This window comes from Xanthobacter sp. AM11 (assembly GCF_047444035.1).
In the GTDB taxonomy this organism is placed as follows: Bacteria; Pseudomonadota; Alphaproteobacteria; order Rhizobiales; family Xanthobacteraceae; genus Xanthobacter.
Map to the genome: position 1 here is coordinate 1,158,944 of NZ_JBLAOA010000001.1, position 55,166 is coordinate 1,214,109.

At 69.2% G+C, this 55,166-nt stretch carries 54 protein-coding genes and 2 pseudogenes (2 of these 56 running past the window's edge); 38 read left to right on the top strand and 18 right to left on the bottom strand.

All coding sequences use genetic code 11. The features are described from left to right. Positions 1-104 carry the 3' portion of a DUF2125 domain-containing protein gene (locus ACI7BZ_RS05485; RefSeq protein ID WP_414116180.1) on the top strand. It extends 982 nt beyond the left edge of the window, so 104 of the gene's 1,086 nt are visible here — the last part of the coding sequence; the start codon falls outside the window, past its left edge; its stop codon occupies positions 102-104. A 127-nt stretch (positions 105-231) separates the two neighbouring features. Here ACI7BZ_RS05485 and ACI7BZ_RS05490 read toward each other — a convergent pair whose 3' ends face one another. Both ACI7BZ_RS05490 and ACI7BZ_RS05495 read right to left on the bottom strand, forming a co-directional pair. Then, positions 232-1,365: an alpha-D-ribose 1-methylphosphonate 5-triphosphate diphosphatase gene (locus ACI7BZ_RS05490; RefSeq protein WP_414116181.1), complete on the bottom strand. Its 1,134-nt coding sequence runs from the start codon at positions 1,363-1,365 to the stop codon at positions 232-234. Between the two features lie 66 nt (positions 1,366-1,431). After that, positions 1,432-3,015 carry a hypothetical protein gene (locus ACI7BZ_RS05495; RefSeq protein ID WP_414116182.1) on the bottom strand — a complete coding sequence of 528 codons (1,584 nt, stop codon included), beginning with the start codon at positions 3,013-3,015 and terminating at the stop codon, positions 1,432-1,434. A 257-nt stretch (positions 3,016-3,272) separates the two neighbouring features. Here ACI7BZ_RS05495 and argB point away from each other — a divergent pair, with 257 nt between their 5' ends. Continuing rightward, positions 3,273-4,178, top strand: a complete 906-nt coding sequence (gene argB, locus ACI7BZ_RS05500) for an acetylglutamate kinase (RefSeq protein WP_414116183.1) — start codon at positions 3,273-3,275, stop codon at positions 4,176-4,178. Here the strand turns inward: argB and ACI7BZ_RS05505 are convergent. Beyond that, positions 4,168-4,710 (bottom strand): GNAT family N-acetyltransferase, encoded by a 543-nt coding sequence (locus tag ACI7BZ_RS05505; RefSeq protein ID WP_414116184.1) that lies wholly within the window; start codon positions 4,708-4,710, stop codon positions 4,168-4,170. The genes argB and ACI7BZ_RS05505 overlap by 11 nt on opposite strands. Positions 4,711-4,886: 176 nt before the next feature. Beyond that, positions 4,887-5,675: a Bax inhibitor-1/YccA family protein gene (locus ACI7BZ_RS05510; protein ID WP_414116185.1), complete on the bottom strand. Its 789-nt coding sequence runs from the start codon at positions 5,673-5,675 to the stop codon at positions 4,887-4,889. A 283-nt stretch (positions 5,676-5,958) separates the two neighbouring features. Here ACI7BZ_RS05510 and ACI7BZ_RS05515 point away from each other — a divergent pair, with 283 nt between their 5' ends. Next, a complete protein-coding gene (locus ACI7BZ_RS05515; RefSeq protein WP_414116186.1) occupies positions 5,959-6,741 on the top strand; it encodes a hypothetical protein in 783 nt (260 codons plus the stop codon). Between the two features lie 165 nt (positions 6,742-6,906). Here the strand turns inward: ACI7BZ_RS05515 and ACI7BZ_RS05520 are convergent, their stop codons facing one another. The 4 genes from ACI7BZ_RS05520 to ACI7BZ_RS05535 form a co-directional block, all read right to left on the bottom strand. Beyond that, positions 6,907-7,848 (bottom strand): glucokinase, encoded by a 942-nt coding sequence (locus ACI7BZ_RS05520; RefSeq protein WP_414116187.1) that lies wholly within the window; start codon positions 7,846-7,848, stop codon positions 6,907-6,909. A 105-nt stretch (positions 7,849-7,953) separates the two neighbouring features. Beyond that, entirely contained in the window at positions 7,954-9,444 is a 1,491-nt protein-coding gene (locus ACI7BZ_RS05525) for a tripartite tricarboxylate transporter permease (RefSeq protein WP_414116188.1), read from the bottom strand. After that, a complete protein-coding gene (locus tag ACI7BZ_RS05530; RefSeq protein WP_414116189.1) occupies positions 9,441-9,908 on the bottom strand; it encodes a tripartite tricarboxylate transporter TctB family protein in 468 nt (155 codons plus the stop codon). Before ACI7BZ_RS05530 ends, ACI7BZ_RS05525 begins: the two co-directional genes overlap by 4 nt. Before the next feature lie 106 nt (positions 9,909-10,014). Further along, complete coding sequence (locus tag ACI7BZ_RS05535) at positions 10,015-10,995, bottom strand: tripartite tricarboxylate transporter substrate binding protein (RefSeq protein WP_414116190.1); 981 nt, start codon at positions 10,993-10,995, stop codon at positions 10,015-10,017. A gap of 326 nt (positions 10,996-11,321) precedes the next feature. On the opposite strand from ACI7BZ_RS05535, the gene ACI7BZ_RS05540 reads away from it, so the two are divergent. From ACI7BZ_RS05540 to ACI7BZ_RS05550, 3 genes are all read left to right on the top strand, one after another. After that, positions 11,322-12,038 (top strand): Tim44/TimA family putative adaptor protein, encoded by a 717-nt coding sequence (locus ACI7BZ_RS05540; protein ID WP_414116191.1) that lies wholly within the window; start codon positions 11,322-11,324, stop codon positions 12,036-12,038. 212 nt (positions 12,039-12,250) lie between these two features. Beyond that, positions 12,251-13,396 carry a murein transglycosylase A gene (mltA, locus tag ACI7BZ_RS05545; protein WP_414119095.1) on the top strand — a complete coding sequence of 382 codons (1,146 nt, stop codon included), beginning with the start codon at positions 12,251-12,253 and terminating at the stop codon, positions 13,394-13,396. Between the two features lie 40 nt (positions 13,397-13,436). After that, complete coding sequence (locus ACI7BZ_RS05550) at positions 13,437-14,030, top strand: Smr/MutS family protein (RefSeq protein WP_414116192.1); 594 nt, start codon at positions 13,437-13,439, stop codon at positions 14,028-14,030. 174 nt (positions 14,031-14,204) lie between these two features. Here ACI7BZ_RS05550 and pdeM read toward each other — a convergent pair whose 3' ends face one another. The 4 genes from pdeM to ACI7BZ_RS05570 all read right to left on the bottom strand — a co-directional run bounded on the left by pdeM (position 14,205) and on the right by ACI7BZ_RS05570 (position 18,255). After that, entirely contained in the window at positions 14,205-14,918 is a 714-nt protein-coding gene (gene pdeM / locus ACI7BZ_RS05555) for a ligase-associated DNA damage response endonuclease PdeM (RefSeq protein ID WP_414116193.1), read from the bottom strand. A gap of 67 nt (positions 14,919-14,985) precedes the next feature. Continuing rightward, a complete protein-coding gene (locus ACI7BZ_RS05560) occupies positions 14,986-15,321 on the bottom strand; it encodes a hypothetical protein (protein ID WP_414116194.1) in 336 nt (111 codons plus the stop codon). Between the two features lie 452 nt (positions 15,322-15,773). Beyond that, positions 15,774-15,965, bottom strand: a complete 192-nt coding sequence (locus ACI7BZ_RS05565) for a hypothetical protein (RefSeq protein ID WP_414116195.1) — start codon at positions 15,963-15,965, stop codon at positions 15,774-15,776. Positions 15,966-16,074: 109 nt separating this feature from the next. Then, entirely contained in the window at positions 16,075-18,255 is a 2,181-nt protein-coding gene (locus ACI7BZ_RS05570; RefSeq protein ID WP_414116196.1) for a primosomal protein N', read from the bottom strand. A 179-nt stretch (positions 18,256-18,434) separates the two neighbouring features. Between ACI7BZ_RS05570 and ACI7BZ_RS05575 the strand changes: the two genes are divergently transcribed. The 12 genes from ACI7BZ_RS05575 (at position 18,435) to ACI7BZ_RS05630 (ending at position 27,388) form a co-directional block, all read left to right on the top strand. Then, complete coding sequence (locus tag ACI7BZ_RS05575; protein ID WP_414116197.1) at positions 18,435-18,899, top strand: RICIN domain-containing protein; 465 nt, start codon at positions 18,435-18,437, stop codon at positions 18,897-18,899. Between the two features lie 126 nt (positions 18,900-19,025). After that, a complete protein-coding gene (obgE, locus tag ACI7BZ_RS05580; protein WP_414116198.1) occupies positions 19,026-20,063 on the top strand; it encodes a GTPase ObgE in 1,038 nt (345 codons plus the stop codon). 73 nt (positions 20,064-20,136) lie between these two features. After that, the gene (locus ACI7BZ_RS05585) at positions 20,137-20,412 is read left to right on the top strand and encodes a type II toxin-antitoxin system VapB family antitoxin (RefSeq protein ID WP_414116199.1); all 276 of its coding nucleotides are present in this window, start codon (positions 20,137-20,139) and stop codon (positions 20,410-20,412) included. Beyond that, positions 20,409-20,801, top strand: coding sequence for a type II toxin-antitoxin system VapC family toxin (locus ACI7BZ_RS05590; protein ID WP_414116200.1), 393 nt, complete (start codon positions 20,409-20,411; stop codon positions 20,799-20,801). Before ACI7BZ_RS05585 ends, ACI7BZ_RS05590 begins: the two co-directional genes overlap by 4 nt. A gap of 23 nt (positions 20,802-20,824) precedes the next feature. Further along, complete coding sequence (gene proB / locus ACI7BZ_RS05595; RefSeq protein WP_414116202.1) at positions 20,825-21,985, top strand: glutamate 5-kinase; 1,161 nt, start codon at positions 20,825-20,827, stop codon at positions 21,983-21,985. Between the two features lie 178 nt (positions 21,986-22,163). Next, entirely contained in the window at positions 22,164-23,039 is an 876-nt protein-coding gene (locus ACI7BZ_RS05600; RefSeq protein WP_414116203.1) for a hypothetical protein, read from the top strand. Between the two features lie 100 nt (positions 23,040-23,139). Beyond that, a complete protein-coding gene (locus ACI7BZ_RS05605; protein ID WP_414116204.1) occupies positions 23,140-24,462 on the top strand; it encodes a glutamate-5-semialdehyde dehydrogenase in 1,323 nt (440 codons plus the stop codon). A gap of 71 nt (positions 24,463-24,533) precedes the next feature. Continuing rightward, the gene (locus ACI7BZ_RS05610; RefSeq protein ID WP_414119096.1) at positions 24,534-25,160 is read left to right on the top strand and encodes a nicotinate-nucleotide adenylyltransferase; all 627 of its coding nucleotides are present in this window, start codon (positions 24,534-24,536) and stop codon (positions 25,158-25,160) included. A 113-nt stretch (positions 25,161-25,273) separates the two neighbouring features. Continuing rightward, positions 25,274-25,654 carry a ribosome silencing factor gene (rsfS, locus tag ACI7BZ_RS05615; protein ID WP_414119097.1) on the top strand — a complete coding sequence of 127 codons (381 nt, stop codon included), beginning with the start codon at positions 25,274-25,276 and terminating at the stop codon, positions 25,652-25,654. A 32-nt stretch (positions 25,655-25,686) separates the two neighbouring features. Then, entirely contained in the window at positions 25,687-26,169 is a 483-nt protein-coding gene (gene rlmH / locus ACI7BZ_RS05620; protein WP_414116205.1) for a 23S rRNA (pseudouridine(1915)-N(3))-methyltransferase RlmH, read from the top strand. Between the two features lie 187 nt (positions 26,170-26,356). Beyond that, positions 26,357-26,482 (top strand): type B 50S ribosomal protein L36, encoded by a 126-nt coding sequence (ykgO, locus tag ACI7BZ_RS05625; protein ID WP_012114086.1) that lies wholly within the window; start codon positions 26,357-26,359, stop codon positions 26,480-26,482. Positions 26,483-26,653: 171 nt separating this feature from the next. Then, positions 26,654-27,388 carry a tetratricopeptide repeat protein gene (locus ACI7BZ_RS05630; RefSeq protein WP_414116206.1) on the top strand — a complete coding sequence of 245 codons (735 nt, stop codon included), beginning with the start codon at positions 26,654-26,656 and terminating at the stop codon, positions 27,386-27,388. A 46-nt stretch (positions 27,389-27,434) separates the two neighbouring features. Here ACI7BZ_RS05630 and ACI7BZ_RS05635 read toward each other — a convergent pair whose 3' ends face one another. Together ACI7BZ_RS05635 and ACI7BZ_RS05640 are read right to left on the bottom strand one after the other, a co-directional pair. Beyond that, positions 27,435-27,959 (bottom strand): DUF1036 domain-containing protein, encoded by a 525-nt coding sequence (locus ACI7BZ_RS05635; RefSeq protein WP_414116207.1) that lies wholly within the window; start codon positions 27,957-27,959, stop codon positions 27,435-27,437. Positions 27,960-28,015: 56 nt separating this feature from the next. After that, on the bottom strand, positions 28,016-29,005 hold the full coding sequence (locus ACI7BZ_RS05640) for a DMT family transporter (RefSeq protein WP_414116208.1): 990 nt from the start codon (positions 29,003-29,005) through the stop codon (positions 28,016-28,018). Positions 29,006-29,302: 297 nt separating this feature from the next. On the opposite strand from ACI7BZ_RS05640, the gene ACI7BZ_RS05645 reads away from it, so the two are divergent. After that, positions 29,303-29,566, top strand: a complete 264-nt coding sequence (locus ACI7BZ_RS05645) for a DUF2312 domain-containing protein (RefSeq protein ID WP_414116209.1) — start codon at positions 29,303-29,305, stop codon at positions 29,564-29,566. Between the two features lie 12 nt (positions 29,567-29,578). Here ACI7BZ_RS05645 and ACI7BZ_RS05650 read toward each other — a convergent pair whose 3' ends face one another. From ACI7BZ_RS05650 to ACI7BZ_RS05660, 3 genes are all read right to left on the bottom strand, one after another. Beyond that, entirely contained in the window at positions 29,579-31,039 is a 1,461-nt protein-coding gene (locus tag ACI7BZ_RS05650; protein WP_414116210.1) for a peptidoglycan L,D-endopeptidase MepK, read from the bottom strand. 602 nt (positions 31,040-31,641) lie between these two features. Next, positions 31,642-33,624, bottom strand: coding sequence for a L,D-transpeptidase family protein (locus tag ACI7BZ_RS05655; protein ID WP_414116211.1), 1,983 nt, complete (start codon positions 33,622-33,624; stop codon positions 31,642-31,644). Positions 33,625-33,963: 339 nt separating this feature from the next. Continuing rightward, on the bottom strand, positions 33,964-34,719 hold the full coding sequence (locus tag ACI7BZ_RS05660) for a response regulator transcription factor (RefSeq protein WP_414116212.1): 756 nt from the start codon (positions 34,717-34,719) through the stop codon (positions 33,964-33,966). A gap of 282 nt (positions 34,720-35,001) precedes the next feature. Here ACI7BZ_RS05660 and ACI7BZ_RS05665 point away from each other — a divergent pair, with 282 nt between their 5' ends. From ACI7BZ_RS05665 to ACI7BZ_RS05755, 19 genes and pseudogenes are all read left to right on the top strand, one after another. After that, a complete protein-coding gene (locus ACI7BZ_RS05665) occupies positions 35,002-36,891 on the top strand; it encodes a M3 family oligoendopeptidase (protein ID WP_414116213.1) in 1,890 nt (629 codons plus the stop codon). A gap of 57 nt (positions 36,892-36,948) precedes the next feature. Then, positions 36,949-38,349 carry a murein hydrolase activator EnvC family protein gene (locus tag ACI7BZ_RS05670; RefSeq protein ID WP_414116214.1) on the top strand — a complete coding sequence of 467 codons (1,401 nt, stop codon included), beginning with the start codon at positions 36,949-36,951 and terminating at the stop codon, positions 38,347-38,349. Continuing rightward, on the top strand, positions 38,346-39,695 hold the full coding sequence (locus ACI7BZ_RS05675) for a S41 family peptidase (protein ID WP_414116215.1): 1,350 nt from the start codon (positions 38,346-38,348) through the stop codon (positions 39,693-39,695). Before ACI7BZ_RS05670 ends, ACI7BZ_RS05675 begins: the two co-directional genes overlap by 4 nt. Before the next feature lie 186 nt (positions 39,696-39,881). After that, positions 39,882-40,037: pseudogene (locus ACI7BZ_RS05680) on the top strand (amino acid ABC transporter ATP-binding protein); the annotation flags it as partial. A gap of 268 nt (positions 40,038-40,305) precedes the next feature. Further along, positions 40,306-40,836 (top strand): F0F1 ATP synthase subunit delta, encoded by a 531-nt coding sequence (locus ACI7BZ_RS05685; RefSeq protein ID WP_414119098.1) that lies wholly within the window; start codon positions 40,306-40,308, stop codon positions 40,834-40,836. Further along, positions 40,836-42,365, top strand: coding sequence for a F0F1 ATP synthase subunit alpha (atpA, locus tag ACI7BZ_RS05690; RefSeq protein ID WP_414116216.1), 1,530 nt, complete (start codon positions 40,836-40,838; stop codon positions 42,363-42,365). The genes ACI7BZ_RS05685 and atpA overlap by 1 nt, the downstream gene beginning before the upstream one ends. A 39-nt stretch (positions 42,366-42,404) precedes the next feature. Continuing rightward, positions 42,405-43,280, top strand: a complete 876-nt coding sequence (locus tag ACI7BZ_RS05695) for a F0F1 ATP synthase subunit gamma (protein ID WP_414116217.1) — start codon at positions 42,405-42,407, stop codon at positions 43,278-43,280. 33 nt (positions 43,281-43,313) lie between these two features. Continuing rightward, on the top strand, positions 43,314-44,750 hold the full coding sequence (gene atpD, locus ACI7BZ_RS05700) for a F0F1 ATP synthase subunit beta (RefSeq protein ID WP_414116218.1): 1,437 nt from the start codon (positions 43,314-43,316) through the stop codon (positions 44,748-44,750). Between the two features lie 33 nt (positions 44,751-44,783). Continuing rightward, a complete protein-coding gene (locus ACI7BZ_RS05705; RefSeq protein WP_414116219.1) occupies positions 44,784-45,017 on the top strand; it encodes a hypothetical protein in 234 nt (77 codons plus the stop codon). A 48-nt stretch (positions 45,018-45,065) separates the two neighbouring features. Further along, positions 45,066-45,482, top strand: a complete 417-nt coding sequence (locus ACI7BZ_RS05710; protein ID WP_414116220.1) for a F0F1 ATP synthase subunit epsilon — start codon at positions 45,066-45,068, stop codon at positions 45,480-45,482. Positions 45,483-46,148: 666 nt separating this feature from the next. Then, a complete protein-coding gene (locus ACI7BZ_RS05715) occupies positions 46,149-46,925 on the top strand; it encodes a Crp/Fnr family transcriptional regulator (protein ID WP_414116221.1) in 777 nt (258 codons plus the stop codon). Between the two features lie 202 nt (positions 46,926-47,127). Continuing rightward, a pseudogene (locus ACI7BZ_RS05720) lies at positions 47,128-48,568 on the top strand (ABC transporter substrate-binding protein). Between the two features lie 4 nt (positions 48,569-48,572). Further along, the gene (locus ACI7BZ_RS05725) at positions 48,573-49,514 is read left to right on the top strand and encodes an ABC transporter permease (RefSeq protein WP_414116222.1); all 942 of its coding nucleotides are present in this window, start codon (positions 48,573-48,575) and stop codon (positions 49,512-49,514) included. Between the two features lie 22 nt (positions 49,515-49,536). After that, positions 49,537-50,412, top strand: coding sequence for an ABC transporter ATP-binding protein (locus ACI7BZ_RS05730; RefSeq protein WP_414116223.1), 876 nt, complete (start codon positions 49,537-49,539; stop codon positions 50,410-50,412). Positions 50,413-50,617: 205 nt separating this feature from the next. Then, the gene (gene fdxA / locus ACI7BZ_RS05735) at positions 50,618-50,968 is read left to right on the top strand and encodes a ferredoxin FdxA (RefSeq protein WP_414116224.1); all 351 of its coding nucleotides are present in this window, start codon (positions 50,618-50,620) and stop codon (positions 50,966-50,968) included. A gap of 10 nt (positions 50,969-50,978) precedes the next feature. Next, positions 50,979-51,752, top strand: coding sequence for a ferredoxin--NADP reductase (locus ACI7BZ_RS05740; protein ID WP_414116225.1), 774 nt, complete (start codon positions 50,979-50,981; stop codon positions 51,750-51,752). A 110-nt stretch (positions 51,753-51,862) separates the two neighbouring features. Next, positions 51,863-52,405: an SH3 domain-containing protein gene (locus ACI7BZ_RS05745; protein WP_414116226.1), complete on the top strand. Its 543-nt coding sequence runs from the start codon at positions 51,863-51,865 to the stop codon at positions 52,403-52,405. Positions 52,406-52,660: 255 nt separating this feature from the next. After that, entirely contained in the window at positions 52,661-53,716 is a 1,056-nt protein-coding gene (locus ACI7BZ_RS05750; RefSeq protein WP_414116227.1) for a YeiH family protein, read from the top strand. Positions 53,717-53,729: 13 nt separating this feature from the next. After that, positions 53,730-54,671, top strand: a complete 942-nt coding sequence (locus tag ACI7BZ_RS05755; protein ID WP_414116228.1) for a LysR family transcriptional regulator — start codon at positions 53,730-53,732, stop codon at positions 54,669-54,671. Here the strand turns inward: ACI7BZ_RS05755 and ACI7BZ_RS05760 are convergent. Further along, positions 54,640-55,166 carry the final stretch of an ABC-F family ATP-binding cassette domain-containing protein gene (locus tag ACI7BZ_RS05760; protein WP_414116229.1) on the bottom strand. 1,351 nt of this gene lie beyond the right edge of the window, so 527 of the gene's 1,878 nt are visible here — the last part of the coding sequence; its start codon lies off the right edge, out of view; the stop codon is at positions 54,640-54,642. The genes ACI7BZ_RS05755 and ACI7BZ_RS05760 overlap by 32 nt on opposite strands.

Below are 55,166 nucleotides of genomic sequence, written 5' to 3' on the forward strand. Positions count from 1 at the left end.
GTGAGGTGGAGGGCCGCAAGGGCGTGACCTTCGCCCTGAGCTTCGATGCCGGCACCCTCAAGCTCGCCGGCTTTCCCGTGGGCCTCGTGCCGCCGGTGTTCTGAATGCACGGGCGGGGACCATTTCCCCGCCGGCGGTGCGCCGCTCCATTCGCGCAGGAACGCGCTGGCCACCGGGCAAATGGAATCAATTTGCTCGGATCGCGCTCCAGCAGCGCCCTCCCTCTTGCGTTCAGAACACCCGTTCGCCTTCAACCGCCACATGGCGCACCACCGGGGTGCCCTCCACCATGCGGAAGCGCAGCAGGTCCGCCCGCAGGCCCGGCGCCAGCCGGCCGCGATCCTCCAGCCCCGCCATGGCCGCCGGCCGGCGGGTGACAAGGGCCATGGCGTCCGGCAGCGTCAGCGCGCCGCTGGTGTGAAGCCGTGCGGCCGCCTGCAGCAGGCTGGCCGGCACATAATCGGAGGCGAGGGCATCCACCAGCCCCGCCGCGGCCAGCGCGCCCATGGCCACGCCGCCGGAATGGGAGCCGCCGCGCACCACGTTGGGGGCGCCGCCGATGGTGGCAAGCCCGGCCTGGCGCGCCGCCTGCGCCGCCTCGCGGGTGGTGGGAAACTCGCTCACCGTGCAGCCGGCGCCGCGGGCAAGCTCCACATGCTCGGGGGTGGTGTCGTCGTGGCTGGCGCGCACCAGCCCCGCCTGCGCCAGCATCTGCGCCAGCGGCGCGAAGTTGCGCTCCACATTGGCGCGTCCGCGCGCGGTGCGCTCCGCGATCTCCCGCTCGGCTTCCGCCGCCTCCTTGCCGATGCCGAGGAGGAAGGCGCGCAGCACCTCCACATTGCGCCACTGGCGGGCGCCCGGCGTGTGGTCCATGAGCGAGGCGAAGGCGAGGGTGGAGCGCGACAAAGCCGGCTCCACCAGGGTGAGGAGGTCCGGGTCGGTCATCTCGCAGCGCAGGTGGATGCGGTGGTCGGCGCGGAACAGGCCGGCGCCGGCCTCCACCGCATCCAGCATCACCTGGAACAGCTCGCGCCGCTCGGCCTTGGCCTGGTCGAAGCCGCCGGCGCAGATGGCGTCGAACACGGTGGTGATGCCGCTGGCCACCGTCTGGCCGTCATGGGCGAGGGCCGCGGCCCTTGCGTCCGGCCAGAACACCTTGGGGCGCGGCACGAAATGGCCTTCCAGCGCATCGGTATGCAGATCGACGATGCCGGGGGCGAGAAAGTCGCCCTCGCAGTCGATGGCGGACGGCGCATGGACCCGTCCCGGCTCCGCCGCGGCGATGCGCCCCTGCCGCACCACCAGCGTGCCGTCCGTTACGGTATCGTCAAGGACGAGGCGGGCATTGGTGAAGACGGTTTCCATCGAAGCTCCGGGGCAGAGGAAGGCGGGTTGCCTTGCACCGAACCGTGACGCGGTGGTGACACCCCGTCAGGATGGCGGCACCGGCGGCGGGATCACCCGGTAGAGCTGGAACCGCTCTCCCTCGAACACCAGCTTCAGGCGGTCGTCGTCGGGGTTGGGCGCGCCGCGCTCGGTGAACAGCACATAGACGTAATCGAAGTGCTTCGGCCAGAGGTCCCAATAGCGCGGGCCGTCGGGGGTGGGCTCCTCCTCGGTGAGGAGCAATTGCTCGATCTGCGGCGGGTTGCCGTCCTCGGTGTCCGCATGGTCGCGATAGGGCGCGTTCACCCGCAGGATCTGCTTGCCCTTCACGGTGAAGGCGGTGGTGACGAGGGAGGATTTCTCGATCATGGCGAGGCAGGCCGCGTGCATCAGGCCGAGGTCCTGCGGATCGGCGCCGCCCTGGATGTCCGCATAGGCCACCAGGATGCGCGAGCCGCGGCGGATGTCCCCCACCGACTGGCCGAAGGCCGCCGTCCATTGGGTGAGGCGGTTCCACACCACCTGCACTTCGCCCACCCGCACCGCCAGCATCACCAGCAGCACCACGGCGAAGCCGCGCCGGGCGAGGCGGTGGCGCAGGTCCACCCGCATGGCCGCCAGCACCATGAAGGCGATGGCCACCGGCAGGCGCTGGTCCGCCATATAGGTGGCGAACACCACCCGTGGCATGGCGAGATAGACCGCGCCCGCCACCAGCAGCAGCGGCAGCATCAGGGAATGCACCTGCAGCAGCCGGTGGCGCGCCGCCCATAGGCCGGCCCCCACCACCACCGCGGTAAGGGCGATGGCCACATGGTCGAAATAGACGTTGGCGACCATCTCCAGGCCGTCGATCTTGCCCTGCGGCTCCCAGATGTTCTGGCCCGACAGGCCCCAGGTGGGGCTCGCCATCAGCAGCGGCACCACGGGCAGGAACGGCAGCCCCGCCGCCATGAAGGCGGCAAGGCGCGGGCCGAGGGGCGCCCCGCGGGCGCGGCGCAGGCGGTCGATCTCGAAGGCGAGCAGCCCCACCCCATAGACCCCCGCGGCGAACAGGTGGCAGAAGAACAGGGCCACCACGAAGCCGGCCGAGACCAGGAAGCGCCAGGGCCACGCCGCCTCGCGCAGGAAGCTCCAGGCGGCGAGGGCGAACAGGGCAAGGCCGATCCCGAAATAATAATTCATCACCCCGATGAGGAAGATGCCGTTGTACAGCAGCGGGAACGCCAGCAGCGGCAGCGCCGACCACACGCCGAACAGGGCGCGGTTGAGGGTGAGGGTGCCGCCGGCGATGAGGGCGAAGCACAGGAGCGTGTAGATCTCCCCCGCCGTGTAGACGTCCGTCACCCGGTCGATGACCGGCACCACCAGGTCCATCATCAGGTTCGGCAGGATGGACCAGTCGAGGTGATAGAAGCGGGCGAGGTCCGCATCGTGGGGCAGTGCCGCGATCACCTGCATCCGCGCCAGGTGGTTCACATAATCGGACAGGGGCGGGATCGGGTGGCTGACGATGGGCACCGCCACCAGCGTGAAGCACAGAATGAACAGGAGGGCGATGGTCCCCGGCGGCAGGTCGTGGGGGCGGCGCGCGGGCGGGGGCGCATGGTGCGGGGAATGGAGCGTCATGGTCCGTGTGCTGTGTCTGGCGGGGAGCTGGAGGCGGCGGGGCGCGCCCGATCGCGGCGCTGATGGCACCTTGAATGTGGTGGCAGGACGCCGCGCGCGGCGGCTTTCGATCACCTTTCCGCGACCTTGAAAAGTGTGCCGCAGGGGAAGACACGCGCATCCGCACCCATCCGCCAGCCCTTTGCCGGAGCGCAGGAAACCGCTAGAACGGCGCCGCCCCCCGGCCGCGGCGGCCGCGGATGACGAGCGAGCGCTGCATGAACGAGCCCAATCCCACCCCCGTTTCGGAAGCCCGGCTGCAGGCGGAAGTGCTGGCGAAGGCGCTGCCCCACATGCAGCTTTATGACGACGCCATCGTGGTGGTGAAATATGGCGGCCACGCCATGGGCAGCGAGGACGTGGCGCGCAACTTCGCCCAGGACATCGTGCTGCTGGAGCAGGCCGGCGTGAACCCGGTGGTGGTGCACGGCGGCGGGCCGCAGATCGGCGCCATGCTGGCCAAGCTCGGCATCAAGTCCGAATTCGCCGCGGGCTTGCGCATCACCGACAAGGCGACGGTGGAAATCGTGGAGATGGTGCTGGCCGGCTCCATCAACAAGCAGATCGTCGGCTTCATCAACGAGGCCGGCGGCAAGGCCATCGGCCTGTGCGGCAAGGACGGGAACATGGTGCGCGCGCGGAAGGCCAACCGCGTGGTGGTGGACCCGGACAGCAAGATCGAGCAGGTGGTGGACCTCGGCTTCGTCGGCGAGCCCGACGAGGTGGACACCATGGTTTTGGACCAGATCCTCGGCCGCGAGCTTATTCCGGTGCTGGCGCCGGTGGCCGCGGCGGTGGATGGCGGCACCTACAATGTGAATGCGGATACCTTCGCCGGCGCCATCGCCGGGGCGCTGGGGGCCAAGCGCCTTTTGCTGCTCACCGACGTGCCGGGCGTGCTGGACAAGGACAAGGCGCTCATCCCCCGCCTCACCATCGCCGAGGCGCGGGCGCTGATTGCCGACGGCACCATTTCCGGCGGCATGATCCCCAAGGTGGAGACCTGCATCTATGCCCTTGAAAAAGGCGTGGAAGGCGTGGTCATCCTCGACGGCAAGGTGCCCCATGCGGTGCTGCTGGAGCTGCTCACCGACCATGGCGCGGGTACGCTGATCACCCGCTGAAGCTCAGGTCCGCCTCCTCGGGCACGCCATCGGCGCCCCGCCCGAGGGGGCGCTGCATGAGTACCGTGTCGATCCACCGGCCGAACTTCAGGCCAGTGGCTTCCAGCAGGCCCGCCGGCTGGAAGCCGCAGGCGCGGTGCAGGCCGATGGAGCCGGCATTGGCGCTGTCGCCGATCACCGCCACCATCTGGCGGAAGCCTGCCGCCTCGCATTGCACGAGCAGCGCTTCCAGCAGCGCCCGGCCCACGCCCCGCCCCTGCGCGGCGGGGGCCACATAGATGGAATTCTCCACCGTGTGGCGATAGGCGATGCGCGGGCGGAAGGCGCTGGCATAGGCATAGCCCAGCACCGCGCCATCCTCTTCCATGACCAGATAGGGGTAGCCGCCCTCGGTGATGGCGGCGTGGCGCCGCGCCATCTCCGCCGCGCCCGGCGGCGTCACCTCGAAGGAGGCGGTTCCGGTGCGCACCGCCTCGTCATAGATGGCGGCGATGGCGGGGATGTCGGCGGGGGTGGCGGGTCGGATCGGCATGAAGGCGTTCTACGGCAGGACGGCCCGGGCTGGAAAGGGCGGGTGATGCGTCCGGCCCCGCCACCGCGCCGGCCGGCGCCGCCGTCGGGAGGCGCCGGCCAAAAGGAAAGGCCCCGGCTTGCGCCGGGGCCCCGAATGCGTGTGCCCTGTGCGTGGGCCGATGAAGGCCGGCCGCGTCAGTCGTTGCTGCGGTTGCCGAACAGCTGGAGCAGCATCATGAACAGGTTGATGAAGTCCAGGTAGAGGGTCAGCGCGCCCATGATGGCCTTCTTGCCCATCACGGCCACGTCGTCGGCGGCGAAGTACATTTCCTTGATGCGCTGGGTGTCGTAGGCGGTGAGGCCCGCAAACACCAGGACGCCGACCACGGAGACGATGAACTGCAGCATCGTCGAGCCGAGGAAGATGTTCACCAGCGAGGCGATGACGATGCCGATCAGGCCCATCATCAGGAAGGTGCCCATGCCGCTGAGGTCCTTCTGCGTGGTGTAGCCGTAGAGGCTCAGCGCGCCGAAGGAAGCCGCGGTAATGAAGAACACCCGGACGATGCTCTCGTGGGTGTACACGAGGAAGATCGTGGAGAGCGACACGCCCATGATGGCCGCGAACACCCAGAACGTGGTCTGCGCCGCCGTGACGCTCATGCGCTCGACGCGGAAGCTCAGGAAGAACACGGCCGCCAGCGGGGCCAGCATCACCACCCACTTCAGCGGGCTCACGAACAGGGCATAGCCGAACTGGGTCAGCATGATGCCGCCGCGCACCTGGCCGGCCGCCTGGCTCGGGTCGGTGGTCACGGACAGAAGATACACACCGAGCGCGGCCGCGCCGGTGATGGCGAGACCAAGCGCCATGTAATTGTAGACGCTGAGCATATATGCCCGCAGTCCCTGGTCGATCGCGGCCTGCGAGCGTGCCACCGACGGATTAAAACGCCCGGCGACGTTGCGATCATAATCGGACATCGTCGATCCCCTTCGAGAAAATCGTGACCGCAGCCCCAGCGTTCGTCCGCCAAGCCTGCCGTCCGACGTCAATATGGTGGGTTCGCAGTAGCCGGGCAAGACGAAGCCGGATGAAATTTACGCAAGGTCACTTAACGTCAGGGGCGACCCGCCGCACGCTCCCGCGTATGATTGCAACCGGGCCGGGGCGGGATGAATGGGCACGGCAGGCAGGCACAAAGCGGGCGCGGTTCGCGCGCCCGGCAGGCACAGGCGTGGCGCGCATCGCGGGCCGGTCGCGGGGGTGGCGTTTGCCGCCGCGCTGGCCGGTGCGCCCGCCATGGCCCATGCCGGCGCCTGGACGCTGGAGAGCGGCGCCGGGCAGGTCATCCTGCAGGGCTCGGCCGCCCATTCCGACCGCGAGTTCGGCCCCTCCTCGACGCTCTATGACAGCCGGCCCTACGACAAGGTGGAAGTGACGCTGGTGTTCGAATACGGGGCGACCGATTGGCTCACCCTCATCGTGGCGCCGCAATTCCTGGCCGTGGACCTGGGCGCGCCGGGACCGGCCTCCTATGCGGGGCCGGGCTATACGGATGCCGGGGCGCGGGTGCGCCTGCTGGCCGCCGGCGATGCGGTGGTCTCGGCGCAAGTGGTGGGCCGTTTTCCGGGAACCGGAAGCTCCCAGAGCGCTGCCGCCGTGGGCTATGAGGATGCGGAGCTGGACCTGCGGCTTCTGGCCGGCTGCGCCTTCACCCTGTTCGGCAAGGCCGCTTTCCTAGACCTGCAGGCCGCCCAGCGGCTGCGCTTCGGCGATCCGCCCGACGAGTTCCACTTCGACGCCACCCTGGGCGTGCGCGTGGCCGAGCGCTGGCAGGTGCTGCTGCAATCCTTCAACGTGGTGTCGGAAGGGGCGGGGGAGGGGCCGTATTTCGGCGTCTCCTACGAATATTACAAGGCGCAGCTGGCCGCCGCCTACGACTGGAGCGCGGCCCTCACCGTCCAGCTCGCCGTGGTGGGCACCTGGTTCGCCCGCAACGCCCCGCAGGAAAACGGCGTGGTGCTGAGCGCCCAATACCGGTTCTGAGCGCGCAGGCCCCGCCCGCCTTCATTCAATAACGGGCGGGTGAAACCCTGCTCTAGAGCGCGATCCGCTCAAATTGACTCAATTTGATCGGTGAATCGCCCTCTCACTTAAGGATAGAGAACGTTTTGCCGATCAGCTTGCGGTGCAAGCTGATCGGCGCGCGCTCTAAACCTCGCGCAGCAGCCGGCGGCCGATCTCGCCGATGCCCACGAGGCCCGGGGTGGCGTGCGTCACCACATGGATGGGCACCAGCGACAGGCGGTCGTGATAGGGCGGGTGCTCCTCGAAGGCGGCGCGGAAGGGGCTGTCGGCGAACAGGTGCGCCATGGCCCGGCCGATGCCGCCGCCCACATAGACGCCGCCCTTGGCGTCGAAAGCGAGGGCGAGGTCGCCCAGCACCCGGCCGAGGATGCGCAGGAACACCAGGCAGCTTTCCTTTTCCTGCATCTGGCCGTTCAGCGCCGCCTTGATGATGGCGTGGGACGAAAGCTGTTCCCCCGAAAGGATGCGGTGCAGGCGCACCAGCCCCGGGCCGGAGAGCACATGTTCCACGCACACCGGCCCCAGGTCACGCACCAGATGGGCCACGATGCGGGCCTCGTCGGTGGTCACGGCGCCAAGCCGCATGTGCCCGGCCTCGCTCGCGATCACCTCGCAGCCGCCGTCCCGCGGCAGGATGAGGGCCGTGCCCAGCCCGGTGCCGGGGCCGCACAGCAGCATGGGCGCGCCGGCCACCGCCCGGCCGGTGCCCACCTCCATCAGGTCGTCGCGGGTGAGCAGGGGCAGGCCGTGGGCGAAGGCGGCGAAGTCGTTCAGCACCTCCAGCCGCCGCAGGCCGAGGTCGCCGGCCAGCTGCTGCACGGAGAAGCGCCAGTCGCGGTTGGTCAGCCGCACCACGTCACCGTCGATGGGGCCGGCGACGGCCAGCGCCGCGCAGCACGGCGCCTCGCCGGAGAGGGAGGCGAGGTAGGTGCGGAGCAGTTCTTCCAGCGAGCCATAGGAATCATTGGCTTCGAGCCGGGTATCGAAGGGGGTTCCGTCCGCGCCTGCGCGCGCCACCCGCGTCGTGGTGCCGCCGATGTCCGCAAGCAATACCGTAGGGGCCATGAGCAATCCGCATGGAAGGGAGCGCAAACTAGTGCGCCAAGTGGGGCACGGACGCAAGCGCCCGCCCCGGCTCAAGCCGCCGGGCGCCGGTCCGGTTCCCCCGCCTTATCCTGTCGCCGCCCGCCGGGCCCGCAGCGCCGTCCACAGGGGCAGGGCGAACACCAGGAGGGTGAGCACCCCGAGCCCCGCCGCGATGGGCCGCTCGAAGAAGGCGAGGAGGTTGCCGTCCGACTTGATCATGGAGGTGACGAAGCTCTCCTCCAGCATCTTGCCCAGCACGATGCCCAGCACGCACGGGGCGATGGGGATGTCGTGCTCCTCCATGAGGAAGCCCAGCACCCCGAACACCAGCATCAGCACCACGCCGTAGGTGGAATTGTTCACCGCATAGGCGCCGACGATGCAGAACAGGAGGATGAGCGGGATGAGGATGGCGCGGGGAAAGCGCAGCAGCACCGTGCCCGCCTTCAGCGCCGCAAGGCCGAGGGGGATCATGGCGATATTCGCCAGGATGAAGATGGTGAAGACGGCGTAGATGGATTCCGGGTTGTTGAGGAACAGGGTCGGCCCCGGATTGAGGCCCTTCAGATAGAGCACGCCGATGACGATGGCGGTGATGCTGTCGCCGGGAATGCCGAACACCAGCGCCGGCACCCAGGCCCCCGCCAGCGCCGCATTGTTGGAGGAGGTGCTCTCGATGATGCCTTCCACGTGGCCGGTGCCGAACTTCTCCGGGGTCTTGGAGAATTTCCGGCTCATGGCGTAGGACACCCAGGCGGCGATGTCCGCCCCCGCCCCCGGCAGGATGCCGATGGCGGTACCGGTGATGTTGCCGCGGATCTGCTGCGGCCAGTATTTCACCACGAGCCGGCCCCAGCCCTTCAGCGGGTTGCCCAGGGCGGTCTGCTTCACGTTCCAGTCGCGCGCGCCGGACGCCATGGTGCGCAGCACCTCCGACATGGCGAACAGGCCGATCATGGCGGGGATGAAGTCGATGCCGCCCAGAAGGTTGGAATTGCCGAAGGTGAAGCGCGGCACCCCGCCGGGATTGTCGATGCCGATCTGCGCCACGAACAGGCCGAGGAACAGGGACACCAGCCCCTTCACCGGCGAGCCGGCGCCGATGAAGATGGCGCAGGCCAGGCCCAGCAGCGCCAGCCAGAAATATTCGAACGAGGAGAAGCCCAGCGCCACCTCCGCCAGCAGCGGGGCGGCGATGATGAGAATGAGGGTGCCGAACAGCCCGCCCAGGGCCGAGAACAGCACGTTGGCGCCCAGCGCCACCTCCGCCTCGCCCTTGCGGGTCATGGCGTAGCATTCCTCGGAATAGGCGGCGGAAGCCGGCGTGCCCGGCATGCGCATGAGGGTGGCGGGGATGTCGCCGGCGAAGATGGCCATGGCCGAGCAGGCGATCATGGCACCCACCGCCGGGATGGGGTCCATGAAGAAGGTGACGGGCACCAGCAAGGCGATGGCCATGGTGGCGGTGAGGCCGGGAATGGCGCCCACCACTAGGCCGAAGGCGGCGGAGATGACGATGGTGATGATCACGTCCCAGCGCATCACCATCTCGATGCCGGTGGCGATGGCGTTCATGGCAGCAGGCTCTCCACGAGGCCGCGCGGCAGCGGCACGCGCAGCAGGAGGTTGAAGGAGAAGTAGATGATGAGTGCCGCGCCCACGGCCACCGGCACCGCCACGGCGGGCCGCACCCGCACCACGGAGAACAGGCCGAAAAGCACCAGCGTGGCGGTGGGCACGAAGCCGATCAGCGGGGCGAGCACCATGTAGGCGATCACCAGCGCGATGGTGGCGACGGCGCGAAAGGGGGCGCCGGGCTCGCGCACCCAGGTGGCCGCGGCCAGCGGGAACGGTCCGGCCCGGATGGCGCCGACGCTGAGGATGAAGCCGCAGGCGGCCAGCCCCGCCGCGGTGAGGACGGGGAAGACGTCGGCGCCGTACTTCTGGCCGGGGATCGGCGGCAGCGTGGAGGCGGCGGCGAACAGCAGGGCTGCCCCGGCGATGAGGACGAGGCCGAGGATAAGGTCGCTGAAGCGCATGATGCGGTTCCGGCGGTTCGGGAGAGGGGAGGGCGCCGCGGCCGGCGCCCGGCAGGGCCGTCCGCCGGCGCCCGCTCCGGCGTCCGGCGGGGGCAGCGGGCCGCGGCTACTTGGCGAGCCCGGTTTCCTTCATCACCTGCCCGAGGGCGGAATCCGCCGTGGCCATGAAGGCGGCGAAGCCGGGGCCGTCGGCATAGCGCCCGCCGAAGCCGCGGCTGGCAAGGAAGTCCTGGTATTCCTTGCTGTCATAGACCTTCTTCAGGGCCGCCTGCAGCTTGTCGGAGACCGCCTTGTCGATGCCCTTGGGGGCGGCGATGCCGCGCCAGGCGCCGATGGTCCAGGCGCTGCCCGCCGCCTCCTTCAGGGTGGGGATGTTGGGCATGAGCCTGGACCGCTCGGTGCTCATGATGGCGAGGCTCTTCACCCGGCCGGCGTCGATGAGCGAGCGGGCCTCGGGCAGGGAGCAGGTGACCAGCTGCACGCCGCCGGCCATGAGGTCCTGCAGGCCGGGGGCCGCGCCGTTGGAGGGCACCCACGGCACGCTGGCCGGGCTCACCTTCAGCGACGAGAGCATGCCGGCGAGGGCCAGATGCCAGATGCCGCCCTGGCCGGTGCCGGACGCCTTGAACTTGCCGGGGTTGGCCTTGATGTCGGCGATGAGGTCGTCGAGCGTCTTGTACGGGGCGTCGGCCCGCACCTGCACGCCGGCGGGGTCCTCGTTCATCAGGGCGAGGGGGGTGTAGGAGGTGCCGGAGAGCTGGGTCAGGCCCTGCCAGTGCATCATGGCGATCTCCACCGTGATGATGCCGATGGTGTAGCCGTCCGGCGTGGCGTCGGCGATGGCCTGGTGGCCGACGACCCCCTGTCCGCCGGTGCGGTTCACCACCGCCACCGGCTGGCCGAGATCCTTCTCCATGAGCGATGCGACGATGCGCGCCACCGCATCCGTGCCGCCACCGGCGCCCCACGGGACGATGAGGGTGATGGGCCGGTCGGGGTAGGCGGCTTTCGCCGCGGTGGCGGAAAGGGTGGGGGCAACGAGGATGGATGCAGCGAGGGCGAGCCCCGCAAGCATAAGCCGGCGCATTGTTTCACTCCCTGTCGTTCGAGCTTTTATCGCTGGAATCTAATCGTTTTGAATGACTGTATGGTACCGTCAGCGACGGGTCAATGCCGCCGGGCCGTGCTTGCGACGAGGTGGCGCCCGGGCGTCACCTGCCGTAAGGTGGCCGTGAAAATGCACGCGCCGGCATCCGAGGGGGGGGTGGCAGGCGGGCGGCTTCGACGTACATATTCGAGACGACCCGGAGCAGCGGGCCCCGGCCGGATGCGGCAGGCGCTGCGCCGGAACCGGAAGCGGCAACAGGGTGCGGCGGTGTGGCCGGGTGCATCCGAAAGGCATGGCGAAGCGCAGTGCTCGACATCTACACGATCATCTTCCTGGCCCTGGCGGTCTTCATCTTCGTGCGGCTGCGCAGCGTGCTGGGGCAGCGCACCGGGCGCGAGCGTCCGCCCTACGATCCCTATTCCCGCGATACGGCGCGGCCGCCGCAGCCGGCCTCGGACAAGGTGGTGAGCCTGCCGGAGCGCGCCGCCCCGGTGCCGGGCCCGGCGATCCCCGATGCGGACGAGGCGCCCCCTGCCTTCCGCTGGGAGAGCGTGACGCAGGAGGGCACCGCGGTCGCCGCCGCCCTCGACGAGATCGCGCGCATCGAGCCGGATTTCGACGCCGGGCACTTCCTCGCCGGCGCCCGTTCCGCCTACGAGGAGATCGTCAAGGCATTCGCGGCCGGCGACCGGCGGATGCTGAAGGACCTCCTGGCCAAGGATGTCTATGACAGCTTCGTCGCTGCCATCGCCGAGCGTGAGAGCCGGCGCGAGACCATGGAATCGAATTTCGTCGCCATCGAGCGGGCGGACCTGCAGGACGTGACCGTGCGCACCCGCACCGCGCAGATCACGGTGCGGTTCGTGTCCAAGCTGATCTCCGTCACCCGCGGCGCCGATGGCGCGGTGGTGGACGGCAGCCCCGACACGGTGGCCGACGTGACCGACGTGTGGACCTTCGCCCGCGAGCTCGGCACGCGCGACCCCAATTGGAAGCTGGTGGCCACCGAAGCCGCGCAGTGAGGCTGAAGGTGGTGGCGCGCGGGGCTGCGGCAGGATCACGGCACGGAGGGCGCCACCGTCGGCGGCATCCGTGGCCCGGTCTGTTGCGCGCCGCCGCGGCGGTGGTTCTGGCGGCGGCGCTGCCGTTCGCTCCGGCTTGTTCCGCCTCTGCCGGGGCCGCGACCCCGGCGCCTCCGGCGCCGGCGGTCACCACGGGGGGCGCGCCGGTGTCCATGCCTCAGGTGATGCCCGCCCCCGTCATTCCCGGCGCCCGCCTTCTTCCCCTCGCCTTCGGCGACCTCGATGGCTGGGCGGCGGACGACCACGCGGCCGCCTTCGCCGCCTTCCAGGCCAGCTGCGCCGCCTTGCGGACCCCGCCGCAGGAGATCTGCCCCGCCGCCGCCCCCACCCTGCGCGATGGGCTGGCCTTCGCCTGCGCGGCGGCGCGCCGGCTTGGCACGGGGCAGCCGGCCCCGGCGCTGGCGCGGCTGTTCTTCGAGGCCAACTTCCGGCCGTGGCAGGTGAGCCCCGAGGGCCGCGACGGCGGCTTCTTCACCGGCTATTACGAGCCGGAGGTGGAGGGGGCGCTGGTCCCCGGCGGTGGCTTCGACGTTCCCGTCTATGCCCGCCCGGCGGACCTGGTGATGGCCGGGCCGGGGCCGACGCCCAATGCGGGCGGCGCCCAGCGGCGGGAGGGGGACCGCCTGGTGCCCTATTTCGACCGCGCCGCCATCGAGGACGGGGCGCTGGCCGGGCGTGGGCTGGAAATCGCCTGGCTGCGCGACCCCATTGACCTGTTCTTCATGCAGATCCAGGGCTCCGCCCGCCTGCGCCTGCCCGACGGCCGGGTGCTGCGCCTGAATTATGACGGCTATAACGGCCATCCCTACCTGCCGGTGGGCCGGCTGCTGGTGGAACGCGGGGTGGTGCCGCGGGAAGAGATGTCCATGGCGCGCATCCGCGCCTTCATGGCGGCCGACCCCGCCGCCGGCCGGGCGCTGCGGCGCGAAAACCGTTCCTATGTCTTCTTCAAGGTGCTGGACCTCGGCGCCGGGGCCGGCGCCATGGGCGCGCAGGGCGTGCCGCTCACCGCCGGCCGTTCCCTTGCCGTGGACCGCAAGCTCCACACCTATGGCACGCCGGTCTTCGTGGCGGCGGACCTGCCCCTTTCCGCCCCCGGCGCGGCCGAGCCGTTCCGGCGGCTGATGATCGCGCAGGACACCGGCTCCGCCATCGTCGGCCCGGCTCGGGCCGACCTGTTCTTCGGCGCGGGCGAGGCGGCCGGCGCGGTGGCCGGGCGCATCCGCCATCCGGGCCGCTTCATCCTGCTGGTGCCGCGCCTTTCCGCTGCGGGGGCCGGCGCCCCGCGCGCGCCATGACGGCATGGGCCATGAGGGCGCGGGAAATGGGGAGCAGGGCATGAGCCGGCGTGGCCGGCGGCGCGTGCTGAATGCGGAGGAGCGCGCCCTGTGGGACCATGTGGTCCGCTCCGTCAAACCCCTGAAGCCGGCCGACATTCCTCCGCCTGCGCCTGCGCCCGCCGCCGAGCCGCCGGCGGCGGAGGCGGCGCCCGCCGGGGGAAGCGAGCCGCGTCCCGCTGCTGCGTCCCGGCGCGGGCCGGCGAAGGCGCCCCCCGCCCCCCCGCCCCCCCCGTTGGCGACCCTTGAGCCGAAGACCCGCCGCCGGCTGACCCGCGGGGCGGAGGTGGATGCGCGGCTCGACCTGCACGGCCTCACCCAGGCCGCCGCCCACCGCCGGCTGCGCCTGTTCCTTCTGGAGGCGCAGGCGAGCGGGCATAGCGTGGTGCTGGTCATCACCGGCAAGGGCGATCCCGAGCGGCTGATGAGCCTTGGCCCGGCCTTCGGCGAGGGGCGCGGCGTGCTGAAGCGCGCGGTGCCCTTGTGGCTGGCCGAGCCGGACTTGCGGGCGGTGGTGGTGGGCTTCGAATCCGCCGGGCGGCGCCATGGCGGCGACGGCGCGCTCTATGTGCGCATCCGCCGCCGGCGGGACTGAGCGGCGCCCGGTCGCGGGGCTGCGCCCGGGGCCGGCCCGGGGTGCCAGCCGGGGTGCCATGGGGCGGTTCGCCCGCCTCCAGGATCATGCCGGCGGCCCGTAAGCATGACTCCTGGGCCGATGGTCAGGCCCGCGCGCCCGCCTGGCGCCGGTCAAAGGCCGGAGCGGACGGTCTCAGTCGCCGAGACAGGCGGCGGCGGGCATCTCATAGGTCCGGCCGGTGCCCAGAAGGTGCGCGGTGAAGCCGCGGGGCGGGAACAGCCCGGCAATGGCCGGGTCGCGCACGCTCAGCCCTCCCGCATAGGCGCCGAACGCCGGCAGCACCATGCGCCGCCCATCGGTGACGAAGCAGCGCCGGCGCACCCCGCGCCCGCGGGTGGCGATGCGCGCGCAGGGGTGAAGATGCCCGCACACCTCGCCGGCCTCCGGCTCCGGCGGGTCCGAGGGTTCATGGCGGAACACGAGAGGGCCGATGGTGAGCGCGGCCATGCCCTCGCCGCCGAGATCGTGGGGCGCGGGGTCGTGGTTGCCGGCGATCCACACGAAGCTGCGGCCGGCCTGGAGGCGGCGGATTTCGTCCCGCACCGCATCGGCCATGCGCTCCGCCGCCCAGCGGTCGTGCAGGCTGTCGCCCAGGGCGATCACCGTGCGCGGGCGGTGGCGGGTGATGGCTTCGGCGAGCCGGGCCAGCGTGTCCAGCGTGTCGTAGGGCGGCAGCATCTGGCCGCGGCGGGCGAAGGCGGAGCCCTTTTCCAGGTGCAGGTCGGCCACCACCAGGACCCCTTCGCCGGGCCACACCAGCGCCCCGGACGGGTCCAGCAGCAGATCGGCGCCGGCAAGGGCGACGGGGGCGCAGGACGGGGCGGCTGATTCGGCGCGGGCGAGCATGGCGGGGATTGTGCGCAAAGCCGGGGCGGGAGCAAGGCGGGGCGGTGCTGTGCCTATATGCGCAGAGTCAAGGGCGAGAGACGGCCTGATCCGTGCTGATGGCCTCATCCAAGACTTGCGTTCCCTCGGCTGAATCATCCAGCGAGCCGACTTTCTCAAACAGGACATTGGCTATGTTTTCGCCAGAAATGGTAAGATAATTCCATATTTGAGAGCGATTGAATTGGTCTTTGAAAAGGGGAAGTTGGCTGTGGAGATCAAGTGCTCTAGAATTAAACTCCATTGAATATCTATAACAGTTCTGCAGGACGATGTATGTGAAGCGCCCCTCATTATCAAGGTAAAATTCTGATAAAATTCCTTCATACATAAGAACGTTATTATTGCACTCAATCTTGGTCATTATGTATGCTTTTATGATTCCATCATTTGTGTTTTGAAGTTCATTTATCCATGGGTACTTTGAAAACTGGGGCAGTCGTCCGGTCTTTATATAGTAAGATACTCGATATCCAATAATGAACGTGATAATCGGAGATACAATAAAATATATCGCTCCATAGAACGCAAATTGTTCGATGGCTTTAGGGTATTCATATGGTCACCTATAATCAAAGAATCCAGACTTTATAATATTTTGTGTAAAATCTCCAAGTAAATATACCAATATACTATATGCAAGAAAATGAAATATGATCGACAGGAACAGGGCTAGGGCGATTTCGCCTAGCGCGCTCGTTCGGATTATTTCTTGCGAAAAGCGGTCTCGAAGCGCCAGTCCAGACAGAAAGCCAGCCCCTGGAAGAAGGAGTGCGACGATGGTTATCGTTGCCCAGGCGAGGGACACGGAAATACCTATGCGACCTTCTTCGAGTCCGACGCATCCCTCTTGTCGCGGATATAAGCGATCACCTTCTGAAGGTCCGCGGGCTCCCCGGGCGCCTCTGTGTTCTGCCGAATTGCAGCTTCCACGAGATGCATGTCGCCCTTCGCCAGCACAAGGAGCTTCTCAAAAAGGTTTCGCTGTTTCGGGCTGGTTACGACCATCGCCGTTCCTCCTGCGCACGCGGGACGCTGCGGGCACAGCTGAATCATGTCATTTCCACGTTATGCCGGCAATGACCTTCTGACACCTTCTGTTCCCTGCGGTCCGCCCTCAAAAGAAGCTCTGCGGGTCCACGTCGATGGCCACCTTCACATTGCCCGTGGGCCGCGGCGCCACCTCCCGCCACGCCCGCAGATAGCGCGACAGGTCGAAGCCGCGGGGCGCGCGCACCAGCAGCCGCCAGCGGTGGCGGCCGCGCAGCACGGCCAGGGGCGCCTCCGCCGGGCCGAGGATGCGCACCCCCTCCACCAGCGGCGCGGAGACGGCAAGGCGCCGGGCATGGCCTTCCGCCGCATGGCCTTCGCTGGCCGAGACGACGAGGCTGGCCATGCGGCCGAAGGGGGGAAGCTGCGCCTCCTCCCGGGCGGCGATCTCGGTGTCGTAGAAGGCGTCCCGGTCGCCGGTCACCAGCGCCCGCATCACCGGATGCTCGGGCATGTGGGTCTGGATGAAGCCGCGGCCCTCGGCCTTGCCGCGCCCGGCCCGCCCGGCCACCTGATGCACCAGCTGGAAGGTGCGCTCGGCGGCGCGCGGGTCGCCATGGCCGAGGCCCACGTCCGCATCCACCACCCCCACCAAGGCGAGGCCGGGAAAATTGTGGCCCTTGGCCACCAATTGGGTGCCCACCACCACGTCCACCTCGCCCTTGGCCACCGCATCGAGCTCGGCGCGCATGCGCTCCACCCCGCCCAGCAGGTCGGAGGAGAGCACGAGGGAGCGGGCGGCGGGAAACAGGGTCTGCACCTCCTCCTGCAGCCGCTCCACCCCGGGTCCCACGGCAACCAGGCTGTCCTTGGCGTGGCAGGCGGGGCACGCCTCCGGCACCGGGGCCTGGTAGCCGCAATGGTGGCAGGTGAGGCGGCGGCGGAAGCGGTGCTCCACCAGCCATGCGGTGCAGGAGGGGCAGCGCATGCGGTGGCCGCAGGCATGGCACAAGGTGAGCGGGGCATAGCCCCGCCGGTTGAGGAACAAGAGCGCCTGCCCGCCCGCCGCCAGCGTGTCGGCCACCTCCGCCTCGAGCCGCGGGGAGATCCAGCGGCCCTTGGGCGGGCCGTCCCGGCGCAGGTCGATGGGCGAGAGGCCGGGCACCTTGGCGCCGCCGAAGCGCACCGGCAATGCGAGGCGGTGGTAGCGTCCGCGCCGGGCGTTCACCTCGGTTTCCAGCGACGGGGTGGCGGAGGCGAGCACGATGGGCGCCCCGGCAAGGCGGGCGCGCACCACCGCCATGTCGCGGGCATGGTAGGCGACGCCATCCTCCTGCTTGTAGGCCGGGTCATGCTCCTCATCCACGATGATGAGGCCGAGGTCGCGGAACGGCAGGAACAAAGCGGAGCGGGCCCCCGCCACCACCTTCACCTGCCCGGACGCCACCTCGTTCAGCACCCGCGCCCGGCGCCTGGAGGAGACGCCGGAATGCCATTCGGCCGGCTTCACCCCGAAGCGGGTGGTGAAGCGGTCCAGGAAGGCCTGGGTGAGGGCGATTTCCGGCAGCAGGATCAGCGCCTGGCGCCCGTCGCGGATGGCCCGCGCCACCGCCTCGAAATAGACTTCGGTCTTACCGGAGCCGGTCACGCCGTCCAGCAGGAACACGCCGAAGCCGTGCGCCGCCACCGCCGCCTGCAGCGCCTGCGCCGCGGCCGCCTGCGGCCCGGACAGGGCGGTGGCGGTGTGGTCCGGGTCCGGCGGATAGGCGGCGGGCTCGGGCGGCAGCACCACCGCTTCCAGGGTGCCGTCGTCGATGAGCCCGTCCACCACCGAGGGCGAGACGCCCGCCTCCCGCGCCGCCTCGCCCTTGCCGCGCACGAAGCCGTCGGCCAAGAGGTCGAGCAGGCGGGCGCGGGCGGCGGTCATGCGGGCCGGCGCGGCGTCGGTGCGGCGCACGCCCACCCGCTCGCGCGCCGTGCCGGGGCTCTCGCCATGCCGCAGCGCCATGCGCAGCACCATGCCGCGGGGCGCCAGCGTGTAGTCGGCCATCCAGTCGATCAGCTTCAGGAGGTCCGGCGGCAGCGGCGCATAGTCCAGCTTCGCCTTCACCGCCTTGAGCTTACCGGTCTCCACCGCCGTGCCGCCGGCCGCCTGCGCGCGCGGCCACACCACCCCGATGACGCTCTTGGTGCCGAGCGGCACATGCACGAGGTCGCCGGGCGACACCTCCATCCCCTCGGGCAGAAGGTAGGAATAGGCGGCGTCGAGGCCGAGGGGGAGCAGGACGTCGACCGTGCGCGGGCTCATGGTCGTCTTTTGGTCCGGCGGCGGCGAAAGGTCAAAGCCGGAACGGCCGCCTGGGTGGGAGCGAGGCGCCATCTTGAACCTGGCAGTATTCAGAAAGTCGACTATACCGAGACGGGTCCTCGGAGTCCGAGTAGGGGTACAGCGGCACCGGAGGTTCGGGTTCTTTCTGGGGGGAAACCATGTATCGGTCACTGGCGATCGCGGCCGGCCTCGGCTGTGCGATCACATGCGCGTCTTTTCAGCTGTCGGATGCGGCCGAGCTGCGGCCCGCTCACGCTCCGAAACTGTGCCTGGACGTCCGGGGCGGCATCAACCAGCCCGACGGGACACAATTGATCGTCTATGGCTGCCACGGTGGGCAAAATCAGAACTTCTCCGTCCTGCCGGACGGCACCATCCGGGTGGGCCGGCGCTGTGTCGATATCGCCGGCGGCGCGGCGCGCCCGGGGGACCGGGTGATCGTGTGGCCCTGCACCGGCGGCGACAACCAGCGCTGGTGGGTCGGCGGCAACGGACAGATCATCGGGAAGAACAACCTGTGCCTCGACGTCGCCCGCTTCGGCGGGTCTGAAACGGGCGTTGTGGCTTGGTCCTGCAAGGGCCCTCAGGAAGACGCCTCCAACCAGCAGTGGAGCATCCGTTGAAGTACAGTGACGGGGGCTTCAGCCCCCGTCGCTGCTCGGGCGACATGGGGCCAACCGGAAGCCGTAACGTCTCCCGGAGCAACGCCGCCCCTTGCTTTCCGGGGCTGCGGCGTCTACCTCGAACCCATGAAATTCCTCGATCAGGCCAAGGTCTATGTGCGTTCCGGCGACGGAGGGGCGGGTTGCGTCTCCTTCCGGCGCGAAAAATTCATTGAGTTCGGCGGTCCCGACGGCGGCGACGGCGGGCGCGGCGGCGATGTGTGGATCGAGTGCGTGGACGGCCTCAACACGCTCATCGACTATCGCTACCAGCAGCATTTCAAGGCCAAGAAGGGCGACCACGGCAAGGGCGCCAACCGCACCGGCGCCCGTGGCGCGGACGTGGTGCTGAAGGTGCCCGCCGGCACCCAGATTCTCGATGAGGAGGAAGAGACCGTCCTTGCCGACCTCACCGAGGTGGGCCAGCGCATCAAGCTCCTGGAAGGCGGCAACGGCGGCTTCGGCAACGCCCAGTTCAAGACTTCCACCAACCAGGCGCCGCGCCGCGCCAATCCCGGCCTCGAAGGCCAGGAGCGCTGGATCTGGCTGCGGCTGAAGCTGATCGCCGACGCCGGGCTGGTGGGCCTGCCCAATGCCGGCAAGTCCACCTTCCTCGCCGCCACCACGGCGGCCAAGCCGAAGATTGCCGACTATCCCTTCACCACCCTGCATCCCGGCCTCGGCGTGGTGCGGGTGGACGGGCGCGAGTTCGTTCTGGCCGATATCCCCGGCCTGATCGAGGGCGCGCACGAGGGAATAGGCATCGGCGACCGTTTTCTCGGCCATGTGGAGCGCTGCCGGGCGCTGCTGCATCTGGTGGACGGCACCAGCGAGCATGCGGGCAAGGCCTACAAGACCGTGCGCGCCGAGCTGGCCGCCTATGGCAACGGCCTCGACGAGAAGCCGGAGATCGTCGCCCTCTCCAAGGTGGATGCCCTTTCCCCCGAGCTGCTCAAGCAGCAGAAGGAGCGGCTGAAGCGCGCCGCCAAGCGCACGCCGCTGCTCGTCTCCGCCCAGTCGGGCCAGGGGGTGCAGGAGGCCCTGCGGGCGCTGCTCGCCATCGTCGAAGGCGCCCGGGGCGTGGAGACGGAAGAGGCCGCGCCGCGGGAGGGATGGCAGCCCTGAGGGGCGTTCGGGCGCGGGCCGGCGACAGGGCCGCAGGGCTGTGCTAGCATTCTCTTGGGGAGGTGCTAGCACCATGGCGAGGCAGCTCAACATCCGCAGCGACGAAGCCTTCGAGACGGCGCAGCGTATCGCCCAACGGCACGGATGGAGCACGACTGAAGTTGTCGTTCGTGCGCTCCGCCGCATGGATGCTGCGGGCGATGAGATTTTGCGCTACGGCGATCTGTCGCCCAAACAGAAGGCGCTGCATGATCGTCTCGCAGAACTGGGACGCAAGGCCCGCGCCGCGTCTCCTGACGCGACCTCCGATCACGGCGATTTCTATGGGGAAGACGGGTCCCCGCGATGATCGCGGTCGATACATCTGTGCTGATCGCCACGTTCACCAATGAACCGGATGCGGATGTCTACCGTCCGCTCCTCGTCGGCCAGCCCTGCATCATCGGTACGCTGACCTTGTTCGAGACCCATCTGGTGTTGAGAGGCAGGAATTACCCTTATACCCTGGAGGCCGTGGACCTCTGGCTCGCGGAAGCCGACGTGAAGGTCATTTCCTTCGATCACCGGCACATGGTGCTGACACGTGCGGCCTTCGACCGCTTCGGCAGGGGGCGCCACCCGGCGGGCTTGAACTTCGGCGACTGCATGGCCTATGCCGTGGCCAAGGCGCATGACGTGCCGCTCCTCTTCAAGGGGGATGACTTCTCCCGCACCGACGTGCGTCTCCCGCCCGTCTGAGTGCCTCTGCGGTTCACCGGTCCATGGCTTCCTTCGAGTCCTCCCCCCATGCGACGGCGCTGAAGACGCCCGCCTTCGCCGATTTCCGCCGCATCGTCATCAAGGTGGGCTCGGCCCTGCTGGTGGACCGCGACCATGGGCGGGTGAAGCTCGCCTGGCTCACCTCGCTGGTGGAGGACATCGCCACCCTGCACGGGCGCGGCTGCGAGGTGCTCGTCGTCTCCTCCGGCGCCATCGCGCTGGGGCGCACGGTGCTTGGCCTGCCGGCGGGAGCGCTGAAGCTGGAGGACAGCCAGGCCGCCGCCGCCGTGGGGCAGATCGCCCTGTCGAAGACCTGGGCGGAAATCCTCGGCCATTACGGCATGACCGCCGGGCAGGTGCTGCTGACGCTCGGCGACACCGAGGAGCGCCGCCGCTATCTCAACGCCCGCTCCACCCTCGGCCGGCTGATGGAGCTGAAGGCGGTGCCCATCATCAACGAGAACGACACGGTGGCCACCACCGAGATCCGCTACGGCGACAACGACCGCCTCGCCGCCCGTGTCGCCACCATGGCCAGCGCCGACCTCTTGGTGCTGCTCTCCGACATCGACGGGCTCTATACCGCCCCGCCAGCGCAGGACCCCACCGCCACCCTCATCCCGGTGGTGCCGCGCATCGGCGCCGAGATCGAGGCCATCGCCGGGGATGCGGGCTCGGAACTGTCGCGCGGCGGCATGCGCACCAAGATCGAGGCCGGCAAGATCGCCACCTCGGCCGGCACCCACATGGTGATCGCCTCCGGCCACGTGAAGAACCCGCTCAAGCGCATCATGGAGGGCGGGCGCTGCACCTGGTTCCTCACCTCCGCCAATCCCGTGCGCGCCCGCAAGAGCTGGATCGCCGGGGCGCTGGAGCCGCGCGGCACGCTGCATCTCGACGACGGCGCGGTGGCGGCCTTGCGGCGCGGCGCGAGCCTGCTGCCGGCCGGCGTGAAGCGCATCGACGGCCTGTTCGACCGCGGCGACGCCGTGGTGCTGCGCGGCCCCGACGGGGCAGAGGTGGGGCGCGGGCTCGTCGCCTACGATTCCACCCACGCCGCCCGCATCATGGGGCATTCCACCTCGGAGATCGAGACGCTGCTGGGCGTGAAGGGCCGCTCCGAGATGGTGCACCGGGACGATCTGGCGCTGGGGGTGGAGTGAGCAACCGGTTTTTACGCCATCATGGATTGGGGAAGGCCCAGGTGCCCGCCCAGGTGCTGCTGCGGTAGCGGTCAAGGTGACGCAGGCCGGTGCGCTCGACAGGTTGTGCCCGTGGAGGTAGCGGTTGCGTCAGGATGGCTGGGGGGCCGGTCGCCGCCCGCTCCTGCGCGAGGTGGACATGGCCGATCCCCAGATCACCCCCTTCAAGCTCCCCGTGCGTCGCTCCGTGGGGCTCGCCGTGCGCTGGACCGTTGCCATCGTGCTGAGGCACTGGATGGTGGTGGTGCTGTTTGCCGTTACGGTCGGCGTCGTCCAATGGGCGCTGACTCCCAGTCAGGTCGTCGGCCAGCCGGTCAATCCCGGCGGCTGGTTCCTGCTCGTTAATCTCCTCGTCTTAGTGGCCTATGCGGTCGCTTCCGTCGTCCTTGCCATGCTGACCCACAATGAGGTGCTGCGCGGGCCTTCCGGTCTCGATGCGGCCACGCTGGGCCGCGGTCCGGGGCGGGGTTTCGGCTATGTTCTCGACGCCATTCTGGTCAGCCTCATACCCGCGATCGGTTTGATGCTGCTGATCGCGGTGGTTTCGGCCGTTGCATGGATCGTTGCCGGCGGCGCGGGCACGCAGGGCGTGGCGGCGCTGACGACCGTCGGTATGCTCGTCGGTGTCCTTGGCTTCGCCGGTGTCGTCAACCGGCTGATGCTGCGCCTGCCGTCGCGTGCGCTGGGCCATCCCGACCGCTGGGGCGACATCTGGCGCATGGGGCGCGGCAACACCTGGCGCCTGCTGGGCGCCAATCTGCTGCTCTGGCTCCTTCTTGTGGTGCCGGTCCTTCTGGTGTCGCTGCCCTTCATCGCCACCTTGCTCACGTGGACGCCGAAGCTGGGCGAAGCCATGCCCGAGCCGCCTTTGCTCCTGACGCTGGTGGGAGGCGCGATCATTCCGGTCGAGATCATCCTGTTCTGCGCCTTCCTCTCCGTCGCGTATGGGCAGCTCCGGGCAGCTTCTGCGCCGGACATCACGCCGTCTGCCGGGCGCATCGAGCCCGGCTTCTGATCCCCGCGCCCACCTGTCGCATGCCCCGCATGACGTGCTAGGGAGGGCAGGGGCTCCTATCTTCAGGGGCTGAGCTGCATTTCCTGTCGCGAGAACCGCCATGCCCACCGCCTCCGCCGCCCGCACCGATGCCGCCGCCCCTGCGGGCCGGTCCGTGCCGCCGGCGGAGCTGGAGGCGGTGATGCTGGAGATGGGCCGGCGCGCCCGCGCCGCCGCCCGCAGCCTTGCCCTCGCCGCACCCGAGGTGAAGACGCAGGCGCTCAAGGCCGCAGCGGCCGCGATCCGCGCGGAGGCCGACGACATCCTGGCGGCGAACGCCATTGACGTCGCAAAGGCCGCGGCCGAGGGCATGACCGGCTCGTTCCTCGATCGCCTCACCCTCACCCCGGCCCGCATCGAGGCCATGGCCGAGGGCGTGGAGCAGGTGGCCGAGCTGGCCGACCCCATCGGCCTCGTCACCGAGCGCTGGACCCGCCCCAACGGCCTCGTCATCGAGCGCGTGCGCACGCCGCTGGGCGTCATCGGCGTCATCTATGAGAGCCGGCCGAACGTGACGGCGGATGCCGCGGCCCTGTGCCTGCGCGCGGGCAATGCGGTGATCCTGCGCGGCGGCTCGGACAGCCTGAATTCCTCCGGCGCCATCCATCGCGCCTTCGTGGCGGGGCTCGCGGCCGCCGGCCTGCCGCAGGATGCGGTGCAGTTCGTCACCGTGGCCGACCGGGCGGCGGTGGGGCACATGCTGGCCGGGCTGGGCAACACCGTGGATGTGATCGTGCCGCGCGGCGGCAAGAGCCTGGTGGCCCGGGTGCAGAGCGATGCGCGGGTGCCGGTGTTCGCCCATCTCGACGGCATCAACCACATCTATGTGGACCGGGCCGCGGACCTTTCCATGGCCAAGGCGGTGGTGCTGAATGCCAAGATGCGCCGCACCGGCGTGTGCGGTGCCGCCGAAACCCTGCTGGTGGACCGCGCCGTGGCGGGCACCCACCTGAAGCCGCTGGTGGAGATGCTGCTGGATGCCGGCTGCGCGGTGCGCGGCGATGCCGCCGTTGCGGCGGTGGATGCGCGCGTCACCCCGGCCGATGCGGCCGACTGGGACACGGAATATCTCGACGCCATCATCGCCGCCAGGGTGGTGGACGGGCTCGACGACGCCATCGCCCATATCGAGGCCCACGGTTCCCACCACACCGATTCCATCGTCACGGAGGACCCGGCGGCGGCCGAGCGCTTCCTGGCCGAGGTGGATTCGGCCATCGTGCTGCACAATGCCTCCACCCAGTTCGCCGATGGCGGTGAATTCGGCTTCGGCGCGGAGATCGGCATTGCCACCGGGCGCATGCACGCCCGCGGGCCGGTGGGGGCGGAACAGCTCACCTCTTTTAAATATCGCATCCACGGCTCCGGGCAGACGCGCCCGTGAGTGCGCCGGAGGCGCAGGTGGACGCAAAGGTGGACACGCGGGCGGCGGTGAGCCCGCGGGCGGCGCGGCAGATGCCGCGGGTCACCGACGGGCTGCGCGTCGGCCTGTTCGGCGGCAGCTTCAATCCCGCCCATGGGGCGCACCGCGCCGCCAGCCTTTTGGCCCTGCGCCGGCTGCAGCTGGACCGGGTGTGGTGGCTGGTGACCCCGGGCAACCCCTTGAAGGACAATCGCGCGCTACCGTCGCTGGAAGAGCGGGTGGCCATCGCCCGGCAGGTGGCGCGCCACCCGCGCATCGACGTGACCGGCTTCGAGGCCACGCTCGGCATGCGCTACAGCTACGAGACGCTGGCCTATCTGGTGCGGCGCCTGCCCACGGTGCGCTTCGTGTGGATCATGGGGGCGGACAATCTTGCCCGCTTCGATCGCTGGCAGCGCTGGCGCGCCATTGCCGATCTGGTGCCGCTGGCGGTGGTGGACCGCATGGGCGACAGCCTTCGTGCCAGCGCCTCCCCCGCCGCGCAGGCGCTGGCCCGCTACCGCATCGACGAGACCGACGCCGCGGTGCTGGCCGATCTTCCGCCCCCCGCCTGGGTGTTCCTGCACGGGCTGAAATCGCCGGTGTCCTCCAGCGGAATCCGGGCGGCGCGGGAGGGGGCCGGTGGGGTCGCCGGCGGGCCTGCCCGCCACTGTGCTTGAAAATTCGTTGATTTGCCTGCATTCTGTAGAAGTGCGCGCGGGTCATTGCCCGCCGCCTTACCACGAGAGGATCTGGACCCCTGTCCACGACGGCAACGGCCCAAGGGGCCATTCTGGCGGCTCAACCGACGACGGCGCCGACCACGGTCTCCGCAGCGCATCTCGACGCGACGGAGATTCTTGCCCTCGTCAACGCCCGGCTGGATGACGACAAGTCCGAGGACATCGTCTCCATCGACCTGCGCGGAAAGACGTCCATCGCCGATTTCATGGTGATCGCCTCCGGCCGCTCCCAGCGGCATGTGGGCGCCATTGCCGAGCACCTCATCGAGGCGCTGAAGGCGGCGGGCGTGAAGAACGTTCGGGTCGAGGGCCAGCCGGCCTGCGACTGGGTGCTCATCGATGCGAACGACGTGATCGTCCACGTCTTCCAGCCCGAGGTCCGCAGCTTCTACAATATCGAGAAGATGTGGTCCGGGACGCCGCGGCCCTGATGCGTAGCGCGCATTTTGGGGGCTGAGACGGCGTGCGCCTCGTCCTTGCCTGTGTCGGCCGGCTGAAAGCCGGGGCCGAGCGCGATCTTGTCACGCGCTATCTGGAGCGCATCCGCCCCGCCGGGCGCCCGCTGGGTTTCGGCGCATGCGACATGCTGGAGATTGCGGAATCCGCCGCCCGCCGCCCGGAAGACCGGATGGCGGAGGAAGGCGCCGCCTTGCTCGCCGCCGTGCCGCCGGGGGCGGGGCTGATCGCCCTCGATCCGCGCGGGCGTGATGTCTCCAGCGAGGATTTCGCCGCCCGGATGGCGTCCGACCGCGACGGCGGCCGCCCGGCCCTCGCCTTCGTCATCGGCGGAGCGGACGGGCTGGCGCCGGCCGTGCGCACCCGTGCCGACCTGCTCCTGTCCTACGGCCGCGCCACCTTTCCCCACCAGCTGGTGCGGGTGATGCTGGCCGAGCAGATCTACCGGGCCGTCACCATCCTCGCCGGGCATCCCTACCACCGGGCCTGACGGCGGCGGAACAGGCGCCCGGCCGCCCAGCCGGGCGCAGGCCGGGACACCGCAGGCCCGCCGCCTCCATTGACATCCCGGCCGGCCCCGCTTATCACCCCGGCTCGATCCAGCACACAGGTGTCGATGGGGCCGCGCGTGAGCGCGCCGCGGCGGCGCCGGACATTTGGCACCAAGCGAGTTTGTCATGAAGATCCGCAATTCCCTGAAGTCGCTGCTCGGGCGCCACCGGGACAACCGTCTCGTCCGCCGCAAGGGCCGCGTCTACATCATCAACAAGACCCAGAAGCGCTATAAGGCGCGCCAGGGCTGACGGGCGGCCGGGCCTCCCGGCCACCCCGGGTCCGGCTCGCATGTGCCCCCGTGGCGCCGGCGCAGCCTGCCTTCTTGTGCAACGTGATCATCCCTGCAACGTGATCACCTGCGCCCGGCCGCACCTGCGGCTGCGGTTGACGCGGCGCTCCCGCGGGCGGAAACTTCGCCCATGAGCGCCGAGACCACGCCCCCTATTCGTCCGCTTTCCGCCTTGCCTGCCCGGCGCGGAAGCCTTGGCCGGCCCGGCCGCCGGGCGATGGGCCTCGGCCTCGCCGTCCCGCTTCTTCTGGCCATGGCGGTGCCTGCACCGGCGCAATCCCTTCGCGGGGATGGGCCGCGCGCAAACGGTCCCTCGCGTTCGGCCCCCGAGGCCGCGCCCGCCCCCGATGCCGCCACCCCCCGCCCGCGCCTGCCGCGGGACAAGCGCACCCAGATCGAAGGCCTGTTCGCCGCCCTGAAGGTGGCGCCCGACGAGCGCAGCGCCAAGATGATCGCCGACCGGCTCGACCAGATTTTCGGCGACAGCGGCAGCCCCAGCGCAGACCTCCTGATGGCGCGGGCCGATGCGGCCGCGGAAGCCAAGGATTTCGACCTCGCCCTGCAGCTTATCGACCAGGTGATCCTGATCGAGCCCGATTATATCGGCGCCCTCAGCAAGCGGGCCACCATCTTCTATGTGCGCGACGACTATGGCGCGGCCCTCGCCGACATGCGCGAAGTGATCGCCCGTGAACCGCGCCACTATGCCATGCTCTACGGGCTGGCCCTGATCTTCCGCGATATCGGCGACGAGAAGCGCGCGCTGGACGCGGTGCGCCGCGCGCTGGCGGTCAATCCGCGGCTCGACGGGGCGTCCGAGATGGAAAAGCAGCTGAGCGTGACCGTCGAGGGCCGGGGCATCTGACACCGGCGCCGCGGGGCGGGTGTCCCCCCCTGGGGGAACGTCTTTCTCAGGGCGTCCGGCCGCGCGGCGGCGCCGGAGGCGGCAGGGGCGCGGCGGCCTGCGGGCGGCTCTGGCTGGCTTCGGTGAGCTGCACGGTCCAGGCCTTCTGCTCCCGGGTGTCCACCTCGAAGAAGCCGGTGCGGTCGAAGCCGCGGGCCAGGCAATTGTCGATCTCGCGGATGGTGAATTCCTTTTCCCGCGTGCACATGAAGGCCTTGCCGGCCCACTCGCCGCCCTGGTCGTAATCCACCGCATAAAGATAATAGAAGCGGGCGGAGAGGTCGCCGCGCAGCAGCGTCTCGCAGGTGTTGGCCGCCACGTTCCACCAGCCCTCGGTGGTCCAGATGTCGCCGTCCTTGTAACCGAGGGCGACGCCGATGCGGCTCTGGGTGCGGTTGCACAGGCGGAATTCCGCCAGGGCCGGCAGCGCGCCCGCCAGCACGCCCCCGAGGCAGACGGCCCCGAACAGGAGCGCGCGCCGGGGCGCACGTCTGCGGGCCGGCCGGAGGGGCGGCGGGGGAAAACCGGTCATGCCGTCGAAACTGCGGGCCATGGCAAGTGGGTGTGTGCCTTCTGGGCGGCGGTCCGTCAATGGCGGCGGTCCGCTGGGTGGCGGGCGCGCCCGGGTGGGGCCGGCGCACCGGGCTCTTCTGCTGGGGGATCGCGGCCGTATCGAGGCGGCGGCAGCGGTGCCCGCGGCCGTGCCACCACCAGCCCGGCGACGATGAGCGCGCCGCCGGCGACCTGCAGCGCGGACAGGGGCTCGCCCAGCAGCAGGGCGCCCAGGGCCGCGGCGGAAACCACCTCCAGGAAGAACACCAGCGCGCCGAAGGCCGGCGGCACTGCGGCAAGGCCCACCGCCATCAGGCCCTGTCCGCCCACCTGGCTCACCAGCGCGAGGGCCACCAGCGCCGCCGCGCCGCCAGGGCTCGCCGGCCACAAAATGGGCTCCACCGCCACGGCGACGCCCAGCAGCAGCACCGCCGTTGCGGCGGTGGAGACGAGGGTGACGGCCGCCGCCCCCCGCCGCCGCCGCGCCCGGCTCACCGCCAGGAAATAACCGGCGAAGAACAGGGCGGTGATAAGCCCCGCCGCATCGCCCGGCAGGTGATCGGGCCGGAACTGCCAGCTTTCCCCCACCAGCGCCGCTGCGCCCAGCATGCACAGCAGCAGGCCCGCCCAGCCGGTAGGAGCCACCTTGCGGCGCAGCACCAGCACGGTGAAGGCGGTGATCCAGACCGGCGCGGTGGTGGCGAGCGCCGTGGCATTGGCCACGGTGGTGCCGAGGATGGCCAGATGCCAGAAGATGAGGTCGCCGGCAAAGAAGCCCCCCGCCGCCAGCGTGGCGGCATCGGCGCGGAAGGCGCGCGGCCCTTCGGCCACGAGCGCCCAGGCGGCCAGCAGGGGAAGGGCGAGGGCGACGCGCCAGAAGGCGCTGGCGAACGGCCCCACATCCGCCTGCCGCACGAACAGCACGGATGCGCCCATGGCCAGCGCGCCAAGGGAGAGGGTGGCGATGCCGAAGGCGAGCCGGCGGGAGGCCGAGGCGGTGTCGGGAGCGGGGTCTTGAAAGGGCACGGGGCCACGCGGCAGGAAGCGGAAGCCCGCGACGCTCGCACGAAGCGCCCGCCGCCACCAGCCCCGGCACCGGCCGCCGGGGCGCGCGGAAAGAGCCCATGGGCGCCAATGGGAGGTGGAAAGCGGGGACGCGTCCTTGACGGGACGGCGCGCGGGCGCCTCTATCTTCCCCCGACCCGGGCGCCGGTCCGGCGGGCGCAGGCCAGACCGCCCGCGTCGCCGCCGGCCCCGAATGACCTAATGCGCGTTCCGTGGCGAAGATGGCCCGGGCGCGCCCGTGACGAGGAGACCGGCCAGGTGGCGGAAGACGAATCCGATGCCCCAGCGGGCTTTGCCAAGGAACAGCTGAAATCCTTCATCGAGCGCATCGAGCGCCTCGAAGAGGAAAAGAAGGCCATTGCCGACGACATCAAGGACGTGTTCGCGGAGGCCAAGGCCAACGGCTTCGATGTGAAGGCGCTGCGCGCGATCCTGAAGATCCGCAAGGAAGATGTGGACGAACGCAAGGAGCACGAGGCGATCGTCGATCTCTATCTCCAGGCGCTGGGCATCTTCGTCTGAGCGCCCACGCCCCTACATGCGCCGCGCGAAGGTCATCTGCACCGGGGCCGGCGCGGGGGCGTGCGGGGCACCGGCGAAGCGGATGCGGAAATTATCCTCGTTCGCTAGTGCCATGCGGGCGTGGGCCGGCTCCATGAAATCGGCGAGGCGGCGCACTTCCGGGCTGCTCATATAGGATTGCGCCGCCAGGTCCGGCGCCATCAGCAGCCGGCCGTAGGCTGGCTCCGCCGGGCGGGCGCGGGATCTTGCGGCGCCGGCCGCCGGGGGCGGGGCCGGCTCGGTGGCGGCCGCATGGGTCATCAGGCCGCCGGCCAGGAAGCGGGCATCGCCCTGCACGGCGGCGGCATAGCCGAGCGCCGGCCCCGCATCCGCCGCGCTGCCGCGGGTGATGAGGGCGGGCAGGGGCGCGGGGGTGCTGCCCGCCGTCAGGCTGGCCACCCGGCTGTTGCGTGCGCCATCGGCCTCGGGCGGGCGGCGCCCCGGCAGCGGCGCCGGGAACGAAGCGGTGGCGGCCTGGGCGATGAGGGCGCCGGCGGCGATCTCGGCCGGCCGGGCCGGGGGCAGCGGACGGTCGGCAAGGCCCGCCGTCTGCGTGCGCGGCGCATCCTGGGTGCGCCCGGCGGGAGCCTCTGCCGGCGCTGCAGCGGCGGCGGGCGCCGATTCGCCGCCCTCGTCGTCGTCCGCGTCCTTCTTTCCGAACAGCCCGGCGAAGATGGTCTTCACGCTCTTGCCGCCATTGGCGGAGGCCACCGCCACGCCGGGCCGCGATCCGCGCGCCTGAAGCTCGGCGAGGGCGGCGTTGTAATTGGCCAGCGGGCGCCCGTCGGACGGCACATGAACCGTCTTGCCGTCGGGGAACACGCGGGCGAGCTGGTCATGGGACATGCGCGGCCAGTGGCGCACATTGCCGGTGTCCATGTGCACGAAGGGCGAGCCGGAGGTGGGATAGAAGCCGACCCCGCCGCGCTGCAGCCGCAGGCCCGCCGCCCTCAGCTCGCTGAGATTGACGCCGGGAATGAAGAAATCCATGGCGTGGCCCAGCATGTGCTGGGAAAACTTCGCCACCCCGCTGCTGCGCGAGCGCAACATGGCGTTGGTCTCCGGCGAGCGGAAGGCGGAGACGATCTGCACCGGGGCGGTGGCGTTGGTCTCGCGGTAGACCTCCCACACGATGTCGAACAGCTGGGGGTCCATCTTGGTGGACTTCTGGTTGCGCCAGTCCCTCAGGAAATGATTGATCCGCTCCAACTCGTCGGGGTCGTACCGGCCGTTCTTCTTGAAGGTGAAGGTGCCGCTCTCGCCCGAATGGGTGTGGTGCATGGTGATGGTGCGGGTATCGCCATTGGCCACCGCATTCTGCAGCGAACTGGTGCCGGCCACGAGCAGGCTTGTCGCGATGGTCACCGCGCGCAGGGCCGGGGCGCCGCGCAGGCGCAGGGATCGGACGGTGTTCAGCGCGGTGGGGATGGCCAATGTCTTCGAACCCGAGGCTCAGATTTCAAGGATGCCGAGGCCGGAGCCGCGACGCTGGAGGCCGGACCTGCAAGCCTTTTGGGCAGGCGGACGGCACGGCCTCTTTCCTCACGCGGGAGGCGGATGCGCCGGCAAGGTCGCCCTTTCCGGTCCGTTTCCCGTGAACGGAGTCTTGTCGGGTTCGGTTAAGGGTGTGTTGACACCCCGCGCCCCCTTGCACCGGAGGTGGGAACACAGGCTCCCACACCGGTCACGGTGCCGTGATTATCGGCGGAGTATGGCGAAAACGTGCCTTTTACCCTGCGGAAGCTGTGCCATTACCGCATCAGGCAAGGTGTTGTGGTGATGCTGACAGGGGTTATCCACGCGGCATCTCGCCGCAATGTGGCCGAGGCGTAGGCACGCAAGTTATTGATTTTAAATAAACCTGGGGATGAGGGCCGGCCGCGGGGCAGGGGGAGGGTGCGGCAACGGCCCCGTCGCCCGCTTGGGGAAAACGCGCTCGCCGTTACCCCACTCCGGTCATGGCCCCGCGCAGCGCGGCGCCCCGGCCCGGATGCCGGGCTGGGACGGGGAGGGGGCTACGATCGCGCCGGTGTGGATCAGCGGGTTTTCGGCGCCTTGGGGCCGGTGCCGTCGGCGATGCGGCGCTTGCCGTCGAGGCCCAGCAGGGTCTTCACCTCGGCATTGATGCCGTAGAGGTCCTCGCGCACCATCATGCGCCCGGCATCGTCGAACACCAGGTTGAAATAGACGATGTGCACGGGAAAGCGCTGCTTCAGGTTGATGTAGCGCTCCGAGCTGCCGAACATCTTGGCGATGCGCCCCTCGGTCCAGCCGTCGCCGGGCAGGCCGAGATTGAAGATGACCTCGCCGAATTCGAGCGGCTGGTAAACCCGCACGCAGCCATGGCTGTAGGCCCGCCGGTCGTTCTGGAACAAGGCGCGCGAGGGCGTGTCGTGCAGGTAGACCGAATGGTCGTTGGGGAACATGAACTTGATGCGGCCCAGCGCGTTGCGCTCCCCCGGCGACTGGCGGAAGGAATAGCCGCCCGAGCCGTTGCGCACCACCTGGATGCCGCGGCGGCTGAGGGCCGAGGGATCGCTGCGCAACAGCGGCATCATCTCGTTGCGGGCGATGGACGGCGGGATGTTCCAGGCCGGGTTCACCACGATATATTTCATCTCGCGGGTCAAAAGCGGCGTCGGCGTCTCGGGCTTGCCCACCACGACGCGGGTCTCGTGGATCTTGTGCCCGTCATTCATCACCCGGACCATGAATTCCGGGATGTTGACCATCACATACATTTCGCCGAGGTCGCGCGGCAGCCAGCGCCAGCGCTCCATGTTGGCGATCACGTCCGCCTTCAGGCTGCCGCCCCCGGGGGTGGCGCCGGCGTTCAGTGCCTTGAGGGTGGAGGGGCCGATGATGCCGGTGGGCTTGATTCCAGCCGATTCCTGGAACGCCTTCACCGCTTCCACCAGCGCGGGGTCATAGGCCTGCTCGTCCTGCGCCGGGGCGGTGATGCCGAGGCGGGTGCGCAGCGCCGGCATGCGCGCATCGCGGGCGCCCGGGCGCACCTGCGGCCCGTCCGCAATGGTGGCGATGGCCGGCGTCGTGCGGCCCGCCGCCTTGGCCAGCTGGGCCTTGAGGGCCTTGTATCCGGCATGGGGCGGGTTGAAGCCGGCAAGGGCGGCGTTGGCGTCCGCGGCGTAGGCCACCTTGGTGAGGATCTCGACGGGGTCCGGTATGTCCCGCACCGGCGTCACCAGCGCAGAGATGCGGCCCGGATCGAACCGGCCGGACTGGGCGTGGCGCGCATAGGTGAGTACGGCCGCCGCCAGCTTCAGCTCGGTGCGGGCCAGCTGCGCCGCATCGGCGCCGGCCCGGGGGGCGGACACCGCATAATCGGCGGGGTCCAGCCCGTCCTCGGCCGCCGCCTCCAGCCGCGCGATCACCGCGGTTCCGCGGGGGACGAGCCCCTTCTCGTCCACGAACACCGGCATGTCCTGCCGGGCGCCGTAGAAGGTGACAAGGGCTTCCTGCTCCTTGCGGGAGGAGGTGATGGATTCGGGGGCCGCCAGCTGGGCGGCGATGGCCTGCGCCACCGGGGGGAGCGGCGTTGCCGGCGGGGCTTCCGCCGCCGCGGCGGGCGGGGCCGGGGCCTGGGCGGGGGATTGGACCTGGGCGGGGGATTGGACCGCGCTTTGGGCGGTGGCCGGGGCCGGGGCCGGGGATTGGGCTTGAGCCGGGTCCTGGGCGGGGGATTGGGTCTGGGCCGGCGTGGCGGCACTCAGCGGCGTGTCGCCGGCGGAATCCACCCCGCCCCGCACGGGGGCCGCGGCCTCCATGGCGCGGGGCGCCGGGGGCGCGGTGCGCGGCGGCAGGGGGGTGGTGAGGGGGACATGGGCGGCGGTCCCCGCCGTGCTGCCGGCGGCGTCCACGCCCCCGGACGCCCGGGGCGGCACCGGCTCGCTCGTTCCCATTCCCGCATTGCTGGTGAGGGGCACCGACGGCGGATCGGGCTGCTCCGCCCGCGCCGTGGCGGAAACGGACACGGCAATGCCGAGCGCACCGGCCCACATGACGCGACCCAGACGGCCCGTCGCGATCCCAACCCGTGGCCCGAACCCCATGGCTCTCTCCCTAGCGCCCCTCAGGCGGCCCGCACGGCCCCGGGGGGCTGCGGACGCCGGCACCTGCCCTGCCCCACGTTCCCGCCGGACCGGACGTTCCCGCCGGACCGGACGTTCCCGCCGGACCGGACGTTCCCGCCGGACCGGACCTGCAGCCGCTGCCCGAAGGGTGCGCTCAAGTGGCGCCCCAACGTGCGCCCTGGCTTGTCCCCGCCCATGCTTCGTGCCGCGCGGCGCGGGTCCGATCAACTCACAAGCTTGGGTAGGGCCAAGCTTTTCACCATCATGTCACTCAGCCGCAACAAATTGGATGCGCTCGGGTTCCATCGTGTGGTTGCCTTCTACCGCCTGCGCATGCGCCGCGCCGTCCGCCTCCATCTGGAGGTCCGCCAGCTTGCGGTAGAGCGTGGAGCGGCCGATGCCGAGACGGCGGGCCACCTCGGCGAGGCGTCCGCCATAGAGCGACAGGGCGAAGCGGATGGCTTCCGCCTCGATCTGCTCCAGCCGGCGGGCATGGCCGGCGGCGTCGAGCCGGGCATAAGCGGCGGCGGGCACCTCCGGCAGATCGGCCGGCTCCGGCTCCATCTGCGGTGCGGCGGCGCGCGGGGCGGGCGGCGTGAGCCGGATCACATTGTCCGGCGCCGGTGCCCCGTGCGGTTCGGGGCGCGCCGGTTCGGCACGGCCCAGAATGGCGGCATTGCGCAGGGCCACCTCAAGGCGCAGCGCCCCCGCCGGCTTCACCACGAAATCGCGCGCTCCGGCGCGGATGGCGCCGCCGGCGGCATCCATCCCGGCCGGCGTCACCTGCACCACCACCGGCACGGCATATGCCTTTTGCGCCATGGCCCGCAGCACGCCCATGCCGTCGAGCCCCGGCACCACCAGGTCGAGCAGCATCACGTCGAACGGCTCCGCCCCCAGAAGCGCCAAGGCGGCGTCGCCGTCGGGCGCAAGGGTCACGCGGTAGCCCATTGCGGACAAAGCTGATTCGAGGCGGCGGGCCTCGATGGGGTCGTCCTCGACCAGGAGCAGGGAAGGGAGCATCAGGGTCCGCGGCGGGAATCAGGCAGGGATATTGGCAGGGCAGAGTGGCCGGCGATGGTTAAGAAGCCCTGACCTTTATCCCGCGCGCCGCGCCTGGCACCCCTCCGGCCGGGCCGGCGCTTGCGGTGCGCGCCCAATGCGGCGATTCTGTCCGGCAATGAGGGGCGCAGTCCAACCGGCCGCAATCGCGCGCCGGGCATCGGGGCGCTGCGGCCTGGCGTTTCATGCGCCGGCGGGCTCTAAGGCCCGGCGGTGTCCTATGCCCCGTGTCCCGGAGGTCCCATGTTCCGTTTCCCGCACCGGTTCCAGCTTGGCCCGATTCGTTCCCCGGATTTCCTGACCGCCATTTCCGCCCCCAGCCACGCCGCTCCGGCCACCGCCGCCGCCACCGCGGGCGAGGCGCTGCCCGAGTGGAATCTCGCCGATCTCTATACGGCCATGGATTCGCCGAAGCTGGAGGCGGACCTCTTGAAGGCGGATGCCGAGTGCAAGGCGTTCGAGGCCGCCTACAAGGGCAAGCTCGCCGACATCCTCGCCGCCGCCGATGCGGGCACAGTGATGGCGCAGGCGGTGAAGCGCTATGAAGCCATCGACGACCTCATCGGCCGGATCGCCTCCTACGGCAGCCTGGTCTATGCCGGCGACACCTCCGACCCCGCCCGGGCCAAGTTCTACGGCGACATCCAGGAGCGGCTCACCGACGCCTCCACCCACCTCCTGTTCTTCACCCTGGAGCTGAACCGCATCGACGACGCGGTGCTGGAAACCGCCATGGCGGATGCGGCCCTGGGCCATTACCGGCCCTGGATCGAGGACCTGCGCAAGGACAAGCCGTACCAGCTCGACGACAAGATCGAGCAGCTCTTCCACGAGAAGTCGAACCCCTCCCGCAGCGCCTGGAGCCGGCTGTTCGACGAGACCATCTCGTCCCTGCGCTTCACCGTGGACGGCCAGGACCTGGCCATCGAGCCCACCCTCAACCTGATGCAGGACCCGCGGGAGGAGGTGCGCCGCAACGCCGGCCTCGCCCTCGCCGAGACCTTCGGCAAGAACCTGCGGCTGTTCACCCTCGTCACCAACACGCTGGCCAAGGACAAGGAAATCTCCGACCGCTGGCGCGGCTTCACCGACGTCGCCGCCTCCCGCCACCTGGCCAACCGGGTGGAGCAGGAGGTGGTGGACGCCATGGTGGCGGCCATCCGCGAGGCCTATCCCCGCCTGTCCCATCGCTATTACGCGCTGAAGGCCAAGTGGTTCGGCAAGGACCGTCTGGAGTTCTGGGATCGCAACGCCCCCCTTCCCAAGGTCGCCACCCGGGACATCGGCTGGGGTGAGGCGCGCGACACCGTGCTGTCCGCCTACGGCACCTTCTCGCCCAGGATGGCGGACATCGCCCGCACCTTCTTCGACAAGTCCTGGATCGACGCGCCGGTACGCCCCGGCAAGTCGCCGGGCGCCTTCGCCCATCCCACCGTGCCCTCGGCCCACCCCTACGTGCTGCTCAACTACCAGGGCAAGCCGCGGGACGTGATGACGCTGGCCCACGAGCTGGGCCACGGGGTGCACCAGGTGCTGGCCGCCCGCCAGGGCGCGCTGATGGCGCCCACCCCGCTGACGCTGGCCGAGACCGCTTCGGTGTTCGGCGAGATGCTCACTTTCCGCCGCCTGCTGGATGCCGCCGAGACGCCGGAGGCGCGCCGCATCATGCTGGCGCAGAAGGTGGAGGACATGATCAACACGGTGGTCCGCCAGACCGCCTTCTATACCTTCGAGCGCCACGTCCATACGGAGCGCCGCCAGGGCGAGCTGACCGCCGAGAAGATCGGCGAGATCTGGATGCAGGTGCAGGGCGAGAGCCTGGGCCCGGCCATCCATCTGGGTGCGGGCTACGAAAGCTTCTGGACCTATATCCCCCACTTCATCCACACGCCGTTCTACGTCTACGCCTATGCCTTCGGCGACTGCCTGGTGAACTCGCTCTATGCGGTCTACGAGAAGGCGGCGGACGGCTTTGCCGAGCGTTACCTGGAGATGCTGGCGGCGGGCGGCACCAAGCACCATGCCGAGCTGCTGGCCCCGTTCGGCCTCGATGCGCGGGACCCGGCCTTCTGGCAGACCGGCCTTTCCCTCATCGACCGCATGATCTCCGAGCTGGAGGGCATGGAGGGTTGAGGACCGGGCGTCGCGCCGATTTACCTCTCCTCAAGGTATTTCCTTAATGATCGGTTCATGATCGCGCGGATCGCCCTGCTCCTCGTCCTCACGCTGCTGGGCACCGTTCCGGCGGCGCGGGAGGGGCGCGCCCAGACCGCGGCCTCGCCGGCGCGGCCGGCGGCCGCCGTGCCGCTGCCCCCGCCCCGCCCGGGACTGGACACGGACGCGCTCAAGTCCAGCCTCGCGGGCACCGAAGAGGCCCAGAAGCGGCTGCGGGCCGAGCTCGACGCCGCCAAGGGAGACCGCGGCCGGCTCAACCAGCTGCTGGTGGAGACCGCCACCCGCACCCGGGGCGTGGAGCAGCAGCTCATCGAGGTGGAGGCGCGGATGACCGCGCTCGACCGCGCCGCCTCCGAGCTGACCCTCTCCCTCGCCCAGCGCCGCGGGGTTCTGGCCCAGGTGCTGGCGGCGCTGCTGCGCATGGGCCGGGAGCCGCCGCCCGCCCTGCTGATGCGGCCTGACGATGCCCTTGACGCGGTGCGCTCGGCCATCCTGCTCGGCGCCCTCCTGCCCGAGCTGCGGGTGGAGGCGGAGACGCTGGCCGCCGATTTGTCGGAGCTGGCCCGGGTACGGGGCGACCTCGCCGCCGCCCGCGAGGCCCTGACCCGCCTGCGCGCCGAGCTGGAGGACGACCGCAAGCGGCTCGCGGTGCTGGTGACCGAGCGTCAGCGCCGGCAGGCGGAGGACCACCCGGTGCCCCCGGCGGAAAAGGCGCAGGCGGACGCGCTGGCGAAATCCACCGGCGACGTGCACGATCTCGTGACGAGGCTGGAGACCGAGGTGGCCCCCGCGGCACGGGCCGCCGATGCCGCCCAAGCGGTGGCCCGCCCCGGCGAGGCGGCGAAGGCCGACCTCACCGCGCTGCGCGATCCCGCCCGCATCACCCCCGCCATCGCCTTCGGCCAGGCTAAGGGCTTGCTGCCGCTGCCGGTTGCCGGCGTGACGCTGCGCAATTTCGGCACCTCGGACGGCGTGGGCGGGACCGAGAAGGGCCTCACCATCGCCACCCGCGCCGGCGCCCCGGTGATGGCGCCGGCCGATGGCTGGGTGGTCTATGCCGGCCCGTTCCGCAGCTACGGGCAACTCTTGATCATCAATGCGGGCGGCGGATACCATGTGTTGATGGCAGGCATGGAGCGGATCACCGTGGAACTCGGCCAGTTCGTCCTCGCGGGCGAGCCGGTGGCGGTGATGGGCGGTGCGTCTGCGCGTCCGGCACCCGTCACAGGTCCACGCGGCGTGCCCGCCGGGCCGGGGGCTTCGCAGGCACCCGGTTCGCAGGCGCCGGGTTTACAGGCGCCAGCCTTGCAAGCCTTGGGACAGCCCCAATTGTATGTCGAATTCCGCAAGGATGGGACTTCGATCGACCCCACCCCCTGGTGGGCGGCAACAGACAGTCGGAAGGTGCGTGGATGATGCGTCGTACGTCTTTATTTCTCTTCGGCGTTGCGGCGGGCGCCCTCGTGGCTGTGGCCGCGGTTCAGCCGCGCATGCTGCTCGGCTCCGCCGCCGAGGCCGCGTCGTCGGATACGTATCAGCAGCTGAACCTCTTCGGCACCATCTTCGAGCGCGTGCGCTCGGACTATGTGGAGAAGCCTGAGGACGCCAAGCTGATCGAGGCGGCCATCAACGGCATGCTCCAGTCGCTGGACCCGCACTCCTCCTACATGGACGCGAAGAACCACCGCGACATGCAGGTGCAGACCCGCGGCGAGTTCGGCGGCCTCGGCATCGAGGTCATCATGGAGGACGGCCTGGTGAAGGTCGTGACCCCCATGGAGGGCACCCCGGCCAGCCGCGCCGGCGTCCAGGCCGGCGACCTCATCACCAAGCTGGACAACGAGCAGGTGCAGGGCCTCAGCCTCAACGAGGCCGTGGACAAGATGCGCGGCGCGGTGAACACGCCCATCACCCTCACCATCCTGCGCAAGGGCATGGACAAGCCCATCGAGATCAAGGTGGTGCGCGACACCATCAAGATCCAGACGGTGCGTTCGCGCGTCGAGCAGGACGACATCGCCTACATCCGCATCAACTCGTTCACCAACGAGCAGACCTACGAGAGCCTGAAGAAGGCCATCGACGAGCTGACCGCCAAGATCGGGCCGGACAAGATCAAGGGCTACATCATCGACCTGCGCAACAATCCCGGCGGATTGCTGGACCAGGCGGTGGCGGTGTCCGACGCGTTCCTGGAGCGCGGCGAGATCGTCTCCACCCGCGGCCGCAATGCGGACGAGACCCAGCGCTTCAACGCGCGCGGCGGCGACCTCACCAAGGGCAAGCCGGTGATCGTGATGGTGAACGGCGGCTCGGCCTCCGCATCGGAGATCGTGGCCGGCGCCCTGCAGGACCACAAGCGCGCCACGGTGCTCGGCTCGCGCACCTTCGGCAAGGCCTCGGTGCAGACCATCATCCCGCTCGGCCAGAGCGGGGCGCTGCGGCTCACCACTGCGCGCTACTACACGCCCTCCGGCCGCTCCATCCAGGCCAAGGGCATCGAGCCGGACATCGTTCTGGTGCAGGACGTGCCGGACGACATCAAGGCCAAGCTGGGCGGCTCCACGGACACCTCCCGCGGCGAGGCCTCGCTGAAGGGGCACCTGAAGAACGGCGAAGACGAGCAGACGGGCTCCCCGTCCTACGTTCCGCCGGAGCCCAAGGACGACACCCAGCTGAAGCTGGCGGTGGAGCTGATGAAGGGCACGGTGAAGAACGCCGCCTTCCCGGCGAGCCCCAACAAGGCCTCCCAGGCCAACTGACCGGCGGGCGGCGCTTTCTCGCCGCCCGGCCTGCCGATCGTGCCGATGCCCCGTCCGAGACATCGGGCGGGGCATCGGCGTTTTCAGGCCGGTGCACGGCGGGCGAATATGTCGCTATACGATAGGATTAGAAAGGGTTGAACGCGTCGAGCCGGTACCCGTGGGCGGGTGGCGCACCGGCACGCCATGACCCTGCTCATGGTGACCCGCGAGATGCGCTTTGCCCGCGCCGTGTGCGACCGAGTGGTGTTCATGCATCAGGGCCGGGTGCATGAGGTGGGGTCCCCGTCCGCCCTCTTCGCCGACCCGCGGACGCCGGAACTCAAGCAGTTTCTGGGGGTTGCGCCGGGGCCTCGGGTCGTCTCCGCGACGGTAGCCGGCGCCGTCGGTGCGGCAATGCGGCCTAGGTGCCATCCTTCGGTCATGTTGCCGCCCCGATCTGCCTGTGTTAGGCACACCGGGATTTCGAGGGGCGGGTTTGTCCCCCTTTCGGGGTCGCACAAGAATATTCCCAACAGATCAAGGGCTTGGGCTGTGGCGGTGCAAGGTGCACCGCGCTGCGCTGCAAGTTCGAGAGAGGTGCGGGGTGGCGGATACGATCGTGTCAGGCATGGCGGGGCGCTATGCGACCGCGCTTTTCGAACTGGCGACAGGGGCCGGCGCCGTCGATTCCGTGAAGGCGGATCTCGATCGCCTGTCGGCTCTCATTGATGAGAGTGCGGATCTGGCGCGGCTGGTGAAGAGCCCGGTCTTTTCGGCCGACGAGCAGCTGAAGGCCATTTCGGCGATACTTGATCAGGTGGGCATTTCCGGCCTGTCCGGGAATTTCGTGAAGCTGGTGGCGCAAAACCGCCGCCTGTTCGCGCTGCCCCGCATGATTTCCGATTATGCCGCCCTCGTGGCCGCCTCGCGCGGCGAAACGACGGCGCAGGTGACGGTTGCCGCTCCGCTCGGCGATGCGCACCTTGCCACGCTGAAGGAAGCGCTGGCGGCCCAGACCGGCAAGGACGTGAAGCTCGACGTCACCGTCGATCCGTCCATCCTCGGTGGTCTCATCGTGAAGCTCGGCTCCCGCATGGTCGATGCCTCGCTGAAGACCAAACTCAATTCTATCCGGCATGCGATGAAAGAGGTCCGCTGATGGACATTCGAGCCGCTGAAATCTCCGCCATCCTCAAGGAGCAGATCCAGAACTTCGGCCAGGAGGCCGAGGTTTCGGAGGTAGGCCAGGTCCTCTCCGTCGGCGACGGCATTGCCCGCGTCTATGGCCTCGACAACGTCCAGGCCGGCGAAATGGTCGAGTTCGAGAACGGCACGCGCGGCATGGCGCTGAACCTCGAAATCGACAATGTCGGCATCGTGATCTTCGGCTCGGACCGCGAGATCAAGGAAGGCCAGACGGTCAAGCGCACCGGCGCCATCGTGGACGCCCCCGTCGGCAAGGGCCTGCTCGGCCGCGTGGTGGATGCCCTCGGCAACCCGATCGACGGCAAGGGCCCGATCATGTTCACCGAGCGTCGCCGCGTCGACGTGAAGGCGCCGGGCATCATCCCGCGCAAGTCGGTGCATGAGCCCATGCAGACCGGCCTGAAGGCCATCGACGCGCTGATCCCCATCGGCCGCGGCCAGCGCGAGCTGATCATCGGCGACCGCCAGACCGGCAAGACCGCCGTGGCGCTGGACTCCATCCTCAACCAGAAGCCCATCAACCAGGGTACGGACGAGAAGGCCAAGCTCTACTGCGTCTATGTCGCGGTGGGTCAGAAGCGCTCCACCGTCGCCCAGTTCGTGAAGGTGCTGGAAGAGCAGGGCGCGCTGGAATATTCCATCGTCGTGGCCGCGACCGCTTCGGACGCCGCGCCCATGCAGTTCCTGGCGCCCTTCACCGGCACCGCCATGGGCGAGTATTTCCGTGACAACGGAATGCATGCGCTCATCATCCACGACGACCTTTCCAAGCAGGCCGTGGCCTACCGCCAGATGTCGCTGCTGCTGCGCCGCCCGCCGGGCCGCGAGGCTTACCCCGGAGACGTGTTCTACCTGCACTCCCGCCTGCTGGAGCGCGCCGCCAAGCTCAATGACGAGCACGGCGCCGGCTCGCTGACCGCGCTGCCGGTGATCGAGACCCAGGCCAACGACGTGTCGGCCTACATCCCCACCAACGTGATCTCCATCACGGACGGGCAGATCTTCCTGGAGTCCGACCTGTTCTACCAGGGCATCCGCCCGGCGGTGAACGTGGGCCTGTCGGTGTCGCGCGTGGGCTCCTCGGCCCAGATCAAGGCGATGAAGCAGGTGGCCGGCAAGATCAAGGGCGAGCTCGCCCAGTATCGCGAGCTGGCGGCTTTCGCCCAGTTCGGCTCGGACCTCGACGCCTCCACCCAGAAGCTGCTCAACCGTGGCGCCCGCCTCACCGAGCTTCTGAAGCAGAGCCAGTTCTCCCCCCTCAAGGTGGAAGAGCAGGTGGCGGTGATCTTCGCCGGCACCAACGGCTATCTCGACCCGCTGCCCGTCTCCAAGGTGCGTGAGTTCGAAACCGGCCTGCTTCTGGCGCTGCGCACGCAGCACCCGGAGATCCTGGATGCCATCCGCACGTCCAAGGAGCTCTCCAAGGACACCACAGAGAAGCTGACGAAGGCCATCGACGCCTTCGCCAAGAGCTTCGCCTGAACGGCGCCCTTCGTTCCTCGAACCTGACGGACGGGCGCGATGGCCAGCCTGAAAGACCTTAGAAACCGCATCGCCTCGGTCAAGGCGACGCAGAAGATCACCAAGGCGATGCAGATGGTCGCCGCGGCGAAGCTGCGTCGCGCCCAGATGGCGGCGGAAGCGGCCCGTCCCTATGCCGAGCGCATGGAGACGGTGCTGGGCAACCTGGCTGCCGGCATCATCGGCGGGGGCCAGGCGCCCGTGCTGATTGCCGGGACGGGGCAGAGCCAGAAGCACCTGCTTCTGGTGGCCACCGGCGAGCGGGGCCTGTGCGGGGCGTTCAACACCTCCATCGTCCGCCTCGCCCGCGAGAAGGCCCAGCAGCTGATCGGCGAAGGGAAGGACGTGAAGTTCTTCTGCGTCGGCCGCAAGGGCTACGACCAGCTGCGCCGGGTGTATCCGGACCGCATCATCGAGCTGGTGGACCTGCGCTCCGTGCGCAGCCTCGGCTTCAAGGACGCCACCGCGATCGCCGACAAGATCCTGGCGCTGCTCGACACCGGCGCGTTCGATGTGTGCACGCTCTTTTATGCCAACTTCAAGAGCGTGATCTCGCAGATCCCCACCGCCCAGCAGATCATCCCCGCCACGTTCCCCGAGCGGGACGCCGACGAGGCCGGTCCGGTCTATGAGTACGAGCCCGAGGAAGAGGAGATCCTGACCGATCTCCTGCCGCGCAACGTGGCCGTGCAGATCTTCCGCGCGCTGCTGGAGAACCAGGCGTCCTTCTACGGCGCGCAGATGAGCGCCATGGACAACGCCACCCGCAATGCGGGCGACATGATCAAGAAGCAGACGCTGATCTACAACCGGACGCGTCAGGCTCAGATCACCAAGGAACTCATCGAAATCATCTCCGGCGCCGAAGCGCTCTGACGGCAGCGCGGTCAAGGACAAAGGACGACGAAAATGGCGAACAAGCTCGGACGCATCACCCAGGTCATCGGCGCCGTCGTCGACGTGCAGTTCGACGGCCACCTGCCGGAAATCCTCAACGCGCTGGAAACCACCAACCAGGGCAACCGGCTGGTGCTGGAAGTGGCGCAGCATCTCGGTGAGAACACCGTTCGCTGCATCGCCATGGACGCCACCGAAGGTCTGGTGCGCGGCGGCGAAGTGGCCGACACCGGCGCGCCGATCCAGGTTCCGGTGGGCGCGGCCACCCTCGGCCGCATCATGAACGTCATCGGCGAGCCGGTGGACGAGCTGGGCCCCATCGTCGGCGAGAGCCTGCGCGGCATCCACCAGCCGGCCCCGTCCTATGCGGAACAGGCCACCGAGGCGGAAATCCTCGTCACCGGCATCAAGGTGGTGGACCTCCTCGCCCCCTACGCCAAGGGCGGCAAGATCGGCCTGTTCGGCGGTGCCGGCGTGGGCAAGACCGTGCTCATCATGGAGCTGATCAACAACGTGGCAAAGGCGCACGGCGGCTATTCCGTGTTCGCCGGCGTGGGCGAGCGCACCCGTGAGGGCAACGATCTCTACCACGAGATGATCGAGTCCAACGTGAACAAGGACCCCCACGAGAACAACGGCTCGACCGAGGGTTCCAAGTGCGCCCTGGTGTACGGCCAGATGAACGAGCCTCCGGGTGCCCGCGCCCGCGTGGCTCTCACCGGCCTCACCGTCGCCGAGCACTTCCGCGACCAGGGCCAGGACGTGCTGTTCTTCGTGGACAACATCTTCCGCTTCACCCAGGCCGGCTCGGAAGTGTCGGCTCTGCTCGGCCGCATTCCCTCGGCGGTGGGCTACCAGCCGACGCTGGCCACCGACATGGGCGCCCTGCAGGAGCGCATCACCACCACCACCAAGGGCTCCATCACCTCGGTGCAGGCCATCTACGTGCCGGCCGACGACCTGACCGACCCGGCGCCCGCCGCCTCCTTCGCCCATCTGGACGCCACCACCGTGCTGTCGCGCTCCATCGCGGAAAAGGGCATCTATCCGGCGGTGGACCCGCTGGACTCCACCTCCCGCATGCTCTCCCCCGCCATCCTCGGCGAGGAGCACTACAACACCGCCCGCCAGGTGCAGCAGACCCTGCAGCGCTACAAGGCGCTCCAGGACATCATCGCCATCCTCGGCATGGACGAGCTCTCCGAAGAGGACAAGCTCACGGTGGCCCGCGCCCGCAAGATCGAGCGCTTCCTCAGCCAGCCCTTCCATGTGGCGGAAGTGTTCACCGGCTCCCCCGGCAAGCTGGTGGACCTGAAGGACACCATCGCCGGCTTCAAGGGCCTGGTGGAAGGCAAGTACGACTACCTGCCGGAGCAGGCCTTCTACATGGTGGGCTCCATGGAGGAAGCCATCGAGAAGGGCAAGAAGCTGGCCGCTGAAGCGGCCTGAGACTTCGGCCGGATGCAGGCGTGAGGCGCCCTCATGAATGTGAAGGTCCTCCTCCTCGTCCTCGGTCTGCTGGCCGGCGGCATCGTCGGCTGGCTGACGCGCCCGCAGGTGGCGGAAATCCGCCTGCCGGGCATCGATATCAAGCTGCAGGGGGAGGGGCCGCATGGCGGCCTCACCTCGGAGCAGTCCCGCCACATCGGCCTTGCGGCCGTGGTGGGTGCGATCATCGGCCTGGGTCTCGGCTTCGTGGCCGAGCGACGGCGCTGACGGTCCCACGGCCGCACTGGTTCAGGGCCCGACCCGGAGACGAGAAAAATGGCGACCCTACCCTTTGAGCTGGTCTCCCCCGAGCGGCTCGTGTTTTCCGGTGCCGTGACCGAGGTGATCGTACCCGGCGCCGAAGGCGAATTCGGCGTGCTCGCCGGCCACGCCCCCTTCATCGGCATGCTGAAGGCCGGTATCCTCACCATCAAGGCCGACGGCGCCCCCCGCCGCTTCTTCGTGCGCGGCGGCTTCGCCGAGGTGAACCCGGCGGGGCTCACCATCCTCGCGGAAGAAGCCAAGCCGGTGGAGGAACTGGATCTCGGCGCCATCGAGCAGCAGATCCGCGACGCCAAGGAAGATGTGGCGGACGCCCGCTCCGACGATGCCCGCCAGCGTGCTGCCCGCCATCTGGGCGACCTCCAGCAGGTCTATGAGGCCCTGCAGCGCGGTCCTGCCGCCGCCCATTGATCGGCCGGCCCTTCATCTCTGGAACATGACGGCGGCGCGAGCCGCCGTTTTCGTTTGTGCCACCCGAGGCCCCGGCGCGGCTTGGCACGCCGCGCGGGCGCCGGGCCGGACGGTGAATTCAGCACCACCCGGCCCGTTGAAGGCCGGCGTGTCGTCGCCCGGCCGGAACGGTGGAGCGGGGGAAGCTGGCGGGGTGCGATCCACCACCCGCCGTGCGTTTCGGCGCTGCCTCCACCCGGCCGGGGGGCGATGCCGGTTCAAGTGGTTCGACCGCGACAGATGGAACCCATCTGTCGCCTGCGGGTCGAACCACAAGCCTTTGATCCACTAGCCCCGAAGGACGTCTCCCGTCTGACCGCGCTGCGTCCCGCGTGGAATGGACGCGCGGGACCGGCGGCAACCGCGGGGCGGCGCCTGTTGGTGGTTCTGGCCGGGGCCTGTGAGTCCCGGCCTGCCGCGAGGTGGGGGCCCTCCGATCACGGTCCGGGTCGCCCGCCGCTGCCATCACGGCCGCCGGGCTGTGGTCCTTGCGTGAAATTATGGATCTCTGTAGCGGGGCGGGTGCTCCGGTGGGGGTGGATTAAATAAAACTAATTCTATTGAAAAAATTGAATTAAGAATGGTACGCTTCTTGCGGTTTGGAACAGATCAAACCGGAGGCACCAGATGCAGCTCACCCCCGCCCAGGGCCAGCTTAACGCCGCCGGGTCGGCGCTCCTTTCGGGCGCCAATCCGGCGCAGGCGCTTCTCCTTGCCGAAAACGCCGCCTTGTCCAGCGGGCCGCCGCTTCTGTTCCAGCGCCTCTCGGCGCGCGAGCGGGAGGAGGTGCTGCGAGAAGGCCAGAAGCGGGTGGTCTACCGCGGCAAGATGCTGTTCTCCCAGGGCACGCCCCACGATGGCATCTTCCTCATCGAAAGCGGCCGCATCCGGGTTTTCTACATCGCCCCCTCCGGCCGCGAGATCACATTGGCCTATTGGCACTCCGGCAATTTCGTCGGCGGGCCGGAGCTTTTCGGCCAGGGACAGCATGTCTGGTCCGGCGTCGCCGCCACCAATTCGGTGGTGGTGCATCTCACCGGAAAAACGCTGCGCAGGCTCATCGCCCAGATTCCCGCCTTCGCCATCGGCCTCATCGAGGGGCTGACCTTCAAGGGAAAGTGCTATTCCGCCCTTGCCCAGATGCTGGGCACGCGCTCGGTCACCGAGCGCCTCGCCCACCTCCTTTTGCACCTCGCCGACACCTATGGCGTGCGGGAGGATGGCGCGGTGGTCATCGGCAGCGCCTTCACCCATGCGGACCTCGCCCACATGGTGGGGGCCACCCGCCAATGGGTCACCATCAGCCTCAAGCGCTTGCAGGAACAGGGGGTGCTGAAGGCGGAGAAGGCCAAGATCGTGGTGTTCGACCTTGATGCGCTGCACGCCATGCGCGGCGACAAGTGACGCTGCGGCGGAAGGTAGACCGGGCTCGCCCACGGGAAAATGGCCCGGAGCCGGCAATCCGGGCACCATCTGCACAAAGGGGCGGCACGACCCCAAAGGAGGCAACTAATCGACAGTGCCGGGGCATCTTCCTTTGAATGAATCGAAGCGCGCGGCCGAAGATCACCGTCGAAAGCCGCCCCTGCCCGGAAAGGTGGAACCGATGACCTTCCCAGTCTGCCCGCGAAATGCCTCCCTCGCCCTCGCCCTTGCCGCCTCCACGGCCCTCACGGCTCTACCCGCCATGGCGCAGACGGCGGTGAACATCGGCATCGGCACCCAGGACACCACCACCAACACGGTCACCACCGGCGTGGTCATCAAGGAGCTGAAGCTCCTGGAGAAGTACCTGCCCAAGGACGGCAAGTATGCCAACGTGACCTTCACCACGGACTGGCAGAACTTCACCTCCGGCCCGCCCGTCACCAACGGCATGATGGCGGACAAGCTGCAGTTCGGCGGCATGGGCGACTTTCCGCTGGTGGTGAACGGCTACACCTTCCAGACCAATCCGCAATCCAAGTCGCAGCTCATCGGCGTTGCGGCCTACAATATCTTCGGCTCCGGCAACGGCGTGGTGGTGCATAAGGACTCGCCTTATTTCGAGCTTCTCCGATCTCAAGGGCAAGGTGCTCAGCGTGCCGTTCGGCTCCGCGGCCCACGGCATGGTGCTCAAGGCCATGCAGGACAAGGGCTGGCCCAACGATTACTTCAAGCTGGTGAGCCAGTCGCCGGAAGTGGGCTCCACCAACCTGCAGGAAAAGAAGATCGACGCCCACGCCGACTTCGTTCCCTTCGCCGAGCTGCTCCCCTTCCGCGGCTTCGCCCGCAAGATCTTCGACGGCGTGGAAACCAAGGCCCCCACCTGGCACGGCGTGGTGGTGCGCACCGATTTTGCCGAGAAGTATCCCGAAGTCGTCGTCGCCTATCTGAAGGCCGTCATCGAGGCGAACGACTGGGTGCGCAAGGACCCGAAGGGTGCCGCCGAGAAGATCGCCAAGTGGACCGGCATCGACAAGGAAGTGGTCTACATCTTCCTCGGCCCCGGCGGCATCATGACCATGGACCCCACCATCAAGCCGCAGCTGGTGGCGGATGCGGCGGAGGATGCCGCGGTGCTGCAGAAGCTCGGACGCATGAAGGAGTTCGACGTCAAGGCGTGGGTGAACGACACCTATATCCGTCAGGCCTACAAGGAACTCGGCCTCGATTACGAAAAGCAGCTCGCCAGCCTCGAAAACTATGAGGTCACCGGCGAGGACACCTTCTGCAAGACCAAGATCACCGAGCCGCGCAAGGCCGGCGAAATCTGGATCGAGGGCGAGGGCATCAAGGCCTATTCCTCCCCGGCCTGCACCCTCGCAGCGCTGGCCGAGCTTTCCAGCCAGGGCAAGAAGGCGAGCATGACCTATCTGTTCGACACCGCCCGTGGCATCAAGCTGTTCGCCAGCGAGGCCTTCTTCGCGGTGGGAACCAAGGACGGCAAGACCGAGATCCTGCCCTTCCTCCTGAAGGCGGATGCGGAAGCTGCCGCCCGGAAGGCCGGCGGCAAGGTGATGGGCCTCGGCGATGCGCTGAAGGCCGCCACCGCCGGGCGCGGGTGAGGCCATGAAGCACGCCGCGGCCATCGTTCCCGCCCCCCTTCATCTTGCCGGCGCCGAGGCGGGCGCCGGCGTCGTGCCCGCAAGCCATATCGTGCTGCGGCCCGAGCGCGTGGAGCCAACGCCGACGCCACCCCCGTCGCGCTCCGTCGCCCGGGTGCGGCGCTGGCTGAAGTTGAACGCGCCGATGATCCGTGCCACCCTTCTCGGCGCCCTCTCCATCGGCCTGTTCATCCTGGCCTGGCACGTGCTCACCACCAACCGCATGGTGCTTTACGTGCGGTTCGTGAATGTGCCTTCGCCGGAACAGGTGCTGGAGAGCGCGGCCACCGCCTTCTCCACCGGCGCGTTCATGGAGCACATCATCATCTCCTGCCGGCGCATCTTCTTCGGCTTCGCCCTGGCCACGGCCGTCGCGGTGCCGCTGGGGCTGCTCATGGGGCGCTATGCGCTGCTGAAGGAGTTCATCTTCCCCGTTTCGGAGGTGCTGCGGCCCATCCCGGCCATCGCCTGGGTGCCCATGTCCATCATGCTATGGCCGACGAACGAGGAAAGCATCGTCTTCATCACCTTCCTCGGCTCGTTCTTCCCCATCCTCATCAACACGCTGCACGGCATGTCCAATGTGGACGAAGTGCTGGTGCGCGCCGCCCGCTGCCTGGGCGCAAGCGAGCGGGCCACCTTCCGCGAGGTCTATTTCCCGGCGGTGCTGCCGCAGATCTTCACCGGCCTCACGGTGGGCATGGGCGTGGCGTGGGTGTCGCTCATCGCCGCCGAGATGATCTCGGGCCAGTTCGGCATCGGCTATTTCACCTGGGAGGCCTATTCCCTGGTGCAATATCCGGACATCGCCCTGGGCATGATCACCATCGGCGTGCTCGGCCTCGGCTCGTCCTTCCTCATCCGCCTCGTGGGGCGGGCGGCGACGCCCTGGTCCCGGGCCAAGTGAACCCCTTCGAGCGAGGCGCACCATGGCGATTCCCGCGACCCCTCCCGTGAAGACCGGCCTCATCGAGGTCAGCGACTTCCACCTTGCCTACGATACGCTGGACGGCGCCATGGTGGCCGTGAGCGAAGCCGACCTGGTGGTGCGGCCCGGCGAGTTCGTGTCCATCATCGGCCCGTCCGGCTGCGGCAAGTCCACCTTGCTCAATGCGGTGGCGGGCTTCCTGAAGCCCACCGCCGGCCGCGTCAGCGTGGATGGGGAGCCGGTGAAGGGGCCGTGCGCCGACCGCGGCATGGTGTTCCAGCAATATTCGCTGTTTCCGTGGAAGACGGTGCGCGAGAATGTGGAATTCGGCCTCAAGATGCGCGGCATGGGGCGATCGGAGCGGGCCGTGGCGGCGCGCACGCTGCTGGGCCTCGCCGGCCTTTCCGCGTTCGAGGACCATTATCCCGACCGCCTTTCGGGCGGCATGAAGCAGCGCGTGGGCATCGTGCGGGCGCTGGCCACCGGGCCCAAGGTGCTGCTGCTGGACGAGCCGTTCGGCGCATTGGACGCGCAGACGCGCATCATCATGCAGCAGATCCTTACCAACCTGTGGCAGCGGCTCGGCATCTCGGTGCTGTTCGTCACCCATGACATCGACGAGGCCATCTTCCTCTCCGACCGCATCTATGTGATGACCGCCCGCCCCGGCACCATCAAGGCCGAGGTGACGGTCCCCCTCGCCCGCCCGCGCGACGCGGCGCTCCAGCTTTCCCCCGAGTTCATCCAGCTGCGGGCCGATCTTGGCGCGCTCATCCGCGAGGAGAGCCTGAAGGCCATGGGCGGCGAGCTGAACGAGGATGCGCTGAAGGGCCTCGCCGTGAACCTCAACGGCGCCAGCCTCGCGCAGGTGGTGTGAGGCCGGCTGCGCTGTCCTTCCTTCCGCCTGTTCCATCCGTCGTCGCCCTCCGGTCAGGCCGGGGGACGGCGGCGTGCGTGCGGACTTGCGAGCCGCCGAAGGCGCCAGAGAATTCTGCAATTAATTGACCTTGAAAGACCTTAGTCCTACAGGCGCCAGTCCCGGGCGAATAAAATAAAGAAGAACAAACAACCGGACCTGCCCCATGACCTACGTCGTCACCGACAAGTGCATCCGCTGCAAATTCATGGACTGTGTGTCCGTCTGCCCCGTCGACTGCTTCTACGAGGGGGAGAACATGCTGGTCATCAACCCGGACGCGTGCATCGACTGCGGCGTGTGCGAGCCGGAATGCCCGGCGGCGGCCATTGCGGCGGACAGCGCGCCGGAGGCGGCGCCGTGGATCGCCCTCAATGCCGAATATGCCGCCAGATGGCCGAACATCGCCGAGAAGAAGGAGCCACCGGCCGACGCCACCCAATGGATGGACGTGGACGGCAAGTTCGAAAGCGCCTTCTCGGCGGCTCCCGGCCAATCGGCTTCCGGCGTGGCGTGAGGCGGCGGGCATGAGCAATCTCAACACCGAAACCGTCCTCGACGTCCGCCACTGGACCGACCGGCTGTTTTCCTTCACCGCCACCCGCGACCCCGCGTTCCGCTTCAAGAGCGGCCAGTTCACCATGATCGGCCTCGACGTGGGGGAGCGCCCGCTGCTGCGGGCCTATTCGCTGGCCTGCGCGCCCCATGAGGAGCAGCTGGAATTCTTCTCCATCAAGGTGCCCGATGGGCCGCTCACCTCCCGCCTGCAGATGCTGCAGCCCGGCGACCCCATCCTGGTGGGCCGCCGCCCCACGGGAACGCTGCTGCTGGACAATCTGAAGCCCGGCAAGCGGCTGTACCTTCTGGCCACCGGCACCGGCCTTGCCCCCTTCGTCTCCATCGCCCGCGATCCCGAGGCGTATGAACGCTTCGAGCACATCATCCTGGTGCACGGCTGCCGCGAGGTGGCCGAGCTGGCCTATGGGGAGCAGGTGGTGGCGGAGCTGAAGGCCCACGACTTCCTCGGTGAATATGCCGCCGCCCAGCTGCTGCATTATCCCACCGTGACCCGCGAGCCGTTCCGCAACCGCGGCCGCGTCACCGACCTCATGGAGAGCGGGCGCCTGTTCGCCGATCTCGGCCTGCCGGATCTCGACCCGGCCCACGACCGGGTGATGCTGTGCGGCTCGCCGCAGATGCTGGCCGACACGCGCGACCTTCTGGAGCGCCGGGCGTTCGTGGAGGGGGCCGGATCGCGGCCGGAAACCTTCGTGGTGGAAAAGGCTTTCGCGGAGCGCTGACGCGCGTGGTTACAAAACGTCACGCACCGGGCCGATCCTGAAAAGCCGGCGCAAACGGGCGGTCCTAGCCTTCCCGGCATGTCATGGTGCAGGAGGCTGCTTTGGCCGGCATGTTCAGGATCGGATCTCACGCGGCGCGGGCCCTCGGCCTTGCCGGCCTGCTTCTCGGTGGCGGACTCGTCACCGGTGCCAGGGCAGCCACCCCGGCGGTGGCCCTCACCAACGTGAACCTGAGGGCGGGCCCCTCCGTCACCTTCCCGGTGGTCACCGTGGTGCCGGCGCGGGCTTCCATCGTCACCCATGGATGCCTTGCCGACTACAGCTGGTGCGACGTGGGCTTCGCCGGTGCGCGGGGCTGGATCGCGGCGAGCTATATCCAGGTGGTCTATGCGGGCGCGCCGGTGGTGCTGGCCGCTCCGGTGGCGCCGGCGGTGGGCGTGGCCGTGGTGAGCTTCAACCAGGCCTATTGGAACACCTATTATGCGGGCCGCCCGTGGTATGGCCAGTGGAACCGCTATTATGCCCCCTATGCCGGCGGTCCGGTGGGCCATGCGGGCGCCACGCGCTGCGCCAACGGCACCTGCACCCATGTGGGGGTGACGCGCGGACCTTATGGCAACACGGTGGTCCACCGCGGTTCCATCAGCCGGTAGAGCGCGATCCGATCAAATTGACTGAATTTGATCGGTGAATCACCCTTTAACTTAAGGATAGAGCACGCGCCGGGGTGGGTGTGCCGCCCCTATTCCAGACGGTGGAGGGCGCCTCACCGCTCACAGGGCACCGCGTGGGCGGTCCCGTGTCAGCGGATCGCTTTCAAAACAAAAATCGATCAATTGTAGAAATACAACTCGTTTGATAGATTGATCATGCGGCGCGATGCTCCGGCTCAGCCCCGGAGTATCGTGATGACCGAAAAGCACCTTTCCGACCCCGCCCTGGCGCCGGCCGTGGCCGCCCCCGGCCCCTTCATCACCGCCTTCGGCGGCATATTGCCGGGGCTCGCCCTCACCATTCTCATTGCGGCCGCCTCCTATGGCCTGCGGCAGGTTCCCGGCATGGGGCTGGTGAGCCCGCTGGTCTTGTCCATCGTCATCGGCATGGCGGTGCACAACATCTTCGGCACGCCTTTGGCGGCGAAGGCCGGGGTGAAGTTCGCCCTGCGGCGCATCCTGCGCTTCGCCATCGTGCTGCTGGGGCTCCAGCTCACGTTCGCGCAGGTGCGCTCGGTGGGGCTGGTGGGCTTCTCCATCGTCGCCGTCACCCTGTTCGCCACCTTCTTCGCCACCCGCTGGTTCGGCCGGCTGATGGGCGTGGACCGGCAGCTGTCCGAGCTGATCGCGGCGGGAACCGCCATTTGCGGCGCCTCGGCGGTGATCGCCACCAACACCGTCACCCGCGGTTCCGACGAGGACGTGGCCTATGCGGTGGCGTGCGTCACCGTGTTCGGCTCGCTCTCCATGCTGCTGATGCCGGCGCTGCTGCCTTATACCGGCTTCGACGCCCACGCCTTCGGCCTGTGGACCGGCGCCTCCATCCATGAGGTGGCGCAGGTGGTGGCGGCGGCGTTCCAGGGCGGCCAGCAGGCGGGCGAATTCGGCACCGTGGCGAAGCTGTCCCGGGTCATGCTGCTCGCCCCGCTGGTCATCGGCCTCGGCGCCGCCGCCATCTGGCGCGCCCGCGGCGACAAGGCGGCCGGCCATGCCAGCCCGCCCATGCCGTGGTTCGTGTTCGGCTTCATCGCCATGGTGATGCTGAATTCCACCGGGGCCGTGCCGGCGGACGTGAAGATGCCCATCGTCGCCACCACCACCTTCCTGCTGGCGGTGGCGCTGGGGGCCATGGGGCTGGAGACCGACATCGCCAAGCTGCGGCTGAAGGGGGTGCGGCCGCTCCTCCTCGGCGCTGCCGCCTGGCTTTTCATCTCGGTGCTGAGCTTCATCCTCATCACCACCCTGATGTGAGGCGCGGGCGGCGATGACGCTGGAGCAGCTGCGGGTCTTCGTCGCCGTCGCCGGGCAGCTGCACATGACCCGGGCCGCCGCCCAGCTGCACATGACGCAATCGGCGGTCAGCGCCTCGGTGGCGGCGCTGGAGGCCTCCTGCGGGGTGGCGCTGTTCCACCGGGTCGGCCGCAGCATCGCCCTCACCGAGGCGGGCCATGCCTTCGTGCCCGAGGCGGAAGGCGTGCTCGCCCGCGCCGCCGCGGCGGAAACGGTGCTGGCCGATCTCTCCGGCCTGCGCCGCGGCCGCCTCGCTTTGCAGGCGAGCCAGACCATCGCCAGTTACTGGCTCGGCCCGCTGCTCCACCGCTTCCACCAGCTCTACCCGGAAATCGCCCTGTCCGTGGTCATCGGCAACACCACCCAGGTGGCGGCGGCGGTGCGCGAGGGCGCGGCCGACCTCGGCTTCGTGGAAGGGGAGGTGGAGGAACCGCTGCTGGCCCGCACGGCGGTGCCCGGCGACCGGCTGGTGGCCGTGGTGGCCGCAGGCCATCCCTTCGCCGGGCGGCGGACGCTGACGCCGGCGGACCTGTTCGAGCTGCCGTTCGTGCTGCGCGAGCCGGGATCGGGGACGCGGCAGGTGTTCGAGGATGCCCTGCGCGCCGCCGGGCTCGACCCCGCGGCGCTGCGGGTGGCGCTGGAGCTGCCCTCCAACGAGGCGGTCATCAGCACCGTGGCGGCGGGGGCGGGGGCCACGGTGATCTCCGACCTCGTGGCTGCGGCGGGGCTGGCCATGGGCACCCTGCGCCAGCTGCCCCTCGGCTTTCCGGCGCGGCGCTTCACCGCCCTGCGCCATGCCGACCGCTACCATTCGCGTGCCGCGCAGGCGCTGATGGAGCTCATCCGCGCGCCGCAATCGGCCCCCGAGGCTCCGGCCGGAACGGTCAGCCGCCCGCGGCCTCGAGCTCGGCGCTGACGGCGAGCCATTCCTCCTCGGCCCGGGCCAGAAGGTCCGCCGCCGTCGCCCGCGCCTGGGCGAAGCGGGCGGCATCCAGGGGCTTTCTGGCATGGAGCCCGGGCTCGGCGAGCCGCGTGTCGATGCCGGCGATCTCCTTCTCCAGTTTCTCCACCGTGGCCTCCAGCTCGCGGATGCGCTTCTTCAGCGGGCCGGTGGCAATGCGGCGGCGGGGCTCGGCGGCGTCCTTCTGCAGCTCGGCGCGGTCCTTGCGGCCGGAATCGGTCATCCGGTCGCCGTCGGCGCGGGAGAGCACTTCACGGCGATACTGGTCGAGGTCGCCGTCATAGGCCTTCACCGTGCCGCCGGAGACGCGCCACAGCTGCTCGGCGCAGGATTCCAGCAGGTGGCGGTCGTGGGACACGAGGATGACGGCGCCGGGAAAGTCGTTCAGCGCCTCGATGAGGGCGGCGCGGGCCTCGATGTCCAGGTGGTTGGTGGGCTCGTCGAGGATCA

Coding starts and splice junctions, on each gene's coding strand:
- ACI7BZ_RS05490 (WP_414116181.1), bottom strand. CDS start 1,365: ATGGAAACCGTCTTCACCAATGCCCGCCTCGTCCTTGACGATACCGTA.
- ACI7BZ_RS05495 (WP_414116182.1), bottom strand. CDS start 3,015: ATGACGCTCCATTCCCCGCACCATGCGCCCCCGCCCGCGCGCCGCCCC.
- argB (WP_414116183.1), top strand. CDS start 3,273: ATGAACGAGCCCAATCCCACCCCCGTTTCGGAAGCCCGGCTGCAGGCG.
- ACI7BZ_RS05505 (WP_414116184.1), bottom strand. CDS start 4,710: ATGCCGATCCGACCCGCCACCCCCGCCGACATCCCCGCCATCGCCGCC.
- ACI7BZ_RS05510 (WP_414116185.1), bottom strand. CDS start 5,675: ATGTCCGATTATGATCGCAACGTCGCCGGGCGTTTTAATCCGTCGGTG.
- ACI7BZ_RS05520 (WP_414116187.1), bottom strand. CDS start 7,848: ATGGCCCCTACGGTATTGCTTGCGGACATCGGCGGCACCACGACGCGG.
- ACI7BZ_RS05525 (WP_414116188.1), bottom strand. CDS start 9,444: ATGAACGCCATCGCCACCGGCATCGAGATGGTGATGCGCTGGGACGTG.
- ACI7BZ_RS05530 (WP_414116189.1), bottom strand. CDS start 9,908: ATGCGCTTCAGCGACCTTATCCTCGGCCTCGTCCTCATCGCCGGGGCA.
- ACI7BZ_RS05535 (WP_414116190.1), bottom strand. CDS start 10,995: ATGCGCCGGCTTATGCTTGCGGGGCTCGCCCTCGCTGCATCCATCCTC.
- mltA (WP_414119095.1), top strand. CDS start 12,251: ATGCCTCAGGTGATGCCCGCCCCCGTCATTCCCGGCGCCCGCCTTCTT.
- ACI7BZ_RS05550 (WP_414116192.1), top strand. CDS start 13,437: ATGAGCCGGCGTGGCCGGCGGCGCGTGCTGAATGCGGAGGAGCGCGCC.
- pdeM (WP_414116193.1), bottom strand. CDS start 14,918: ATGCTCGCCCGCGCCGAATCAGCCGCCCCGTCCTGCGCCCCCGTCGCC.
- ACI7BZ_RS05560 (WP_414116194.1), bottom strand. CDS start 15,321: ATGACCAAGATTGAGTGCAATAATAACGTTCTTATGTATGAAGGAATT.
- ACI7BZ_RS05565 (WP_414116195.1), bottom strand. CDS start 15,965: ATGGTCGTAACCAGCCCGAAACAGCGAAACCTTTTTGAGAAGCTCCTT.
- ACI7BZ_RS05570 (WP_414116196.1), bottom strand. CDS start 18,255: ATGAGCCCGCGCACGGTCGACGTCCTGCTCCCCCTCGGCCTCGACGCC.
- ACI7BZ_RS05575 (WP_414116197.1), top strand. CDS start 18,435: ATGTATCGGTCACTGGCGATCGCGGCCGGCCTCGGCTGTGCGATCACA.
- obgE (WP_414116198.1), top strand. CDS start 19,026: ATGAAATTCCTCGATCAGGCCAAGGTCTATGTGCGTTCCGGCGACGGA.
- ACI7BZ_RS05585 (WP_414116199.1), top strand. CDS start 20,137: ATGGCGAGGCAGCTCAACATCCGCAGCGACGAAGCCTTCGAGACGGCG.
- ACI7BZ_RS05590 (WP_414116200.1), top strand. CDS start 20,409: ATGATCGCGGTCGATACATCTGTGCTGATCGCCACGTTCACCAATGAA.
- proB (WP_414116202.1), top strand. CDS start 20,825: ATGGCTTCCTTCGAGTCCTCCCCCCATGCGACGGCGCTGAAGACGCCC.
- ACI7BZ_RS05600 (WP_414116203.1), top strand. CDS start 22,164: ATGGCCGATCCCCAGATCACCCCCTTCAAGCTCCCCGTGCGTCGCTCC.
- ACI7BZ_RS05605 (WP_414116204.1), top strand. CDS start 23,140: ATGCCCACCGCCTCCGCCGCCCGCACCGATGCCGCCGCCCCTGCGGGC.
- ACI7BZ_RS05610 (WP_414119096.1), top strand. CDS start 24,534: ATGCCGCGGGTCACCGACGGGCTGCGCGTCGGCCTGTTCGGCGGCAGC.
- ykgO (WP_012114086.1), top strand. CDS start 26,357: ATGAAGATCCGCAATTCCCTGAAGTCGCTGCTCGGGCGCCACCGGGAC.
- ACI7BZ_RS05630 (WP_414116206.1), top strand. CDS start 26,654: ATGAGCGCCGAGACCACGCCCCCTATTCGTCCGCTTTCCGCCTTGCCT.
- ACI7BZ_RS05635 (WP_414116207.1), bottom strand. CDS start 27,959: ATGACCGGTTTTCCCCCGCCGCCCCTCCGGCCGGCCCGCAGACGTGCG.
- ACI7BZ_RS05655 (WP_414116211.1), bottom strand. CDS start 33,624: ATGTGGGCCGGTGCGCTCGGCATTGCCGTGTCCGTTTCCGCCACGGCG.
- ACI7BZ_RS05660 (WP_414116212.1), bottom strand. CDS start 34,719: ATGCTCCCTTCCCTGCTCCTGGTCGAGGACGACCCCATCGAGGCCCGC.
- ACI7BZ_RS05665 (WP_414116213.1), top strand. CDS start 35,002: ATGTTCCGTTTCCCGCACCGGTTCCAGCTTGGCCCGATTCGTTCCCCG.
- ACI7BZ_RS05670 (WP_414116214.1), top strand. CDS start 36,949: ATGATCGCGCGGATCGCCCTGCTCCTCGTCCTCACGCTGCTGGGCACC.
- ACI7BZ_RS05675 (WP_414116215.1), top strand. CDS start 38,346: ATGATGCGTCGTACGTCTTTATTTCTCTTCGGCGTTGCGGCGGGCGCC.
- ACI7BZ_RS05685 (WP_414119098.1), top strand. CDS start 40,306: ATGGCGGGGCGCTATGCGACCGCGCTTTTCGAACTGGCGACAGGGGCC.
- atpA (WP_414116216.1), top strand. CDS start 40,836: ATGGACATTCGAGCCGCTGAAATCTCCGCCATCCTCAAGGAGCAGATC.
- ACI7BZ_RS05695 (WP_414116217.1), top strand. CDS start 42,405: ATGGCCAGCCTGAAAGACCTTAGAAACCGCATCGCCTCGGTCAAGGCG.
- atpD (WP_414116218.1), top strand. CDS start 43,314: ATGGCGAACAAGCTCGGACGCATCACCCAGGTCATCGGCGCCGTCGTC.
- ACI7BZ_RS05705 (WP_414116219.1), top strand. CDS start 44,784: ATGAATGTGAAGGTCCTCCTCCTCGTCCTCGGTCTGCTGGCCGGCGGC.
- ACI7BZ_RS05710 (WP_414116220.1), top strand. CDS start 45,066: ATGGCGACCCTACCCTTTGAGCTGGTCTCCCCCGAGCGGCTCGTGTTT.
- ACI7BZ_RS05715 (WP_414116221.1), top strand. CDS start 46,149: ATGCAGCTCACCCCCGCCCAGGGCCAGCTTAACGCCGCCGGGTCGGCG.
- ACI7BZ_RS05725 (WP_414116222.1), top strand. CDS start 48,573: ATGAAGCACGCCGCGGCCATCGTTCCCGCCCCCCTTCATCTTGCCGGC.
- ACI7BZ_RS05730 (WP_414116223.1), top strand. CDS start 49,537: ATGGCGATTCCCGCGACCCCTCCCGTGAAGACCGGCCTCATCGAGGTC.
- fdxA (WP_414116224.1), top strand. CDS start 50,618: ATGACCTACGTCGTCACCGACAAGTGCATCCGCTGCAAATTCATGGAC.
- ACI7BZ_RS05740 (WP_414116225.1), top strand. CDS start 50,979: ATGAGCAATCTCAACACCGAAACCGTCCTCGACGTCCGCCACTGGACC.
- ACI7BZ_RS05745 (WP_414116226.1), top strand. CDS start 51,863: ATGTTCAGGATCGGATCTCACGCGGCGCGGGCCCTCGGCCTTGCCGGC.
- ACI7BZ_RS05750 (WP_414116227.1), top strand. CDS start 52,661: ATGACCGAAAAGCACCTTTCCGACCCCGCCCTGGCGCCGGCCGTGGCC.
- ACI7BZ_RS05755 (WP_414116228.1), top strand. CDS start 53,730: ATGACGCTGGAGCAGCTGCGGGTCTTCGTCGCCGTCGCCGGGCAGCTG.